56 protein-coding genes, 1 tRNA gene and 2 pseudogenes (2 of these 59 cut by a window edge) are annotated in these 55227 nt (G+C 57.4%); 33 read left to right on the top strand and 26 right to left on the bottom strand.

The window, feature by feature from the left end:
- Positions 1-809, top strand: the 3' portion of a protein-coding gene (locus AC1Z24_RS24175) for a 2-hydroxyacid dehydrogenase (RefSeq protein WP_483743019.1). 124 nt of this gene lie to the left of the window's left edge; 809 of the gene's 933 nt are visible here — the last part of the coding sequence; its start codon lies beyond the left edge, outside the window; the stop codon is at positions 807-809.
- 37 nt (positions 810-846) lie between these two features.
- Here AC1Z24_RS24175 and AC1Z24_RS24170 read toward each other — a convergent pair whose 3' ends face one another.
- Entirely contained in the window at positions 847-1752 is a 906-nt protein-coding gene (locus AC1Z24_RS24170; protein WP_483743018.1) for a LysR family transcriptional regulator, read from the bottom strand.
- Between the two features lie 89 nt (positions 1753-1841).
- Here AC1Z24_RS24170 and AC1Z24_RS24165 point away from each other — a divergent pair, with 89 nt between their 5' ends.
- From AC1Z24_RS24165 to AC1Z24_RS24155, 3 genes are all read left to right on the top strand, one after another.
- Positions 1842-2966: a DSD1 family PLP-dependent enzyme gene (locus AC1Z24_RS24165; protein ID WP_483743017.1), complete on the top strand. Its 1125-nt coding sequence runs from the start codon at positions 1842-1844 to the stop codon at positions 2964-2966.
- 160 nt (positions 2967-3126) lie between these two features.
- Positions 3127-3501 (top strand): RidA family protein, encoded by a 375-nt coding sequence (locus AC1Z24_RS24160; protein WP_483743016.1) that lies wholly within the window; start codon positions 3127-3129, stop codon positions 3499-3501.
- A 21-nt stretch (positions 3502-3522) separates the two neighbouring features.
- Positions 3523-4182, top strand: coding sequence for an HAD-IA family hydrolase (locus tag AC1Z24_RS24155; RefSeq protein ID WP_483743015.1), 660 nt, complete (start codon positions 3523-3525; stop codon positions 4180-4182).
- A gap of 6 nt (positions 4183-4188) precedes the next feature.
- Here AC1Z24_RS24155 and AC1Z24_RS24150 read toward each other — a convergent pair whose 3' ends face one another.
- Positions 4189-5499, bottom strand: a complete 1311-nt coding sequence (locus tag AC1Z24_RS24150) for a virulence factor family protein (RefSeq protein WP_483743014.1) — start codon at positions 5497-5499, stop codon at positions 4189-4191.
- Positions 5500-5853: 354 nt separating this feature from the next.
- Here AC1Z24_RS24150 and AC1Z24_RS24145 point away from each other — a divergent pair.
- The 3 genes and pseudogenes from AC1Z24_RS24145 to nadA form a co-directional block, all read left to right on the top strand.
- Positions 5854-6645: pseudogene (locus AC1Z24_RS24145) on the top strand (PAS domain-containing protein); the annotation flags it as partial.
- Positions 6646-6777: 132 nt separating this feature from the next.
- Positions 6778-6945 (top strand): annotated as a pseudogene (locus AC1Z24_RS24140) (methyl-accepting chemotaxis protein); the annotation flags it as partial.
- A gap of 99 nt (positions 6946-7044) precedes the next feature.
- Positions 7045-8103: a quinolinate synthase NadA gene (gene nadA, locus AC1Z24_RS24135; RefSeq protein ID WP_259109659.1), complete on the top strand. Its 1059-nt coding sequence runs from the start codon at positions 7045-7047 to the stop codon at positions 8101-8103.
- A 125-nt stretch (positions 8104-8228) separates the two neighbouring features.
- On the opposite strand, the gene AC1Z24_RS24130 is transcribed toward nadA, so the two are convergent.
- The gene (locus AC1Z24_RS24130) at positions 8229-9509 is read right to left on the bottom strand and encodes an OprD family porin (RefSeq protein ID WP_483743013.1); all 1281 of its coding nucleotides are present in this window, start codon (positions 9507-9509) and stop codon (positions 8229-8231) included.
- A gap of 104 nt (positions 9510-9613) precedes the next feature.
- Positions 9614-10948: an MFS transporter gene (locus AC1Z24_RS24125; protein WP_483743012.1), complete on the bottom strand. Its 1335-nt coding sequence runs from the start codon at positions 10946-10948 to the stop codon at positions 9614-9616.
- A gap of 307 nt (positions 10949-11255) precedes the next feature.
- On the opposite strand from AC1Z24_RS24125, the gene quiC reads away from it, so the two are divergent.
- Positions 11256-13178, top strand: coding sequence for a 3-dehydroshikimate dehydratase QuiC (quiC, locus tag AC1Z24_RS24120; protein WP_483743011.1), 1923 nt, complete (start codon positions 11256-11258; stop codon positions 13176-13178).
- A 104-nt stretch (positions 13179-13282) separates the two neighbouring features.
- The gene (locus AC1Z24_RS24115) at positions 13283-13951 is read left to right on the top strand and encodes a TetR/AcrR family transcriptional regulator (protein ID WP_483743010.1); all 669 of its coding nucleotides are present in this window, start codon (positions 13283-13285) and stop codon (positions 13949-13951) included.
- A gap of 81 nt (positions 13952-14032) precedes the next feature.
- On the opposite strand, the gene AC1Z24_RS24110 is transcribed toward AC1Z24_RS24115, so the two are convergent.
- The 3 genes from AC1Z24_RS24110 to AC1Z24_RS24100 all read right to left on the bottom strand — a co-directional run bounded on the left by AC1Z24_RS24110 (position 14033) and on the right by AC1Z24_RS24100 (position 17001).
- The gene (locus AC1Z24_RS24110; protein WP_483743009.1) at positions 14033-14887 is read right to left on the bottom strand and encodes a shikimate dehydrogenase; all 855 of its coding nucleotides are present in this window, start codon (positions 14885-14887) and stop codon (positions 14033-14035) included.
- Positions 14888-14891: 4 nt separating this feature from the next.
- Positions 14892-15332 (bottom strand): type II 3-dehydroquinate dehydratase, encoded by a 441-nt coding sequence (gene aroQ, locus AC1Z24_RS24105; protein ID WP_483743008.1) that lies wholly within the window; start codon positions 15330-15332, stop codon positions 14892-14894.
- A gap of 235 nt (positions 15333-15567) precedes the next feature.
- On the bottom strand, positions 15568-17001 hold the full coding sequence (locus AC1Z24_RS24100) for a M48 family metalloprotease (RefSeq protein WP_483743007.1): 1434 nt from the start codon (positions 16999-17001) through the stop codon (positions 15568-15570).
- 134 nt (positions 17002-17135) lie between these two features.
- On the opposite strand from AC1Z24_RS24100, the gene AC1Z24_RS24095 reads away from it, so the two are divergent.
- A complete protein-coding gene (locus AC1Z24_RS24095) occupies positions 17136-17387 on the top strand; it encodes a sulfurtransferase TusA family protein (RefSeq protein WP_259109643.1) in 252 nt (83 codons plus the stop codon).
- Positions 17388-17414: 27 nt separating this feature from the next.
- The gene (locus AC1Z24_RS24090) at positions 17415-18485 is read left to right on the top strand and encodes an AI-2E family transporter (RefSeq protein ID WP_259109642.1); all 1071 of its coding nucleotides are present in this window, start codon (positions 17415-17417) and stop codon (positions 18483-18485) included.
- An 89-nt stretch (positions 18486-18574) separates the two neighbouring features.
- Here the strand turns inward: AC1Z24_RS24090 and AC1Z24_RS24085 are convergent, their stop codons facing one another.
- Together AC1Z24_RS24085 and AC1Z24_RS24080 are read right to left on the bottom strand one after the other, a co-directional pair.
- A complete protein-coding gene (locus tag AC1Z24_RS24085) occupies positions 18575-19048 on the bottom strand; it encodes a peroxiredoxin (RefSeq protein WP_483743006.1) in 474 nt (157 codons plus the stop codon).
- 9 nt (positions 19049-19057) lie between these two features.
- Positions 19058-19621: a glycine cleavage system transcriptional repressor gene (locus tag AC1Z24_RS24080; protein WP_259102683.1), complete on the bottom strand. Its 564-nt coding sequence runs from the start codon at positions 19619-19621 to the stop codon at positions 19058-19060.
- A gap of 316 nt (positions 19622-19937) precedes the next feature.
- Between AC1Z24_RS24080 and dapA the strand changes: the two genes are divergently transcribed.
- The 6 genes from dapA (at position 19938) to AC1Z24_RS24050 (ending at position 24327) form a co-directional block, all read left to right on the top strand.
- Entirely contained in the window at positions 19938-20816 is an 879-nt protein-coding gene (dapA, locus tag AC1Z24_RS24075) for a 4-hydroxy-tetrahydrodipicolinate synthase (protein ID WP_259102682.1), read from the top strand.
- Positions 20817-20834: 18 nt separating this feature from the next.
- Positions 20835-21950, top strand: a complete 1116-nt coding sequence (gene bamC / locus AC1Z24_RS24070; protein ID WP_483743005.1) for an outer membrane protein assembly factor BamC — start codon at positions 20835-20837, stop codon at positions 21948-21950.
- Positions 21950-22708 (top strand): MBL fold metallo-hydrolase, encoded by a 759-nt coding sequence (locus tag AC1Z24_RS24065; RefSeq protein WP_483743004.1) that lies wholly within the window; start codon positions 21950-21952, stop codon positions 22706-22708. Before bamC ends, AC1Z24_RS24065 begins: the two co-directional genes overlap by 1 nt.
- Before the next feature lie 28 nt (positions 22709-22736).
- Entirely contained in the window at positions 22737-23450 is a 714-nt protein-coding gene (gene purC, locus AC1Z24_RS24060) for a phosphoribosylaminoimidazolesuccinocarboxamide synthase (RefSeq protein ID WP_259102678.1), read from the top strand.
- Positions 23451-23541: 91 nt separating this feature from the next.
- Positions 23542-23631 (top strand) — tRNA-Ser (locus AC1Z24_RS24055).
- A 339-nt stretch (positions 23632-23970) separates the two neighbouring features.
- The gene (locus tag AC1Z24_RS24050; RefSeq protein ID WP_483743003.1) at positions 23971-24327 is read left to right on the top strand and encodes a Rap1a/Tai family immunity protein; all 357 of its coding nucleotides are present in this window, start codon (positions 23971-23973) and stop codon (positions 24325-24327) included.
- A gap of 286 nt (positions 24328-24613) precedes the next feature.
- On the opposite strand, the gene AC1Z24_RS24045 is transcribed toward AC1Z24_RS24050, so the two are convergent.
- Positions 24614-25180 (bottom strand): recombinase family protein, encoded by a 567-nt coding sequence (locus AC1Z24_RS24045; protein WP_057978389.1) that lies wholly within the window; start codon positions 25178-25180, stop codon positions 24614-24616.
- A 507-nt stretch (positions 25181-25687) separates the two neighbouring features.
- Positions 25688-25840 carry a helix-turn-helix domain-containing protein gene (locus AC1Z24_RS24040; protein ID WP_483746702.1) on the bottom strand — a complete coding sequence of 51 codons (153 nt, stop codon included), beginning with the start codon at positions 25838-25840 and terminating at the stop codon, positions 25688-25690.
- Positions 25841-26009: 169 nt separating this feature from the next.
- On the opposite strand from AC1Z24_RS24040, the gene AC1Z24_RS24035 reads away from it, so the two are divergent.
- Both AC1Z24_RS24035 and AC1Z24_RS24030 read left to right on the top strand, forming a co-directional pair.
- Positions 26010-26213: a hypothetical protein gene (locus AC1Z24_RS24035; RefSeq protein WP_097139791.1), complete on the top strand. Its 204-nt coding sequence runs from the start codon at positions 26010-26012 to the stop codon at positions 26211-26213.
- 22 nt (positions 26214-26235) lie between these two features.
- A complete protein-coding gene (locus AC1Z24_RS24030; RefSeq protein WP_483743002.1) occupies positions 26236-27195 on the top strand; it encodes a hypothetical protein in 960 nt (319 codons plus the stop codon).
- 1024 nt (positions 27196-28219) lie between these two features.
- Here the strand turns inward: AC1Z24_RS24030 and AC1Z24_RS24025 are convergent.
- The 5 genes from AC1Z24_RS24025 to AC1Z24_RS24005 form a co-directional block, all read right to left on the bottom strand.
- Positions 28220-28684, bottom strand: coding sequence for a hypothetical protein (locus tag AC1Z24_RS24025; RefSeq protein WP_483743001.1), 465 nt, complete (start codon positions 28682-28684; stop codon positions 28220-28222).
- Positions 28685-29005: 321 nt separating this feature from the next.
- Positions 29006-30253, bottom strand: a complete 1248-nt coding sequence (locus tag AC1Z24_RS24020) for a primase-helicase family protein (RefSeq protein WP_483743000.1) — start codon at positions 30251-30253, stop codon at positions 29006-29008.
- Between the two features lie 166 nt (positions 30254-30419).
- Positions 30420-30590: a hypothetical protein gene (locus tag AC1Z24_RS24015; RefSeq protein ID WP_483742999.1), complete on the bottom strand. Its 171-nt coding sequence runs from the start codon at positions 30588-30590 to the stop codon at positions 30420-30422.
- A gap of 199 nt (positions 30591-30789) precedes the next feature.
- The gene (locus AC1Z24_RS24010) at positions 30790-31113 is read right to left on the bottom strand and encodes a hypothetical protein (RefSeq protein ID WP_483742998.1); all 324 of its coding nucleotides are present in this window, start codon (positions 31111-31113) and stop codon (positions 30790-30792) included.
- Between the two features lie 1239 nt (positions 31114-32352).
- Entirely contained in the window at positions 32353-33897 is a 1545-nt protein-coding gene (locus AC1Z24_RS24005; protein ID WP_483742997.1) for a tyrosine-type recombinase/integrase, read from the bottom strand.
- 267 nt (positions 33898-34164) lie between these two features.
- On the opposite strand from AC1Z24_RS24005, the gene mntA reads away from it, so the two are divergent.
- The 3 genes from mntA to yfcF all read left to right on the top strand — a co-directional run bounded on the left by mntA (position 34165) and on the right by yfcF (position 35710).
- Positions 34165-34560, top strand: a complete 396-nt coding sequence (gene mntA, locus AC1Z24_RS24000; RefSeq protein WP_483742996.1) for a type VII toxin-antitoxin system MntA family adenylyltransferase antitoxin — start codon at positions 34165-34167, stop codon at positions 34558-34560.
- On the top strand, positions 34550-34975 hold the full coding sequence (gene hepT, locus AC1Z24_RS23995; RefSeq protein WP_483742995.1) for a type VII toxin-antitoxin system HepT family RNase toxin: 426 nt from the start codon (positions 34550-34552) through the stop codon (positions 34973-34975). The genes mntA and hepT overlap by 11 nt, the downstream gene beginning before the upstream one ends.
- A 102-nt stretch (positions 34976-35077) precedes the next feature.
- Positions 35078-35710, top strand: coding sequence for a glutathione transferase (yfcF, locus tag AC1Z24_RS23990; RefSeq protein WP_483742994.1), 633 nt, complete (start codon positions 35078-35080; stop codon positions 35708-35710).
- Between the two features lie 491 nt (positions 35711-36201).
- Here yfcF and AC1Z24_RS23985 read toward each other — a convergent pair whose 3' ends face one another.
- Entirely contained in the window at positions 36202-36921 is a 720-nt protein-coding gene (locus tag AC1Z24_RS23985; RefSeq protein WP_483746701.1) for a CbtA family protein, read from the bottom strand.
- 42 nt (positions 36922-36963) lie between these two features.
- Positions 36964-37176 carry a CbtB domain-containing protein gene (locus AC1Z24_RS23980; RefSeq protein WP_483742993.1) on the bottom strand — a complete coding sequence of 71 codons (213 nt, stop codon included), beginning with the start codon at positions 37174-37176 and terminating at the stop codon, positions 36964-36966.
- Between the two features lie 186 nt (positions 37177-37362).
- Between AC1Z24_RS23980 and AC1Z24_RS23975 the strand changes: the two genes are divergently transcribed.
- Entirely contained in the window at positions 37363-37923 is a 561-nt protein-coding gene (locus AC1Z24_RS23975; protein ID WP_483742992.1) for a histidine phosphatase family protein, read from the top strand.
- Between the two features lie 47 nt (positions 37924-37970).
- Here AC1Z24_RS23975 and metE read toward each other — a convergent pair whose 3' ends face one another.
- The gene (metE, locus tag AC1Z24_RS23970; protein ID WP_483746700.1) at positions 37971-40280 is read right to left on the bottom strand and encodes a 5-methyltetrahydropteroyltriglutamate--homocysteine S-methyltransferase; all 2310 of its coding nucleotides are present in this window, start codon (positions 40278-40280) and stop codon (positions 37971-37973) included.
- A gap of 123 nt (positions 40281-40403) precedes the next feature.
- On the opposite strand from metE, the gene cobF reads away from it, so the two are divergent.
- Together cobF and AC1Z24_RS23960 are read left to right on the top strand one after the other, a co-directional pair.
- Positions 40404-41165, top strand: coding sequence for a precorrin-6A synthase (deacetylating) (gene cobF, locus AC1Z24_RS23965; protein ID WP_483742991.1), 762 nt, complete (start codon positions 40404-40406; stop codon positions 41163-41165).
- 308 nt (positions 41166-41473) lie between these two features.
- Positions 41474-43162, top strand: coding sequence for an NAD-dependent malic enzyme (locus AC1Z24_RS23960; protein ID WP_259102654.1), 1689 nt, complete (start codon positions 41474-41476; stop codon positions 43160-43162).
- 77 nt (positions 43163-43239) lie between these two features.
- Here AC1Z24_RS23960 and AC1Z24_RS23955 read toward each other — a convergent pair whose 3' ends face one another.
- Positions 43240-44751 carry a hypothetical protein gene (locus tag AC1Z24_RS23955; protein WP_483742990.1) on the bottom strand — a complete coding sequence of 504 codons (1512 nt, stop codon included), beginning with the start codon at positions 44749-44751 and terminating at the stop codon, positions 43240-43242.
- A 264-nt stretch (positions 44752-45015) separates the two neighbouring features.
- Here AC1Z24_RS23955 and AC1Z24_RS23950 point away from each other — a divergent pair, with 264 nt between their 5' ends.
- The 6 genes from AC1Z24_RS23950 to AC1Z24_RS23925 all read left to right on the top strand — a co-directional run bounded on the left by AC1Z24_RS23950 (position 45016) and on the right by AC1Z24_RS23925 (position 50370).
- Entirely contained in the window at positions 45016-45381 is a 366-nt protein-coding gene (locus AC1Z24_RS23950) for a 5-carboxymethyl-2-hydroxymuconate Delta-isomerase (RefSeq protein ID WP_483742989.1), read from the top strand.
- A 142-nt stretch (positions 45382-45523) separates the two neighbouring features.
- Complete coding sequence (locus AC1Z24_RS23945; protein WP_483742988.1) at positions 45524-47155, top strand: phosphoethanolamine transferase; 1632 nt, start codon at positions 45524-45526, stop codon at positions 47153-47155.
- Complete coding sequence (locus tag AC1Z24_RS23940; protein ID WP_483742987.1) at positions 47148-47783, top strand: class I SAM-dependent methyltransferase; 636 nt, start codon at positions 47148-47150, stop codon at positions 47781-47783. Before AC1Z24_RS23945 ends, AC1Z24_RS23940 begins: the two co-directional genes overlap by 8 nt.
- 136 nt (positions 47784-47919) lie before the next feature.
- Positions 47920-49053 (top strand): ribonuclease D, encoded by a 1134-nt coding sequence (gene rnd / locus AC1Z24_RS23935; RefSeq protein ID WP_483742986.1) that lies wholly within the window; start codon positions 47920-47922, stop codon positions 49051-49053.
- Positions 49050-49343 carry a YcgL domain-containing protein gene (locus tag AC1Z24_RS23930; protein ID WP_259102645.1) on the top strand — a complete coding sequence of 98 codons (294 nt, stop codon included), beginning with the start codon at positions 49050-49052 and terminating at the stop codon, positions 49341-49343. Before rnd ends, AC1Z24_RS23930 begins: the two co-directional genes overlap by 4 nt.
- 94 nt (positions 49344-49437) lie before the next feature.
- The gene (locus AC1Z24_RS23925) at positions 49438-50370 is read left to right on the top strand and encodes a D-2-hydroxyacid dehydrogenase (protein ID WP_483742985.1); all 933 of its coding nucleotides are present in this window, start codon (positions 49438-49440) and stop codon (positions 50368-50370) included.
- 138 nt (positions 50371-50508) lie between these two features.
- On the opposite strand, the gene AC1Z24_RS23920 is transcribed toward AC1Z24_RS23925, so the two are convergent.
- Complete coding sequence (locus AC1Z24_RS23920; protein ID WP_483742984.1) at positions 50509-51102, bottom strand: nitroreductase family protein; 594 nt, start codon at positions 51100-51102, stop codon at positions 50509-50511.
- 206 nt (positions 51103-51308) lie between these two features.
- Between AC1Z24_RS23920 and AC1Z24_RS23915 the strand changes: the two genes are divergently transcribed.
- Positions 51309-51758, top strand: coding sequence for a YcgN family cysteine cluster protein (locus tag AC1Z24_RS23915; RefSeq protein WP_259102640.1), 450 nt, complete (start codon positions 51309-51311; stop codon positions 51756-51758).
- Between the two features lie 82 nt (positions 51759-51840).
- On the opposite strand, the gene AC1Z24_RS23910 is transcribed toward AC1Z24_RS23915, so the two are convergent.
- The 3 genes from AC1Z24_RS23910 to AC1Z24_RS23900 all read right to left on the bottom strand — a co-directional run bounded on the left by AC1Z24_RS23910 (position 51841) and on the right by AC1Z24_RS23900 (position 53287).
- Positions 51841-52212, bottom strand: a complete 372-nt coding sequence (locus tag AC1Z24_RS23910) for a YgaP family membrane protein (protein WP_483742983.1) — start codon at positions 52210-52212, stop codon at positions 51841-51843.
- A gap of 71 nt (positions 52213-52283) precedes the next feature.
- Positions 52284-52784, bottom strand: coding sequence for an RNA methyltransferase (locus AC1Z24_RS23905; protein WP_259102638.1), 501 nt, complete (start codon positions 52782-52784; stop codon positions 52284-52286).
- Positions 52785-52912: 128 nt separating this feature from the next.
- Entirely contained in the window at positions 52913-53287 is a 375-nt protein-coding gene (locus AC1Z24_RS23900; RefSeq protein ID WP_483742982.1) for a YajD family HNH nuclease, read from the bottom strand.
- 168 nt (positions 53288-53455) lie between these two features.
- On the opposite strand from AC1Z24_RS23900, the gene AC1Z24_RS23895 reads away from it, so the two are divergent.
- Positions 53456-53752: a hypothetical protein gene (locus AC1Z24_RS23895; protein ID WP_483742981.1), complete on the top strand. Its 297-nt coding sequence runs from the start codon at positions 53456-53458 to the stop codon at positions 53750-53752.
- Between the two features lie 122 nt (positions 53753-53874).
- On the opposite strand, the gene AC1Z24_RS23890 is transcribed toward AC1Z24_RS23895, so the two are convergent.
- Positions 53875-54351, bottom strand: coding sequence for a cyclic nucleotide-binding domain-containing protein (locus tag AC1Z24_RS23890; RefSeq protein ID WP_483742980.1), 477 nt, complete (start codon positions 54349-54351; stop codon positions 53875-53877).
- Positions 54352-54460: 109 nt separating this feature from the next.
- Positions 54461-55227: the final stretch of a S9 family peptidase gene (locus AC1Z24_RS23885; protein ID WP_483742979.1), read on the bottom strand. 1291 nt of this gene lie beyond the right edge of the window; 767 of the gene's 2058 nt are visible here — the last part of the coding sequence; its start codon lies beyond the right edge, outside the window — the gene reads right to left on this strand; the stop codon is at positions 54461-54463.

Raw genomic sequence — 55227 nt, 5'->3', positions numbered from 1 at the left:
TTATCCGTGCCGTACTGACCAACGGTTCAACGGGCTTGAGTGCGGCGCAGGTCGCCGCACTGCCAAAACTGGAAGTCATCTGCGCACTGGGCGCGGGCTACGAAAATATCGATTTGGCCGCTTCTGCTGCTCAGGGCGTCATTGTCACCAATGGACCTGGCGTCAATAACGCCTCGGTTGCGGATCACGCGATGATGCTGCTTATGGCAATTGCCCGCGGCGTGGTCCAGGTGGATGCGGCGGTGAGACGCGGTGAGTGGGCGCAGTCTCGCCAGATGCGTCCGTCCATTTCCGGCAAGAAGCTGGGCATTTTAGGGCTCGGCAATATCGGCGAGCAGATTGCACAGCGGGCTGGCCTGGGTTTCGGAATGGAGATTGGCTATCACAGCCGTAAGCCTCGCAATGGATCGCCGTGGCTCTATTTTCCTTCGCCTGTGGCGCTCGCCGAATGGTCGGACTTCCTGATCGTGGCAACCCCAGGCGGTGCTGCAACTGCCGGTCTGGTAGATGTTGCGGTACTCGATGCTTTAGGTGCTCAGGGCTTTCTCGTCAACATTGCGCGGGGCAGTGTGGTGAACACCAATGCCCTGATTGATGCGCTGGAACAAGGGCATATTGCTGGCGCTGCGCTTGATGTCATCGACGGTGAGCCAGACGTACCGAGCGGAATATTGAAACAACCCAATGTGATTTTCACCCCGCATATCGCCGGGCGTTCACCAGAAGCTGTGCTCGCGACAGTTCAGCTTGCCCTGGATAATCTGCAGGCGCACTTCAATGGTCAACCTGTATTAACGCCGATCTCATAATCGCTCTTTATTTAATGATTGACTCAAGAGCACGGGTTTAAATCCGCCAACCCGGTTGCGGACGAAAGTGTGCCTGCAGAAAGCTCATGAAATTACGCGTACGCGCAGGCAACCCTTCACGTTGATGCGTCAACGCCACTACATCGGCGTCGGGCAGTTTCCATGCTGGCAATAGCCGCACCAGCGAGCCATCGGCCAGAGCTTCGGCGACGTCCCATTCCGAGCGCAGGATGATTCCCTGGCCTTCGCAGCCCCATTGGCGAATGACGTTGCCGTCGTTGCAGCTCAGTACCGGGCGGATACGTACGCTCTGGGTCTTGCGGGCGCGAGTGAAGTGCCAGAGCGTGACGTCTTCGTTGTTTTCCCGCAGGGCGATGCAGGGCAGGTCGGCGAGTTGTTCAGGGCTTACGGGCAGGCCGTGGCGCTCGATAAAGGCCGGTGACGCGCAGATAAACCGGCGGTTGGGGGCAATGGCATGGCAGATCAGGTTGGAGGCGCGCAGCTCGCCGATATGGATCACCACATCGAAGCGATCGCTGACTTCTACCAATGGCTGATCAGAAAGAGTCAGGGCGATTTCAACTTCCGGATGCAGCCGTTGAAAGGCCGATACCGCTGGCGCCACGTATTGTCTGCCGAAGCCAAAGGGCGCGTTGATTTTCAGTTTGCCGACGAAGCCGCTGCGGCGTTCCTGCAGGTCCTCGAGCAGGGCGTCGAACTGCTGGATCAGATCGGCGCCGCGCAGGCACAGCATCTCGCCTTCGTCGGTGAAGCGCAGTTGCCGGGAGGAGCGATCGAGCAGGCGGATGTCGAGCTTCTTCTCCATTTGCTGCAGGCGCTGGGTCACTGCCGAGGGCGTCAGGCCCAGTTTGCGGGAAGCTTGCAGCAGGCTGGTGCTCTCGCGGATGACCAGCAGAAAGCGAATGTCGACGGCATCAGTCATTAAGTTTTACTGAATCCATGAGTCAGGGAGGTTAAAGTTCACAACGGTTTTAGCGGCTTAGAATAGCGCCATTACCGGAGAACACACACATGCATGACTTACTCGAAACCCCCGCACTGCTCCTCGACCTCGAACGCCTCGACAGCAACATCCGGCGCATGCGCAACAAGCTGGCGCCGTTCAACGTGACGTTGCGGCCCCATGTCAAAACCCATAAATCCCTGGAGGTGACCGAGCGTCTGTTCGCTGACGGGCGCGGGCCGATCACGGTGTCGACTCTGCGCGAGGCGGACTTCTTTTTCGCCGCCGGATTTACCGACATCCTCTACGGCGTCGGCATCGCTCCCAACAAATTCGCCCATGCAGCGCGCCTGATCGAACAGGGCGCGGCGCTGAAACTGGTGCTGGATAACCTGGACAGCGCGCGGCTGCTGGCTGATTTTGCCCGCGCCAATGGGGCGGTCTTCGAGGTGCTGCTGGAAGTGGATTGCGACGGTCATCGCTCGGGCATCCCGCCGCACTCGCCGCTGTTAGTGGAGATTGCCCGGTTGTTACAGGGCAGTGGCGTCACGGTCAGCGGCGTGATGACCCACGCGGGCAATTCCTACGACAGCCGCAGCATCGGCGAAATCGAAGCCTTCGCCCGTCAGGAACGTGCCGCCGTGGTTGACGCTGCGCGTTTGCTGGAGGAGGCGGGTTTCGCACTGTCGATCATCAGCGTCGGCTCGACCCCCACGGCACTATTTACTCAGGATTTGTCCGGCATCACTGAGGTCAGGGCAGGGGTGTTCGCCTTCTTCGACCTGGTCATGGCCGGACTTGGCGTATGTCAGGTGCAAGACATCGCCGTATCGGTTCTGACCACGGTGATCGGCCATCAGCCGGAAAAGGGCTGGACCATTGTCGATGCCGGTTGGATGGCGCTGTCCCGTGATCGCGGCACGGCCAAACAGGCGGTGGATCAGGGCTACGGTATTGTCTGCGACCTGGCCGGGCAGCCCATTGGCGACCTGATCGTCACGGCGGCCAATCAGGAGCACGGCATCCTCGCCTCGCGCTCTGGCAGCCTCGACCCGGCCAGCGCGCTGCCCGTGGGCACGCAACTGCGCATTCTGCCCAACCATGCCTGCGCCACCTCGGCCCAGCATGGGGGGTATCACGTCCTGACTGAGGGATGCAGTGTCGGATATTGGTCGCGTATTACCGGTTGGTAATCCTATCGCACAGGAAACAGCTGACTCATAGATGTGGGACCGGCTTTAGCCGGGAAGAGGCCGGTACATCCGGTACATATTTATCGTCTTGAATATCGCTTTCCCGGCTAAAGCCGGTCCCACAAAAAGTGTGTTAATGCAGAGAGTGTCGAGCACCCTAATGAAAATAATCACCTCAGAAAATCTCCCCGCTCCAGGCGGTCATTATTCCCATGGCGTGGTCTCGGGGAATTTGCTCTTCGTCTCCGGTCAACTGCCGTTTGTTCCAGCATCAGGCACCTTTCCCGACGGTATCGAGACGCAGTTTGACCAGGCCATGGCCAACGTCGAGACGGTGTTGCACGCCGCCGATACCTCGCTGGCGAAGCTGGTCAGCGTGCAGATATTCATCACTGACGTGAAGTACTGGCCGACGGTCAATGTACGTTATGCCGCCTTGATGGGCGAGCACCGGCCGGCGCGGGCAATCATTCCCTGCGGCGAGCTGCATCACGGTGCCCTGGTGGAAATCACCGCCGTGGCTGAAATTCGTTAACCCTGAACAGGACCCGACGACATGACGTTGAATAACGCCGCAAGCAACCCTGTACAACTGGTGCTGTTTGATCTGCTTACCGCTTTGCTGGACTCCTGGACCCTGTGGAACAGCGTCGCCGGATCCGAGGAAATGGGTCGCACCTGGCGCATGGCTTATCTCAGGGCAACCTATGGCTGCGGCCGCTATCGACCTTATGAAACCCTGGTCGAAGAAGCGGCAATCGAGGTTGGATTGGGTGGGCAGGCTGCGGCTGAGCTTGAAGCCCGCTGGGGCGAATTGCAGGCATGGCCCGAGGCCAGGGCCGTGCTCGCGGCGCTGAAACCGCACTACAAGCTGGGCATTGTTACCAACTGCTCGGAGAAGCTCGGGCGTCAGGCCGCAGATCTGTTGGGTGTGCCGTTCGATGTGGTCATCACGTCCGAGCAGGCGGGCTTCTATAAGCCGGATCCGGCGCCGTATCGTCTGGCCCTGGAGATGCTGGATATCGCTGCGGCGAATGCGGTGTTCGTCGCCGGTTCCGCCTACGACATGTTCGGCACCGAGAAGCTAGGGCTGCCGACTATCTGGCATAACCGCGTTGGTCTTGCGGCGCCACAAGGTGCCCCGGCGCCGCTGCTCATGCGCCCGACACTGGATACATTGGTGGCGGACCTGGCGAGTATCACGTCGGCATCCTGAGGCTGCTTACTGAGCGGCGATGCGCCCCTGGCGCTTGTCGATGGCCGTGACCAGGCGCCTGGCCAGTGATTCGTAGTCTCGGTCGAAGTGATGGCTGCCGGGCAGCGAGAGAATTTCGCCGACGGCGGTGTTCTCGGTGCAGCCGCTCTTTTTCTTCTCTTTGACGCCGTACACGCACAGCACTTTCGATGCAGGCAGCTTGGCCATCTCGGGACCGGTGATGGCCTCTTTGCCTTCGGCGCCAAGCCAGCCGCTGACATTGATCTCGAAATTACCGCTGCGAGCGAAGGCCAGCAGGATGATGCCGTCGATGCGGTTCTGATCGTCCGGGTCCAGGCGGTTGTACACCGCCGGGATCACATCAGCACCGAAGGAGTAGCCGGCGAGTATGAAGCGCTTGGTGCCCCATTTCTGCTGATAGTTGTGCATCAGGTCGGCCAGATCATCGGCAGTTTCTTCGGGGGTCTTGTGCTCCCAGTAGTAATGCAGCACGTCGATGCCGACCACCGGATAACCCATGGCAGCCATATGCCCGGCCATTTCCTTGTCCAGGTCGCGCCAGCCGCCGTCGCCGGAGAGGAACAGAGTCACGGTGTCGGAGCGTTGCGCCGCAGGCAGCTCGACGATGGAATGGCCCAGGCCATTGCTGACGGCTTTCTCGCCGATCAGTTTCAGGCGCAGTTCACGGCAGAGCATTTTGGTCAGGTTGGTAGTGCTGTTGCTCAGGCGGCTGTTGGAGTTGGGCTGGTCATGGACGAAGGCGGCGAGTTTTTCATCCGGGCTGTCACGCCAGGACACCATCCAGTGGCCATGAGCGGCACGCTTGGGCAGGGGAATATCGCAGTTGTGTTGCAGGTTGAAGCCCACGGAAATGGCTTCGGCCTTGTCGTTGTTCTGCGCGGCAAGCCAATGCCAGGCCAGGGTCCCGCCCGCGCCGATACCGGCGACGACAGTCGGCGCGCCCGGCAATTTTTCCAGGGCCTGGTTAAACACTTGCTGCTGCACCGAACAGTCGGCTTGCGGCAGCACCACCTGGACAATCTGTGCGGCGGTGTCGCGGCTCAATTTCTGCAACTGGGTATCGGACAGCAGGGCATCGGCGGTAACTGCCAGGGCGATACGTGCCTGCGGCGGATTTTTCGGCAGCACCTGGGTCAGGGCCGAGCCGCCGGGCAAGGTCGAATGATCGATGGTTTCCAGCACGACCACGGGCGTCTTGCGAGCGGCTTTCTGAACAGCGCGATACCAGGTCACGGCCGCTGCGGCCAGGCACAGGGTGATCAGGGCTATGAGCAGAATGCGCCAGCGTCGAGTCATGTCTTTCGTCAATCCAGTCAGGGCCTGTTGTCAGGACCGGGGGTGTAGTCATCCGCGCCGCGCGGATGGCTCCGGCGGTGGGTCCTGTATCGGGTGAGCGTCCTGCTGGCGGTGTATCGACGGGGGTCGAGAAGACCTTCGAATGAGTGATGCGAGGGGTCTATAACGGCGATCCTATGCCGTTTGTATCGGGAATGTCAGCAAATATTTACAGTTCGGCGACAAAAGGATGTCGTTTTGCCATGCTTCATCCGGATTCACTCGTATGAGTGATTGGTGGCGTCATTTTTACGACGATAATCGAGGTTGTCTGTAATGGTTGTCAAAAGCTAATGATAATCTATATCATTTTTTATGGGCATATTCCATTTCAGCCTATCTCCAAAGAGCTACCTCTTTAAGGAGAGTTTCCCGCGCAAGGCTTTGCCCTACCGTAAGCATGGATCGTTTCAGGAGAAGTCGCCCATGTGGTTTAACGATGCAGCCAAAGCGCTGGCGGGTGATCTTTCGTCTGTGGTGGGCCAACTGCTGGCCGGACAACCACTTGTCATTCCTCCCACCTCCCGCCTTATCCGTCACCCGCCGTTGCTGGCGGCCTTTTATCAATTGAACGAGCTATGGCAGGCACGACTGAGCCGGCTAAGCGAGTATGCGTTGAAGCCTGAGCCTGTCTGCAGTGATGAGCACTATCAGGCGCTGGTTGAGAAGTTGGCCGATACCGAGAGTCGCTGTCAGTTGCTGGAAAGCACCGTGCAACAGTTAAGCGCTGAGTCGGCGGCGCATGCCCTTGAGCGCTCGCGCTGGCAGCAGGATGAGCAGGCCTGGGAACTGACCCGACAAACCTTGACCGAAGGTTGCTGGGACTTGAGCGTGGTCGATGGCAATGCGGACCATGGGGACAATGTGATTCGCTGGTCCGATCAATTTCGTCATCTCATCGGCTATAGCCGCGAGGAGTTCCCTGATGGTTGGGACAGTTTCTTTGCGGTCATTCATGCCGACGACCTGAACACCGTGATGCAGGTTTTTGGCGATTACATCGCCGCAGGCAACGATCAGAGTGCCTATGTCGTTGAATACCGCATGCGTCACAAACAGCGTGGGGAAACCTGGTATCGCGAGCGGGGGCGTTGCCTGCGCGATGCGCATGGCGTCCTGGTGCGAGTGATTGGCGCTGTGCGCGATATCAGCGACGAAAAGGCTGCCGATTCACTGCGCGTACGTGAGCAGGACAACATCAAGACGACATACGGCAAGATCGCCAATGTTGCCGGAGCGATTCGCAGCGTGGCCGAGCAGACTAACCTGCTCGCGCTCAATGCGGCCATTGAAGCCGCCCGGGCCGGAGAGCAGGGCAGAGGCTTCGCTGTAGTGGCGGATGAGGTGAGAAATCTGGCCAGGCGCACACAAGAATCAGTACAGCAAATTCAGGCCATGCTCCATCAGGGAGAATGACCTGCGGTCTTGAGTGCGGGCGTTATTTGCCATCTGTTCAGGTGTAAACTGGCGCCTTTCGCGTCCGTGCGCATTCAGGCCCAGTGAACAATGACAAAGATTTCCGAACGCCTTCTGGTCCAGGCCCATCTCGATGCCAAGCAGCCCAAAGAGCTGACGGCTGAAGAAGAGGCTGGCTATCGCGCAGCTATCGCTGCCGAACTCAAGGCACAAAACGCCGTGTTGGTTGCCCATTATTATTGCGATCCAGTGATCCAGGCCCTGGCCGAGGAGACCGGTGGTTGTGTGTCCGATTCTCTGGAAATGGCCCGCTTCGGTCGCGACCATTCGGCCAGTACCGTCCTGGTGGCCGGGGTCAAGTTCATGGGGGAGACGGCGAAGATCCTCACCCCGGAAAAACGCATCCTGATGCCGACCCTGGAAGCCACCTGTTCTCTGGATCTGGGTTGCCCGGTGGATGAGTTTGCGGCGTTCTGCGATCAGCATCCCGAGCGCACCGTCGTGGTGTACGCCAATACCTCGGCGGCAGTCAAAGCCCGGGCTGACTGGGTGGTGACGTCCAGCTGTGCGCTGGAAATCGTCGAGAGCCTGATGGACAACGGCGAGAAGATCATCTGGGCCCCGGACAAGCACCTGGGTCGTTATATCCAGCGCGAAACCGGCGCCGACATGCTGCTGTGGGACGGTGCCTGCATCGTTCATGAAGAGTTCAAGTCGCGTCAGCTGGAAGACATGAAGGCGCTATACCCGGACGCTGCGATTCTGGTGCACCCGGAGTCACCGGAAAACGTCATCGAACTGGCCGATGCAGTAGGTTCCACCAGCCAGTTGATTGCCGCCGCCCAACGTCTGCCGAACAAGACCTTTATCGTCGCCACCGACCGCGGCATCTTCTACAAGATGCAGCAGTTGTGTCCGGACAAGGTCTTTATCGAAGCGCCAACTGCCGGTAACGGCGCAGCGTGCCGCAGCTGCGCGCACTGCCCGTGGATGGCGATGAATACCCTCGAACGCACTTTGCAGTGCCTGCGTCAGGGGACCAACGAGATCTTCGTCGACCCGGCGCTGATTCCCAATGCCGTACGGCCATTGCAGCGCATGCTGGATTTCACCCAGGCGGCGCGGATGAAATTGGCGGGTAACGCCTAGCAGAAACAAGTTCATTCTATGGGACCGGCTTTAGCCGGGAATGCACAGGCAGGGTCGACACCTTTCTATTGTCTGCCCCAAAGTCTTCCCGGCTGAAGCCGGTCCCACATAGTCAGCAAGCAGGCTTAAAGCAACGAAATCGGATAACTGATAAAGATCCGGTTCTCGTCAAACTCGTTGGTGCTGAAGTCCCGACGCATGCTGGAGTTGCGCCAGCGCAGGCTGAGGTTCTTGAACGTACCGCTCTGGAACACGTAGGCCAGTTCCGACTCGCGCCCCCATTCCTTGCCGTCGGTGATGGTGCCGGTGTGCACGTTGTCGCCGCTGATGTAGCGGTTCATCAGGGTCAGGCCGGGCACACCGAACACCGCGAAGTCGAAGTCATGGCGCAGTTGCCAGGAGCGTTCCTGGGCGTTGTCGTAGCTGGCGTTGTAGCTGTCGTTGGCCAAGGTTCCGCCGCTGGTGCCGTTGACCCGCATCCACGCGCTGTCGCCGGTCAGGCGTTGCAGGCCGACGTAGAAGGTGCTGCCACCGTACTTGGCCGAAAGCAGCGCATAGCTGGTCTTGTTGTCCATTTCCCCGGCCAGTTTGCGGCCGTCTTCCTTGCCGATGAAGTAGCCCAGGTTGGCGCCCAGAGTCCAGTCGCCGAAGGTCTGTTTATGCAGCAGGTTGAGGAATTCCTGTTGGTAGATATCTTCCAGCTGCGAGTACCAGACGCCAACCTGAGTGCGCTTGTCGTTGAAGCTGTATTCACCGCCGCCGAAGTTGAAACGGTCCGAGGTGAAGGCGCCTTTGCCGTTCATCGACATGTCTTCCATGCTCGCGTCGTTGCGCGGGCTGTTGCCACGGAACTGACCGCCGTAGACCGTCAGGTTGGCGATCTCCTTGGAGGTGATCTGCCCGCCACGGAAGGTCTGCGGCAGGGAACGGCCGTCATCCGAACGCAGGATCGGCAGCACCGGCATCCATTCGCCGACCTTCAGTTCGGTGTTGGAGACCTTGGCCTTGAGCGCCACGCCCAGGCGACCGAAGTTGTCCGCCGGGCGCCCGTCATCGTGAATCGGCAGCAACTGCGTGCCCCCGGTGCCCTTGCCGCCATCGAGCTTTTGCGAATACAGCCCCAGCACATCGACACCGAAACCGACCCAGCCCTGAGTGAAACCGGACTTGGCGTCGAGAATGAAGTTCTGCGTCCATTCCTCGGCGTAGTTCTGCGGCGCCCGGCTCGACGGGTAGGCGGGATTGGTGAAGTTGCGGTTGAAGTAGGCGTTGCGCAGGTTAAGCGTGGCTTTGCTGTCTTCCAGAAAGCCTTCGGCCTGACTGTTCAGGGGGATAGCGCCTGTGACGGCGGCCAAGGCCAGGGTGCCGGAAAGCAAACGTGGGTGACGTGTCAGGAATGAGGGCATTGCGATGGACCTTTCTTGTATTTATTAGTAATTAACTGGTTCGTACATTTTTAGCGAACGTAAGCATTCTGCAGGGGCCTGCTGTTCAGGCCCCTGAGCGGGGGTCAGCCGAGTTCTGGAACCTTGCGCGGTGCCATGAAGAACAGCCAGGTCAGGGCAATGAAGTACATGGCGGGGATGATGGTGAACAGCACGGTGTAGTTGTTGTGCGTCACGGTCAGCACATAACCGACGATCTGGGTCATGAACATGCCACCGATGGCCGCGCACATGCCGCCGAAGCCGAACACGGTGCTCATCATGTGCTTGGGCGTGTAGTCCATCACCAGGCTCCAGATATTGGCGGTCCAGGCCTGGTGCGCGCCGACGCCGAGGGAGATGGCCAGTACCGCGATCCACAGGCCACTGGCATGGGCGGCGAAGACGACGCAGCCGATGGCACAGGCGAAGATCAGCATCGATATCAGGCGCGAAGTGATGGGTTTGACGCCGCGGCCGATCAGCCAGGATGACAGGATGCCGCCGCCGACGCTGCCGAAGTCGGCGGTCAGCCAGATGATGATCAGCGGGATACCCATCTGCGAAACGCTGATGCCCAGGTTGTATTGCTGATTGAGGAACGGCGGCAGCCAGTACAGGTAGAACCAGAACACCGGCGCGGTAATGGCATAGGCCAGGGCGAAGGCCCAAGTGCCGCGCATGCGCAGGATCTGGCTCAGGGGCGCGCCTTTTTGCGCAGGCTCGGCGCCGTGCTGGATGTATTCCAGTTCACTGGCCTTGACGCTCGGATGATCTTCCGGCGCGTAGTACTTCAAGCTCCAGAACACCAGCCAGACGACGCCCAGCGCGGCCATGGACAGGAATGCGCCCTGCCAGCCCCAGACCGACAGAATCAGCGGCAACAACGCAGGCGTAAGCATGGCGCCGACGTTGGTCCCGGCATTGAAAATACCGGTGGCCAAGGCCCGCTCACCGGCGGGGAACCAGGTCCGCGCGGTCTTGATACAGGCCGGGTAGTTGGCCGCCTCCGTGAGGCCGAGGATAAAGCGGCAGAGCATGAAGCCCACTGCCGATGTGGCCAGGCCGTGGGCGCCGGTTGCCAGGCTCCAGAGCAGCACGGCGAGGAAGAACGCGCGCTTGACGCCGACCTTGTCGATGAACCGCCCTTGCAGCAGGAAGCCCACGGCGTAGCCGACCTGGAACCAGAAGTTGATGTTGGCGTAGTCCATCGCCGTCCAGCTCATTTTGTCGGCGAGGATCGGTTGCATGACGCCGAGGGCAGCGCGGTCGATGTAGTTGAGGGTGGTGGCGAAGAACACCAGAGCGAGCATGCCCCAGCGGGTTTTGCCGACGGCCATGGCGCCGCGGATCTTGTCGCCGATGCCGGCATGGGGGGAGACGTGTTTAGTCTCCAGCGGTGAGCTATGAGATTGAATCATCTGCTTGGACCCGTTTTTTGAAATTGTTATTGGTTTGCTGCTGGGTGGTTGTTGCGTGTCTCGGCGACTGCCAAATACGGCTCATGTTGCACTGAGACACTGCAAGGTGGTGTCGATGTTGCGCACCGCAAGAAAAACCGTCAATTCGCCAAAGGCTATTTTGGGCGATAATCGAACAAAAAACTAACCAGTTCGTACACTATATATTTACCGCTTCCCCGTGCCCATCAATAATCCCTCTACCCCTGATTCGTCTCCGGTTCGGCGTTTTCAACGTGACGGGCCTTCTCTACAAAGGAGCTGAACAATGCAGCGCTCGATTGCCACCGTCTCTTTGAGCGGAACTCTGCCGGAAAAGCTTGAAGCCATTGCCGCTGCCGGATTCGACGGCGTGGAAATCTTCGAGAACGACCTGCTGTATTACGCGGGCAGCCCGCGGGAAGTGCGGCAGATGTGCGCCGATCTGGGCATCGCCATTACGCTGTTCCAGCCGTTTCGTGACTTTGAAGGCTGCCGCCGCGAGCGCCTGCAACGCAACCTGGAACGGGCCGAGCGCAAGTTCGACCTGATGCAGGAACTGGGCACCGACCTGGTGCTGGTGTGCAGCAATGCCTCCGCCGACTCCATAGGCGAGCAGCAGATTCTGGTCGACGACTTGCGGCTGTTGGCCGAGCGGGCAGGGGCGCGCCAGTTGCGCATTGGTTACGAAGCCTTGGCCTGGGGCCAGCATGTAAATACCTACCAGCAGGTCTGGGACATCGTGCGTCAGGCCGATCACCCGGCGCTGGGCGTGTTGCTCGACAGCTTTCACACCCTGTCGCTCAAGGGCGACCCAAGCGCCATTGCGCAGATTCCCGGCGACAAGATTTTCTTCGTACAAATGGCCGACGCGCCAATCCTGGCCATGGACGTGCTGGAGTGGAGCCGACATTTCCGCTGTTTCCCCGGCCAGGGCGAATTCGATCTGGCAGGTTTTCTCGCGCCGATCATTCGCAGCGGCTACAAGGGGCCATTGTCACTGGAGATCTTCAACGACGGCTTCCGCGCCGCGCCGACCCGCAGCAATGCCGCCGATGGCTTGCGCTCGCTGCTGTATCTGGAAGAGAAAACCCGCAACCGACTGCAGGACGAAGCCGCTCAGGGACTGGCCCCAGCCGTGGATCTGCAACAGCTGTTCGCGCCGCCACCGGCCAGCGCCTATGACGGCGTCGAGTTTCTCGAGTTTGCCGTGGACGGCGAGCAAGGCAATCGTCTCGCCGGTTGGCTGGAGCGACTGGGCTTTGCCAAGACCGGGCAGCATCGCTCCAAGGACGTCAGCCTGATGCGTCAGGGTGATATCAATATCGTCCTCAATGCCGAGCCTTACTCATTTGCCCATGGTTTTTTCGAGGCCCATGGCCCGTCCCTGTGTGCCACCGCCTTGCGGGTTGATGATGGCGCCAAGGCACTGGAACGCGCCCGCCAATTCAAGGGTCAGCCCTATCGTGGTCTGGTCGGGCCCAACGAGCGGGAGGTTCCGGCAGTGCGCGCGCCTGATGGCAGTCTGATCTACCTGATCGGCAAGTCTGACGCCGGGCAGAGCATCTACGAGACGGACTTCATCCTTAACCCCCAGGCGCAGCAAAGCGGTCATTTGCAACGCATCGATCATATGGCCATGGCCTTGCCTGCCGAGAGCCTGGACAGCTGGGTGTTGTTCTACAAGAGCCTGCTGGACTTCGAAGCGGATGATGAAGTAGTGCTGCCCGACCCTTACGGCCTGGTGAAAAGTCGCGCCGTGCGCAGCCGCTGCAGTTCGGTGCGACTGCCGCTGAATATTTCGGAAAACCGCAATACGGCGATTTCCCACGCGCTATCCAGCTATCGCGGATCCGGCGTGCACCATATCGCCTTCGCCTGCGAGGACCTGTTCGCCGAGATCGAACGGGCCAAATCCGCCGGCGTACCGCTGCTGCAGATCCCTCTCAACTACTACGACGATTTGGCGGCGCGCTTCGATTTTGACGACGAATACCTGAGCGAACTGGCCTACTACAACGTGCTCTATGACCGTGATGCCCAGGGCGGTGAGCTGTTTCATGTCTATACCGAGCCGTTCGAAGGGCGATTCTTCTTCGAGCTGTTGCAGCGCAAGAACGGTTATGTCGGCTACGGCGCGGCCAACGTGGCGGTGCGTCTGGCGGCCATGGCCAAGGTACGCAGCGGCGGTGCTGCCCAGGCGCGTTTGTAGATCCGCGCAACGGGCGGCGCAAGGAGAGTTGCGCCGCCCGGTTTCTTCGTTACGCGGCGAGGGCCATAATCAGCGCTACCGTGTCTATTTGCCGTGAGCGCTGTATGACCATGACCGCAGAACTTCCCGAGCCTTCCCTTGAAGTGCCTCGCAAAAGTCGCAAGAACAATCCGGAAAAAACCCGTCAGGACATTCTGCAGGCCGCGATTACCGAGTTCGTCCAGCAGGGGCTTTCGGGAGCGCGGGTGGACGCCATCGCCGAACGCACGAAAACCTCCAAGCGCATGATCTATTACTACTTCAACAGCAAGGAGCAGCTGTACGTTGAGGTGCTGGAGAAACTCTACGGCGATATTCGCCAGACCGAGGCCCAGTTGCATCTGGGCGCGCTGGAACCTCGGGCGGCGATTCAACGCCTGGTGGAGTTCACGTTCGATCACCACGACAGCAACGTGGATTTCGTGCGCATCGTCTGCATCGAGAACATTCACTACGGCGAGAACGTCAAGCAATCGACCAACATTCGCTCGATGAGCGGCAACGTGCGCAACCTGCTCGACGAAACCCTGCGCCGCGGTGAAACTGCGGGGGTCTTCCGGCCGGGGCTCGAAGCCATCGACGTGCATTTGCTGATGAGTTCGTTCTGCTTCTACCGCGTGTCCAATCGCCATACCTTCAGCGAGATATTTCAGATCGATTTGTCCGATCAGGAGATCAAACAGCGGCAGAAACAGGTGATTTGTGAGTCGGTGTTGCGCTATATCCAGGCCTGAAACATCTGTGGGACCGGCTTTAGCCGGGAAGGCATATTCCCGGCTAAAGCCGGTCCTACAGGATGAGTCAGGAAGTTGCTGTCAGGCAGTCAACCGACTGAAATGATCGAGCATGCGCCGGGCATCGGCACTGGCACCGCTGAACAGCTCGAACGCCTTGACCGCCTGGAACACCGCCATATTGCCGCCATCCAGCGTGCGGCAGCCCAGGGACCGGGCTTCGCGCAGCAGTTCGGTTTCCAGCGGGAAGTAGACAATCTCCGCCACCCAGAGCCCGCCGTGCAGCAGGGTCTTGGGCACCGGCGTGCCCGGCAGCTTGGCCATGCCCATGGGCGTGGTGTTGACCAGACCATCGGCGCTGCCCAGGGCTGTCGCCAGGTTGAGACCGACCTGGGCCGGGCTGCCGTTGAAATGCTGGTTGAGGTTGTTGACCAGGCCGCGAGCGCGTTCGGCGTCGACGTCGAAAATCTGTAGCTGCCGGACACCTTCCTTGAGCAGGGCATGGGCCACTGCCGCGCCAGCACCGCCCGCACCCATTTGTACCACCCGGCCTTTGCCAACATCACCCAGGCCACGGCGCAGGCCCTCGGCAAAGCCCAGGCAGTCGGTGTTATGGCCGATGCGCCGACCATCCTTGAACACCACGGTGTTCACCGCGCCAATGCCGCTGGCTTCCGGGGACAGCTCATCCAGCAACGGGATAACCGCCTGCTTGCAAGGGAAGGTGATGTTCAACCCGGTAAAACCCGTGCGCTCGGCGGCCACCAGCAGTTCCTCAAGGTTGTTGCTGTCCAGTTTCAATATGTCCAGATCAATCAGGCGATACAGGTAGCGGATACCTTGGGCATCGCCTTCCTGTTCATGCATGGACGGCGTCAGCGAGGCCTGGATGCCGGCGCCGATCAGGCCGGCGAGGATGGAGGGAGTCTTGGACATGGGATCAGGCCTTGAGTAGATGGGCAAAGTGTTCGATGGCCATCCGATAGCCGTTACTGCCCAGGCCGCAGATCACACCGACGGCAATACCTGAGACAAATGAGTGGTGACGAAATTCTTCGCGCTTGTGCACGTTGGACAGGTGCACTTCGACGACGGGCACTTCGCTGGCGACCAACGCATCGCGAATGGCGACCGAGGTATGGGTCCAGGCGGCGGGGTTGATGACGATACCCGCAACGCGGCCGCGGGCCTGGTGAATCCAGTCGATCAGTTGACCTTCATGATTGGTCTGCTGGAATTCGATATTCAGATCCAGAGCGTCACCGGTGCGGCTGCACAGCGCCTGGATATCGGCCAGGGTTTCGTAGCCGTAGGTGGCGGGCTCACGGCTGCCGAGCAGGTTCAGGTTGGGACCGTTGAGCACCAGGAGGGTACGAGGCATCAGGTTTTTTCTCCATTGTTATAGCTTTGGAGAAAATGTACTGGATGGTTAATTTCTGTCAATCAAGAACGGGAGGGGCAGATGGGAAAGTGTTCGATCAGTGAACACTTTCTGCGCGGGCGGCGTTTTGTGGGACCGGCTTCAGCCGGGAAGAGGCCACTCTGGTTAAAAAACCGTGTTGGATGTACTGGCCCTTTCCCGGCTAAAGCCGGTCCCACAGGGTGTCACGACAGTCTCAATTCATCATCTCTTTGACCGCCCGCTCCTGATCCATCAGGTCCTTCTGCCGCGCATCGATACGGGATGCCAGCTGGAAGTTGTTGTTGGCCCGGCGCTTGGCGTAGTCGAGTTGCTGGATGGCCTGGCGGTAGTCGCCCATCAGCGCGAAGTATTCGGCGCGGGCCTGGTGCAGGCCAATGGTGTTGCCATTCAGACCACGAGTTTCGGCGACGAGGTACCAGACATCCGGGTCGTCTGGGCGGCTCTTGAGCAGGCTGTCGAGGCTTTTTTCGGCGTCGGCGTTGCGGTTGAGCTTGAGCAGCACGTCAATACGGGCCTGACGCAGGGGGTAGTTGTCCTGGTACATATCGAGCATGTGCTCGACGCGTTTCAATGCATCGGGCAGGCGGTTATTGGTGATGTCCAGGTCGATCTGGGTCAGGTTGTAGGTGATGTTATTGGGTTCTGCGGCCAGCAATGGCTTGAGCTCTTCCCGTGCCTCGTTGAGCTGTCCGGCCTTGATCTGGGCCAGGGCCAGGCCGTAGCGCGGGGCCGGAGCCTTGGGGTTCTCGGTCAGCTGTGCGCGGAAACGCTGTGCGGCGATGCCCGGGGTTTCTTCGTAGAACAGGGCAATACGCGCACGCATCAGCTGATACAGCGGGCTGTCTTCCTTGCCGCCGGGCTTGGCCTGTTCGGCGCGGTTGCGGGTGTCAGCGATACGCGATTCGGTGACCGGGTGGGACAGCAGGAATTCCGGTGGGGTCTTGTTGTAGCGGTACTGGCGGGCCAGACGCTCGAACATGGTCGGCATGTTGCGTGGGTCGTAACCGGCTTTTTCCAGGTTCATGATGCCGACCCGATCGGCTTCCTGTTCGTTCTGCCGGGAGAAGCGCTGCTGCTCCTGAATCGCGGCCGCCTGGGAACCGGCAATCGCCGCGATACCGGCATCACCTGCCCCGGCGGCGGCCATCACTACCCCTGCCAGCAGGGCGGCCATGACCGGCACCTGCATGCGCTGCTGGGCCTCGACGCCACGGGCGAAGTGGCGTTGCGACAAGTGCGCCAGTTCGTGGGCCAGTACCGAGGCGTACTCGCCTTCGGTCTGAGCGTTGAGAAACAGCCCTCCGTTGACGCCGACAATTCCGCCGGGAGCGGCAAAGGCGTTGAGTTCCGGGCTGTTGATCAGGATGAATTCCAGACGTCGGTCCTGCACCTGGCTGGTTTCGGCCAGACGATAGACGGAGGTCTCGACGTAGTCCTTGAGGATCGGATCGGATAACTGCGCCACCTGGCTGCGCAGCATCGCCAGCCAGGCACGGCCCAGGGAGTGCTCCTGTTCAGGGGAGACAATGGCGGAGCTGGCATCGCCCAATGCGGGCAGATCAATGGCGAAACTGGGCACCGAGAGCAGGCAGGCAAGCGTCAGCAGGGTAGGGCGCAGGAATTTCATGCATGAAGCTCGAGAGGCAGAAAGCCCTTACTGTAGCTGTCTGCATGGCTTGCTGACCAGAGTCGGGTATTCTGGCGGCTGTGTATGAACTGCTGATTCAGGTGCAATCCAATGTGCCTGCCCGGAGAGAAATGATGTCTGACGCTGTAGCCTGTCCCGCTGTGTGCGACGCGGAGCTCGATGCCAGTGGGCTGAACTGCCCGCTGCCGTTGCTCAAGGCCAAGATGGAACTCAATCGCCTGAGCAGCGGCGCGGTGCTCAAGGTGACCGCCACCGATGCCGGTTCCCAACGCGATTTCCGTACGTTTGCCCGTTTGGCGGGACACACACTGTTACATGAACAGGTCGAAGCCGGGGTCTATCGCTACTGGTTGCGCAAAGCCTGATTAATTTCTCTGTGAAAAGGATTTTTGATGTTCAAGGTGCTTCGCGACTGGGTGCATCGCTACTTCTCCGATGAAGAAGCGGTGGTGCTCGCAGTCTTGCTGGTCGTGGCCTTTACCGTAGTCCTGAAACTCGGCGGTATGCTGGCACCGGTACTGGCCGGGATGGTCCTGGCGTTCCTGATGCAGGGGATGGTCAACCTGCTGGAGCGTATGCGGGTGCCTGAGTCCGGCGCCGTCGGTCTGGTGTTCATGCTGTTCATGGGCGTGCTGGCGGTGATCATGCTGGTGTTGGTGCCGTTGCTCTGGCATCAGGTCATCACCCTGTTCAATGAACTGCCGGGCATGCTGATCAAGTGGCAGTCGTTGTTGTTGCTGCTGCCTGAGCGCTATCCGCATCTGGTTTCCGACGAGCAGGTACTGCACGCCATTGAAGTGGCCAGGGGCGAGATCGGCAAGTTCGGCCAGTTGGCGCTGACCTTTTCCCTGTCGAGCCTGCCGATGCTGGTCAACGTCATGATCTATCTGGTGCTGGTGCCGATTCTGGTGTTTTTCTTCCTCAAGGACCGTCACCTGATCGCCCGCTGGGTCGTCGGCTACCTGCCTCGCGAGCGCACGCTGATCACCCGGGTAGCCCAGGAAATGAACCGGCAGATCGCCAACTACATACGCGGCAAGGTCATCGAGATCGTGTTGTGCGGTGGGGTGACCTATATCGCATTCGTCACCATGGGCCTGAATTACGCGGCGCTGCTGGCGATGCTGGTCGGCCTGTCGGTGGTGGTGCCTTATGTCGGCGCGGTAGTGGTGACGGTGCCAGTCACCCTGATTGCGCTTTTCCAGTGGGGCTGGAGCGACCAGTTCATCTATTTGATGGCGGTATACGGGATCATCCAGATGCTCGACGGCAACGTGCTGGTGCCGCTGCTGTTCGCCGGAGCGGTGAATCTGCACCCTGTGGCGATCATCTGCGCAGTGCTGTTGTTTGGCGGGTTATTTGGCTTCTGGGGGATTTTCTTTGCGATTCCCCTGGCAACACTGTTCAAGGCGGTGCTGGATGCCTGGCCGAGGAATGAGCCTTCTGTGGCACCGCTTTTGTAAAAGGCTGGAAAAGAATCCGTAGGACCGGCTTCAGCCGGGAGGGCGCCCTCCCGGCTGAAGCCGGTCCTACGAATTGTGCCTTAATCTGCTCAGCCCTTGTTCAAGGCCTCAGCTTTGGCCAGTACCTCGGCCACATGGCCCGGCACCTTGACCCCGCGCCATTCGTGACGCAGCACGCCATCGGTGTCGATCAGGAAGGTGCTGCGGTCCACACCCATGTATTCCTTGCCGTACAGCTTCTTCAGCTTGATCACGTCGAACAGCTGGCAGACGGCTTCATCCTTGTCGGAAATCAGCTCGAAGGGGAATTCTTGCTTGGCCTTGAAGTTCTCGTGGGACTTGATGCCATCACGGGACACCCCGTAGATCAGCGTATTGGCCGCCTGGAACTGCGCGTAATGGTCGCGGAAGCCCTGGCCTTCGGTGGTGCAGCCCGGCGTGCTGTCCTTGGGATAGAAATAGATCACTACCTGCTGGCCCTTGAGGGCTGACAGGCTGACGGTCTGGCCGCCAGTGGCCGGTGCTTCGAAATTGACTACGGGGTGATCGACGGCAACAGCCATGACGATTCCTTACATGGGAGCTTGTGGGCGCCAGGGTTCGATCAGGGCGTCGAGGTTCAACGCATCGGCGAAATCGAGGAACTGATCGCGCAGCCAACTGATCTGGGTCCCGGCAGGCAAGGTGACGGTGAAAGTCGCGTTGAGCATGGTGCCGCCGGTCTGCGGCGCCTGATACGTATCGCAGATCAGGTTTTCCAGTTCGACATTGTGATCCATGAAGAACTGGCAGAGCTCATTGATGATGTCCGGACGATACGCGGAGCTGACATAAGCCACGTAAGGCAGGGCCTCGGGACGGCTTTCCAGGGTGGCGCTGCGCACGACGCTGATGGTGAAGGTGTGTTTCTTGCCAAGGCTCGGCAGGCTGCCTTCCAGGCGGGCCAGAGCGTCCCAACTGCCGGAAACCTGCAGGATCAGAGCGCTGTACTCGCCATGGCGGGTCAGACGCGAACTGACCACTGAGCAGCGGCTCTCGTGGCTGGCGCGGCACAGCACGTTGGTCAGCTCCATGGGGTTGGCCCCGAGGGCACTGATGACAAGGAATTGTTCGCGGACTGTGGGGGTGGACGACATGCAGCATTCCTAAGCGATGAGTGGTCGGTACGTAAGCGGGCTTGCGTGAGTCGTTCGTTGATCGCCGTTGCTGGAAATCCGCCACGACCGCTACCGCCTGATCGCCTGGAAATGGCGCGCAGACAGCGCTGGGACGGGGATTGCGGCAGTAGAAACGATCGATTGAACGAGGCCGACAGATGACCCGTACCAATCAAAGAACGAAGGGTAGCGAAAACCATCGCTCAGGGGAATGCTCAGAGCACGGTACTTCGCTTGTACAAGGCCGATGGCGCCAGTACCATTACCGCTCTCTTTTTCCGGCAGGAGCGGTTGCATGATTGCGGGCAGTATGGTGGCACTGGTCACACCAATGGATGCACAGGGTCGTCTTGACTGGGACAGCCTGAGCAAACTGGTGGACTTTCACCTGCAAGAGGGCACCAACGCCATTGTTGCCGTTGGCACTACAGGTGAATCGGCCACTCTCGATGTCAATGAACACATCGAAGTGATCCGTCGCGTGGTCGCCCAGGTAGCAGGGCGCATTCCGGTCATCGCCGGCACAGGGGCCAATTCGACGCGCGAAGCCGTCGAACTGACCACCAATGCCAAGAATGCCGGTGCCGATGCCTGCCTGCTGGTGACTCCGTACTACAACAAGCCGACCCAGGAAGGCCTGTACCAGCATTTCCGGCACATCGCCGAAGCAGTCGACATCCCGCAGATCCTCTACAACGTGCCGGGCCGTACCGCCTGTGACATGCAGGCAGAGACTGTGATCCGTCTGTCCACGGTGAAAAATATCATCGCCATCAAGGAAGCCACGGGCGACCTGCAGCGCGCCAAGGATATCCTGGCAGGCGTAAGCAGCGACTTCCTGGTTTACTCCGGTGACGACGCCACGGCGGTCGAGCTGATCCTGCTGGGCGGCAAGGGCAACATTTCCGTGACTGCCAACGTCGCGCCGCGCGCCATGAGCGATCTGTGCGCCGCTGCCATGCGGGGTGATGCCGTCACCGCCCGGGCGATCCACGAAAAACTGATGCCGCTCAATAAAACCCTGTTTATCGAATCCAACCCTATTCCCGTGAAATGGGCTCTGCATGAAATGGGCATGATGCCGGACGGTATCCGTCTGCCGCTCACCTGGCTCAGCGAACCCTGCCACGAACCGCTGCGTCAGGCCCTGCGCCAGTCCGGCGTATTGGTTTAATTGAGGAAGTATTACGCAATGAAGCGATTGGCCGGACTTTCCGCACTTGCCTTGATTATCACCAGCACCAGCGGCTGTTCCTGGGTTTGGGGTCCTGAGGGCTACTTCCGGGATCGCAGCAGTGATTACCTGGAAGCCAACCAGACTGCACCGATGCAGCTGCCTTCTGATGTCGCTACGCGCAAGCGCCTGGATCCCTTGCTGCCGATTCCGCGCAATGTCGCCGATGAAACCGTGAAAGGCGAATTCATCGTGCCGCGTCCGCAGCCTCTGTCCACCGTGGCCGAGTCCAGCGATTTCAGCCTGCAGAAGAACGGCGATGCGCGCTGGATCCTCGCGCAGCGCTCGCCGGCCGAAGTCTGGCCGATTGCTCACCAGTACTTCGAGGACAACGGCTTCCGCATCGCTGAAGACCGCCCGCAGACCGGTGAATTCAACACCACCTGGCAGCGTCTGGACGAACTGTCCGGCGCCGTGTCCACGCGCCTGAAGGCCAGCGGCCTGTCCGCCGACAGCGAAACCCGCGTGCGGGTGCGTATCGAGCCTGGCGTGCAGCGCAACACCAGTGAAATCTTCGTGGTCAGCCTCGAGCGCCCGGCCGGCAGCACCGCCGAGAGCGATTTCCCGGCGCGTACCGTCAACCTGGGCCTGGACTCGGCACTGACCGACGACATGCTCGCCAGCATGAGCCGCGGCGCCGAGAAGGGCAGCTCCATCTCCCTCCTTGCTGCGCGTGACTTCGACGCCCCGAGCCGTGTAGCCCTGAGCGAAGACGGCAGCGGCAACCCGGTACTCAACGTCGGCTCCGACCTGGACCGTGCCTGGTCGAGCGTCGGCCGTGCACTGAACCAGGGTGAATGGCGCGTGGAAGACATCAACCGCAGCCTGGGCCTGTACTACATCAACCTGGCGGAGCGCGCCGATCGTCCGGAAAACCAGCCTGGTTTCTTCGGCCGTCTGTTCGGCAGCAAGACCACCAAGGAAGAGATCGATGCCCGCGCCCAGCGTTATCAGGTGCGTTTGAGCAAAGTGGGTGACAGCGTCCAGGTCACCGTCGAGAAGAACATCAATACCGTGGCGCCAAGCGATATCGCCCGCCGTGTATTGGGTGTGATTCAAGACAACCTGGGTTAATGCGCTTCGCGGTTCTGGGAAGCGGCAGCCAGGGAAACGGCACGCTGGTCGCAAGCGACAACACCTGCGTGCTGGTCGATTGCGGTTTCTCCCTGCGGGAAACCGAGCGACGCCTGGCCCGGCTGGGGCTCAGCGCTCACCAATTGAGCGCTATTCTGGTAACCCACGAGCATGCCGATCATGTGCATGGCGTGGGGATGCTGTCGCGGCGCTACAATTTGCCGGTGTACCTCAGCAGCGGTACCCAGCGTGGCTTGCGCAAGCCGCTGGAAGTCGCCGGATTGCTCGTTGGCGGCCAGCAGCTGCAGATCGGCGCGCTGACCATCGATGCTGTGGCCGTGGCCCACGACGCGCTTGAGCCGACTCAGTTCGTATTCAGCGACGGCAAGCGGCGCTTTGGCGTACTGACCGACCTGGGCTCGTACTGCGAGTCGATACTGCACAGCTACAAGGGCCTCGATGCCTTGATGATCGAAGCCAACCATTGCCGTGACCTGCTGGCCCGGGGTCATTATCCGTACTTCCTCAAGCAGCGGGTGGGTGGCGAACGAGGACATTTGAACAATCACCAGGCCGCCAATCTGGTGAGCGAGCTGGGATGGCAGGATTTACAGCACCTGGTGCTGGCCCATCTGAGCAGCAAGAACAACCTGCCGCAACTGGCCCGGCAATGTTTTGTCGACACCCTCGGGTGCGACCCGGACTGGCTGCAACTGGCCGATCAAGATTCAGGGCTCGACTGGCGACATATCGCCTAGCCCATCTACTTAGCAAGCGGAGCCCATCATGGAAAAACGTGAAGAACTCTACCGCGGCAAAGCCAAATCGGTGTACACCACCGACGACGCTGACCGTCTGATCCTGCTGTTCCGCAACGACACGTCGGCATTCGACGGCAAGCGCATCGAACAGCTGGACCGCAAGGGCATGGTGAACAACAAGTTCAACGCCTTCATCATGCAGAAGCTTGAAGCCGCAGGCGTGCCGACCCAGTTCGACAAGCTGCTGGGCGACAACGAATGCCTGGTCAAGAAGCTGGACATGATCCCGGTCGAATGCGTCGTGCGTAACTACGCTGCCGGCAGCCTGGTCAAGCGCCTGGGCATCGAAGAGGGCACCAAGCTCAATCCGTATACCTTCGAACTGTTCCTCAAGAACGACGCCATGGGCGACCCGTTCATCAACGAATCCCACGTCGTGGCATTCGGTTGGGGCACCGCCGAGCAACTGGTTCGCATGAAAGAACTGTCGCTCAAGGTCAACGAAGTCCTGAGCAAGCTGTTCGACGACGCAGGCCTGCTGCTGGTCGACTTCAAACTGGAATTCGGCGTGTTCAGCGACGGCTCCATCGTCCTGGGCGACGAATTCAGCCCGGACGGCTGCCGTCTGTGGGACAAGGACACCAAGAAGAAAATGGACAAGGACCGTTTCCGCCAGGGTCTGGGCGACGTGATCGAAGCCTACGAAGAAGTCGCCCATCGCTTGGGCGTCCCGCTGTAACCCGCAAAACGACGCAAGCGCTTGATAGCACGAAAAAAACTTGGATAAAATGCTCGCATTCCCCAGTTAAGCTGTTATCATGCGCGCCGTTGGAGAGATGCCAGAGTGGCCGAATGGGACGGATTCGAAATCCGTTGTACTGGCGACAGTACCTAGGGTTCGAATCCCTATCTCTCCGCCATACATAGAAAAGCCCCGTAATTCAATGAGTTACGGGGTTTTTTCGTTTCTGGTTCTACTACTCGTTTCTACTACTCAAATACCTCTTTTTTTACGCTGTGAAGCAGATTTCTGATGCAACTGAGTTTTGCATCAGATTAATGGAGTGCGTGCGATCTGATCGATTCACATTGCTCCCACTGCTTCTAGTAATCTCCTCTCCACTCCAAGCGTAATAGATCCAGTAGCACTGTTGAATCTAGGCCCAATGCACGCGGACACTCGTAGGCTGTGGCACAGTGACAGCGTGGACAGCTATGATCGCCATCTTATCGAATGGGGATGTCGGATGAACGCTAGGATGGCCGTAGTAGCACTTGCAGGGATGATTGGGTGTAGTGGTGCGTACTCTGCTGACGGGAATGAACTGCTGTTGCAATGCCAGGCCACAGTCAAGCGTTTGGACGGTGATACCAGTGTAGACAGGCTAGACGTTGGTCTCTGTCTCGGCATGGTGGAGGGCGTGAGAACAATGCTGATCATCGACAATGAGGCACTACCCGCCAACCTAAAGAATTGCCTGCCAGCGCAGGGTATTAACAATGGTCAGGCGGCACGTATAGTGGCAATGTTTCTGCAAGAAAACCCTGCTGTATTGCACCTACCGGCAGGTGATCTGACAAGGTATGCACTGATGCATGCTTATCCATGCAACTAATCCATCGCCGCGATTCAGTAGCATGGTGCAGCAGTTGAACGGAAGGTTCGTTTCAATTCTTCCTTCTCCTCAGCTCGGGGACTGACCAATCAAGCACACCTACGAAACCAAAAATACCCCTCTCAACACAATCCCAAAATATGAGAGGTGTGGGGTGGCTAACTGGTTACCCCTGACACCGAGAGGGAAGAGGCGCTAGAACGCCTCAGAGTGGCTGAAACTACATAGAAAAGAGGGTTTCTGATAGGGGAAAGTGCTTCAGCCTTCGTCTCTTCGCGGATCATTATCATTTGTTCCAGTGACGCTTCACTGTAGCGATACCAATCTTCAATTCAGTAGCTACCTGAGCTTGTGTCTTGTCTTGTGCTTTGAGGCGCTGAACATCCGCTGTGGTGTCTGTGGCTTCAGGACGGCCAAGCTTCTTGCCTTCTGCTTTGGCCCGCAGCAAACCTTGCTGTGTACGCTCGATAAGCAAGTCACGTTCAAACTCAGCTACAGCCCCCAGCACTTGCATGGTCATCTTGCCTGCTGCACTGGTCAGGTCTACACCGCCAAGAGCAAGGCAGTGAACACGGATGCCATTCTCTGCCAGATGTTCGACTGTCTGACGTACATCCATCGCGTTGCGCCCGAGACGGTCAAGCTTGGTAACGATCAGTACGTCACCCGATTCCATACGTTCTAAAAGCTTCTGGAAGCCTGCACGCTCCTTTGCAGCGACGCTACCCGACACCGTTTCTTCCACTACACGACTAGCCTGTACATCGAAGCCAGCCGCTTTCACTTCCTGCACTTGGTTTTCGGTGAACTGGTTGGAGGTGCTGACGCGGCAGTAGAGGAAGGTGCGTGACATGATGTTGACTCCGGTATCGTTTAACGTGGTATCAGTGTACCAAGGTATCAACAATACCAAAAGCCTATTTTTATGATGCCTGATACCGCCTGTCTGGAAGGTATCGTTTAACGGTCGTTTGATGATGCTATTGAACGAAGGTTTTGTGCGTGTCTGAGATGGTGGCATCTGATGGTGGCTAAGGGCTATAGTCGAAAGGCCACAATTGGTGGTTGAAGAACTAGGGACAGCTCATGGCAATGTACAAAAACGGCAATGCACTTACCCATACAGAGGACAAGGCATTTGACGGCACGCATTCACCTGGAGTGGCCGCTCCTCATCCCGGAATCTACAAGTGCACAGGTTGTGGAGATGAGATCGCGATAGCAGGGGGGCATATCCTGCCACCCCAGAACCATAGGCAACACTCGACCAATGCCAAAATCGCATGGCAATTACTGGTCTACCCAGTCCAGCAAAAATAAAGCTGAATCCAGACCGGCCTAGCGTTTTTGAATGTGGGATTCAAAGCCCTGCGAACAATTCTGCGAGGTCGGTCTTCAGTGCGACAGCCAAAGTCTGGATCGCGTCTAAGCTTGGGTTGGCCCCGCCTGTCTCAATACGGCTCATGTAGGTTCTGGCAAACCCACACCTATCCGCAAAGGCTTCTTGAGTCATGCCTGTAGCAAGACGAAGCTCACGAATTCGATGGCCGAAACGGTGACGTAGGGAGGGAGAAGGCATTCCCGTATCGTGGGCTGATGTGCTCTAATCGTGAACACACTAATCGTGACATTGACTGAAGAGATCGCCTGTTACTCAGTCAGCAGATGAAGGAAAAAGTGGGATGAAGGACGGCATCATTAGACTGAACGATTACCTTTGTTACTTCGCCATCGTTGCCGTTGCGTTTGCGGGGTACGCAATCTATGGCGAGTGGGGGGCAATCGGTGGATTCATAGCTGGGGCGGTGATGGCTGGGTTCTGGCTTGTCCTTAGCGGGATTTATGACGAGCTGAAGAAAATTACTGCATCGAAGGGATTGCGTTAATCAAGACACAAGGAATTGATTGATGGACAGCCAAGAAATTGAGCTTCGGCAAGACTCTGCAATGCTGCTTCGCACAGACATGCGTTCAAAGAAAATCAACCTCAAGGAAGCCAATGCAAAACATCGTGAAATCTCCAGTACCGTAGCGGTGCTAGGTGAGGAGCTGAAGCATGCGACCAGTCGCTTAGCTGAGCTTCAATCTGGTAGAGGAAAGACGCTTGCGGCAGAACCTGACATTAAGATTTTCGAGTTTTGGCTGAGCATTCCCGGATACAGTGGGAATATTAGGAATGCAAAAGCCGAAATGATAATGCATGGCAGTCTGCAACATGTCAGTAACGTCAGCAGTACCAGCAAGAGTGGCTTAGGTGGCGGCATTGTCGGCGGCTTGATTTTTGGGCCATTGGGGGCTGCCGCTGGTGTGTTGGCGACGCGGAAAAGCAAAGTTAGTACCCAAGTCCAACAGGTAGACACCCGACAAGTGGAATTGCAAATCACGGGGCCTGGCTATGCTTGGTCTGTTTTGGCTCACTCAGGTTATGCTGACAAATTCAGGGCGCTGAGAGATTTGATAAATGCTTACGGATCATCTCCTAAAGGCATTCAAGACTCCCTTCTCGCACAAACCACAACTGTAAATCTTCTACAGGAAAAGTTGGCCACGCAAAAAGCGTATCTCCAACTCGCTGCCAAGGAAGCTGAAGAGCGAAGCGTCGTCTATGAGATAACGAAAAAAGAGTTTAAAAATACACGACTGCCACTAATCGCTGATTTGAAATTCAGATGGGCGTGCCTGTCCAATTTCTGGCAATGGCTGGTAATATTAGGTGGCCCTTTCTTATTGGTCATTCTCGCTGGAGCAACTACATATGCTCGCATGGCGGCTCAACCCTGGCTTAGTCAAGCTACTGCTCTAGCTGTAGTGGATGTCTTTGTGTGGTGCGCTTTGTTCATAGCCTATCTGATTCGCTACCGTGTTTAATTATTCACAGTGGGAGTAGAGGCGCCTGAGCATAAGTGAGCGCATATCCATCTACGAATGCGGGAAATGCCTCTGCATTCCATGGTCCGCCCACCGCATCACCATTAACGAATACGGCCCCATTTATCCAGCTCCGAGACATTGCAGTAAGGTCGTAATATAAGCCTACGGCTTCGCTGGGAGTGACTTCAGATTCAATCTGCACTGACCAACGCCCGGATCTGTCTAGATACTGCCAGCGCTCTCTAAGTGGCGAAAACGAGCCAATAGAAGGCTTTGTGCTGCTGTCTAGATTGTCTGCCGAAGCCTTCAAGATGAACCAATAGAAATACGTCATTGGTTGTGTCCTTGTAATAATTTGATCCTAGTATCCAAGATTCTAATTTGTCCTTCCATATCGTTATTTACCCTGTCTTGCCTTTCAGCAGTATTATTAATTTTCTGTTCGACGTAGTTAACCAGTGAATCCAGTCTCTGCCGGATTGCATCATCACTACTATGGTCAGCCTTCGCTGAGATCAAAATATATGTCAGCAATGAAATACAGATAACACCTATGAGTGCGAACAGACCTAGGACGGCAATTACAATATTATTCAATCTTCTAAACCTTCTTGTTCTTCATAGTTTTAGCTTATTATTCAACCAAATGTAATAATATTACATTATTGGCGGAGAAATGCATCGTGCTAAACAGTTGGCGTCAATAACCCAGCAAACATGCAGGGTGTAAAGGAGTGGGAAGGCATTAGTCTTCCCGATCTCCTGTTACCTTGATTCCTGCTTGCTTAATCCTGTTTAGGGAATCTCTTCAAAAGAATTTGCTTAGTAAGGTCTACGCTTTCAGCGGGTTTGCTAGCTTCCAACAAGATGTCCACGTAATGCTGAATCTCATCCGCTGACAATTTTGTAGACTCTACTTCTTTAGCCTCCTTAGGCTTAGGTGATTCCACTTTATTGAAATAGGCTTCGCTGAGTGCCTTGTCTTGTCTAGTAACGGGGAACAGCAAAGACTTCGTAAGCATTATTTAGTCTCCAAGTTGGCAAAGAAGTCTTGTGCCTCTTTAGCTGCATCAGTACGAAGCTTGGCCTCTTTGTCGAGTTCTTTCTTTGCTTCTTTATCTTTCTGTGCCTGATACAGCTGTTGCTCCAAGATCTGCTGTTGCTTCTGCTTTTCTACTTCTAGTTCTGCTAGGTATGCATTCTCTGTTTCAATCGCAACATCTTTCAGCAAGTCATCAATGTTCTCTTTCACCAGAAACACTGTAAATCCAGCCATTGTGCTAATTGGATGATTCTCCGAAAGCACTCGACCTGCTGCAAACAGCTTTTGCAGCTTTGGCATGAGAATGGATACGGGCTCGCTATACCGATCTACTGCTGCATAAGACCGAAGAAATTGAAATTTTGCATGTTCGATTCGTTTGTCCAGTACATCTTGTTGAAAAGTGAATGCGCTCAAGGTGACGTGTTGTTTTGCATTTTCCATTTTTATTTCCTTTGAAGTTGCCATTGTCGGCGGTTTTTGGGCAAGACTGCCCCGTTGATTGCTCTTGTTAAGGAGCAGATTCTATTGTTGCTGGGAATGCCTTTACATAGGCGGGAAGAACATCTTACGGCTGCGCTATCGCTTGCCTTACGTCAAATCGCTTCGCTCTTTGACTTACTAACATCTTATTAAAAAAAGGTTAACTAAAGCTGTCACCCTGTCACCTATTGACTGAACCTTATAGGCTGCGGGGCTTACAGTGATGACGGCTTACATGGGTAGGTGTCACCCTACCTGTCACCCTGTCACCAATCCCGTCACTCAAAAACCATTGCAGGGCATATGAGTCTCAAGTTCTTTCGGAGTGGATTCTACTGTCAACCCATTTTCAAAGCCGAAAGGGGTAATGTAGTACCGTTGTGCTTTTGTTCGGCGTTGTTTGCAACCCACGGCCAAAAGTACGTTTGCAACTGCCATGTCGCTCAGGCCATGATCGAATTCGCTTAGAAAGGCGTCTTTGATAGCTTTCACAGTGAGCACCTTATTCTTTTCAACCACTTCGCCTAGGAGATCTTCCAGCTTGTCCGCACTACTAAACCCCATCAGTTCTTGCTTCGGGATGGTCATCGGTGGCGCATCAGTTGGGTGATAGCTACCAAGGTCCACCTGCTCAAGGTAGTTTCTAACGAGTTGCATCCCACCGTCATGCATCAGCCAAGGCTTGAGCTTTGTATTGATGAATTCTGAGGTCTCTTGGATCGATTCTTTGTGACGAATGAATTCCGGTATCCAGAAACGGCGGTCTCCTTTTTCCAAAACAAGAGGGAGGTGGTCATTACTGGTAATGATGAAATTCAGATAGTTATCAATCGTTACTGTTGGCTTGTGCTTGCGGTGAAGGGGAATCGTAGCGTTACCCTGGAAGCTCTTGAGGGCGTCTGTGGTGCTTTTCTTGCTCTTGTACACTTCATCAATCAAGGCGAGAGTCTTACCTGATATCACATCGTTAAAATCGCCTACGACGTCCTTGAGAGCGCATACACACACTGATGAACGCCCCAGCAATCCCGATAGAAGGGTTTCTACTAGAAAGCCTTTGCCGACGCCGTGTTGGCTGCGTAGCACAGGTGTCGCAATGATTCGTTGTTCAGGCTTCCGAACCACATGGGACAACCACCACCCGAAGTAGCGGCGTTCGATATCATCCGGGAACCATCGCTCTAAAAACTCGATGAACAAGGCTACCTGCTGTTTAGTGACCTTTTGACCTGTAGGTTGAATGTCAGGAGCCTTCCACAGATTAATCAGTCCGCCTTCAAGCACCGTGCCCGCGTTAGGCTTGAAACCTTCACCATAAGCCCAAGGTAAGCACGCAAGTAGATAGGGTGCATTGTGCTCAATACCGCCTTGTTGTGAATAGTAGTGAGAGATAATGCCTGCATCCCCTTGGTCAATGCCCGTTACTAAGTCACGGAACCTAGGGTAAGAGCTATCTGAAGGGATTCGTACAAATCGCGATTTTACCGCATCAATCGCATTATTATTGTTTTTCGGTGCTGCTGTAGTCATTGATATTTACCTCATCTGATGGGCTAGGACGTTTGGTTTTGAATAAAGAGTCGTGAAGAGACGAAATCAAAATGTTAAGTGTGTGGTTGGGAGAGCCGTGGTCGTAATGTCGCATGATTTCTAAAAGCTCATTTGAAGCTCTTTCATTGAGATGTGGCCGCATAAGTTATTTCTCCAGTTTCGCGAATTCTTCACGGAGGGATTTATGTAAAAAATAACGCCTTGCTACTGCATTCATCATCTTGGAGAAGCTTTCGTAATTCTCAGCCTCTGCTTCAAGTAGAGCAATCAAGTCCAAGGGCATAGCTACTTTGATCAGCCGTGTTTCTAGTTTCATTGGGAGGTTCCTTCTAGTAGTGTGGTGAGTGACAGGTTAAATTGGTTTACTTCCTCTGGGGTCTTGAGTGCTTTCAATGCGGCTTTGATGCTTTGACGAACTTTCTTCCGTGCTGCATATAGGCTCACAGAGCAGTTGTTTCCGCAGTGCTGATGTTTCTTGTTGGTTGGTTCAAAAGGGGTGTTGCAGATTACACAGTTCATAGCTTTTCCTCTGGTTGGTGCCCTTGGGTGATGATGCATTTATGGTTGGTATGTCTCAGTGGTTCAGCAATTTGTTCGGTTTGATCATTGGCGTTTACAGGGTGGTCGGGGTTAGGATGTTTTCCTTCATTTAGCAGATTGTTAATTACTTCAAAGGCTAACTTTGGACCTTCACCGGGGTAATGCTTTTGTCTCCAGTAATGCAACTGGTTATGGCATTTCTGTGAACAAAGGATCTTGGAACTTCGTGTGGTCAGCATTTCGCTGCCACACCATTTGCATTGTTTTATCAATTTCATAGGCGTTACGGTGCCGTCCATTATTGTTTCGGAATATTCAAGAGTAAGGAGTTTGATGCACAAAAAACCCACAACAAGGCGAATGAGTACCTTAAATTGTGGGTGGATAAAAGATCCAAATATAAAACAAACCACCGCTCAGACTACATTGCTAGCACGAGATGCGGTTTGAAACTCAAGGAGTTTTTTAATGAGGTGACATTGCAAGAAGGAACAATATCAACTCACATTGACCTGCGGGAGCAAACTCTAATAAGCACCATCAGGTCGATGTTTTTCTAACGAGGGGGATGCGAGAGGGTGAAACAAATTAGCTATCAGAGAGAGACAGATTTTTTCATCTCTGTTTTCTTCCCTTTCTCATCTTATTATACTAAATAAAACTCGATATTGTACAGATACAGTTAAACTAAGTTGAGTTTATATTACCAGTACAGTTTGGCTTGATTATTTGGTTTGTATTGATGGAGGCTTGGATTTGGTAAAAGCTGCCAGTCCATAAAGAATATCAAACTTAAGGCCTAATTGCTTATCTAAGTGCGACAACTAGTTGTATATGTACGACAACTTAGTGTTGTATTTAAATTATTATGTGTGTTAGGTGTTGTAGAGGCATTAATTTATTAATCTATTGTTATAGATGCTCTGCACTGAGTTCAGAAAATTGGTAGAACTTCCCCAAGGGGATAGGAGTACTCAAAAGAGCAGAGCCTTATCCCCAAGGTCTACACAACCTTCTGACCCAATGCTACAGGCTAGGCCTGCTCTGCACTTGAGACGAGAATGATCACAGCTTGTAGGCTGTACCTAACGGAAGGTTAGGCGGTAGTCCGGCTCCCTGACTGACATAATAAGCTCAATCACCCGCAGCCTCGCCGGAACCGACTTGTGTCGGCAACTTCATGCGTGCACCGTCATGCTTTGTAACGGCGACTGTATAACCACTTCTTGAGGACAAGTATCTAGCCAAACCACAAAAAGGCTCACTAATACGAAAAAAAACTATGGAGGGCATCAATTCTACAGTATTAAACAAGTTGCGGGAATGAATTAGTTAAAATAAAGTTTCGACGGAAGAACTAGCCTTCAAAACGACGTTAACCTCAAAACCAACCACGGACACGGGTTTAAGCTGGAAACGTCTCCAACCCTTAAAAACTCCCCCGAAATACCGTGATTGCATACGTTTAAATACACGGCCCTTGCTCTATTTCGTGACGATCTGCCCAGAATCAATTGCAAGGTGCTTTGATGGAGGTATCAGGTCAAATCAAAATTGTACGAGAGTAGCTCAATCACTTTGGCCTTTTGTTCAAGGCTTGGCCCTGCCGAATATAGGTCGAAGGTGATCATTCCGGTTTCATGACCAAACAATGCAGGCATTACAGACATATCTGCTCCAGCCCGATGCACCTCAGTGATTGCGGTTTTGCGAATTGAGTGCAGCACAAATGATTTATCAAATTTTGCAGCGGTCTTTAGACGTCCAAATCGTTTTCCTACAGCATCAAGTCGATTGCCATATTTATTGGTTTCCCCAAGCGCTCGACCTTTTAGCAGGTAGCCGTCTTCTGATGCATCTAGTAGAGACTGAACAAGCGGGGCAAGGGCGGTATGGATCGGAACCTCACGAACACCGGCCTCTGTTTTGCTCTCTAAAATTGAGAAGGCAATCGGTACGCCATTTTTGAGGGTGATGGTGTCGCGGTGGACTCGACCTATCTCCTCAAGCCTTGCCCCTGTGTAGGCTGCTAGAACAATCAGGTCAGCCAGCGGCTTGTCTTCCTTCTCTAAAGCAGCAGCATGCAATCGCTCCACGTCCTTGCGAGTGAATACTGCCCAACTGACTGACTCACCTTTGACCACAGGTAGGTCGTGTTTTTCAAATGGGGAGGGCTGGCCTTTGTACTGCTGACGCCAGTCTTCATCATATTTGATGGCCCATTTCCAGAACGTGTTACCTGCCCATATATGCTGCTTCTTGGTCTTAGAGGTAAGTGGCACGCCCTTAGCGTCCGTTAGCTGATCTAGGTATGCAGACACGAGGTCAAAGCTGATCGGTAGCCCTTTCTCACGTACGTAGGCGCTGAATAGCTCTACACGCTTCACTAAGGTGTCGATGGTCTTGGGATCTTTGCCAACCTTCTCAAGAAACGCCCTCAGCTTCAGCACACGGGCTGGAGTGATGGGTGATTTGGGCTTATAGCTTTGAGGGTCGGTGGCAAGCTCCTGCATGTCCTGACGCTCATCCGGCGATAGGTCGTAATACTCAGCTGTAATTTCCATGTGCAGCTTCGTGAAGGCGTCAGAAATCTTTGCTCCTAGGTCAGCGCCTTGTCCGGGCGTGAGCTTTTCGCTTAAACCCTCTAGATATTCGTGGTAGGTCGCTATAAATGCTTTGACCGGACCTTCCATGCCACCGTCATAGAGTTCCTGAAGGATGGGAGCTAGCGATTCTGTGTAAGCCAGGATGTCATTGGGTGAAGTGGTGGCATCTTTAGAGCGGGGTATGAATAGGGTAGGCAACCACTTTTCCTTTTTGCTCTGGTTCCGCCGCGTTAGATCCTGAACTTTCTCTTTCCATTCATCCCGCTCCGACAGCTTCTTGTCTCTGGCAGCCGTGATGTCTGCTTTCCATCTTGCGAGCCAAGCTAGGCGGCGTTCCATGGCTTCAGAGCGTAGTCCTGTCTTCAGCGATTGGATTAGCACCTTGCGATTGTCGAAGGCCAACTGCACGTCTTTAGGAATGTCGAGACGTACATACCAAGTGGATTCGCCTTTCTTTTGGAAAATATGGTCTGCCATGAGCCGCCCTCGGATGAGAGCTTAATTCTACTACTATGTTCTACTACTATACGAGCCTAAGGCCATGTGATACGGTGGTTGCTGGGGTTGGTGGATGGTTTTCGAGAGTCCCTATCTCTCCGCCATTATTGAACAACGCTAAGCCCCTGATAATCCTAGAGATTTCGGGGGTTTTTCGTTTCTGGTAATCGTGTTTAGGGCAAATGTAGGGCGTGCGAGACGAATTCTGATACGGTCTTCGTTAAATGTGACCCTCGGGTATAAGCCATGATTCTGGAACAGTTACTAACGCTTTTGCGTAATCGGCTTCCCGATCTGCTGGCTGTATATGTGTTTGGCAGTCAAGCATCAGGTGAGGCAGGCCCTGAGAGTGATCTGGATATAGCCGTACTGTCTACGGGACCACTGGATCAGGTACCGCTCTGGCAATTATCTGGAGAGCTTGCAGATTTAGTCGGGGTTCCGGTCGACTTGTTGGATCTGCGCGCTGCGTCGACGGTGATGCAATATCAGATACTGTCGACAGGACGACAAATTTGGTCTAGGGACAGCCAAGCTGCACTATTTGAAAGCTTCATATTGAGCGAAAAGACGGAGCTTGATACGGCAAGAGCGGGTTTGATGGAAGACATCCAAAGGGAAGGGAAAGTGTATGGCCGATGACGTTCTCATCAACAAGGCTGCCAGCATTGAACGTTGCGTTGCTCGCGCTAGAGAAGAGTACGATAAAGATCCTGGCAGTTTTGCCACCGACTTCACTCGTCAAGACGCCGCAATTCTGAATATCCAACGTGCCTGCGAAGCCGCACTCGATATGGGCCAGCACCTCATTCGTCGCGAACGCCTCGGAGTTCCGCAGAGCGCCCGCGATGTGTTTGAGCTTCTGGCCAAGGGCGGTTGGGTCAGTGGCTCGCTTCTGACCAGCCTGAAGAATATGGTCGGTTTTCGCAATATTGCCGTGCATGAGTATCAAACTTTGCAGTTGCCGATCACGGTTGCCATCATTACCCAGCACCTCGGTGACTTTGTGGCATTCAGCTCCCATATCCTGACAAAGGATGCAGCCGCACAGGATTGAAAGCTCGGCATTCCCCCCAGGAATGCCCCCATAAAAATCCCGAATTTCATTTAAGCTCCCGGATACAGTAGCTTGGTCACCATCGAATATGGAGATCGTGCGATGCCCCATTCCCGCCTGCAGCTTTACGTTGACGCCCAACTCACCAGCCCCTACGCCATGTCGACGTTCGTCACGTTGCGCGAGAAAGGCATCGAGTTCGAGATGGTCGCCCTGGACCTGGATAAATCGGAAAACCAGGAAGAAGGCTATGCCAGCCTGTCCTTGACCCAGCGGGTGCCGACGCTGGTGCATGGCGACTTCGCCCTGTCCGAGTCATCGGCCATCACCGAGTACCTGGAAGAGGTGCTGCCGCAGACGCCGGTCTATCCAAGGGACCGTCAGCTACGGGCAAAGGCGCGGCAGGTACAGGCCTGGCTGCGCAGTGATCTGCTGCCGATCCGGCAGGAGCGCTCCACGCTGGTGGTGTTCTACGGCGTGAAGGGGGCGCTGTTGTCGCCTGCTGCCGAGGCTGCGGCCCGCAAGCTGTTCGCGGCGGCCCAGGTGCTGCTGGCGGGCAACCCGGACTACCTGTTCGGCCAGTGGTCGATTGCCGACGTCGACCTGGCCCTGATGCTCAACCGGCTGATCCTCAACGGCGATGAAGTGCCCTCTGCGCTGGTGGAATATGCCCAGCGCCAATGGCAGCGGCCGACGGTGCAGGAATGGGTGAAGTTGCATCGGCCGGAGATTTAGTGGCGGCTGGCGAATATGAAAAGCCCCTGACGTCTGGGGCTTTTTCATTTTTATAGGGTCATCAACAATCCAAAAGTTATCGCTGAAAATAACGCGGGTATAGCAACTGCCCCAGTAACAAGCCACATGGTCTGTCGGGCTATGGATTTATTAAAGGCTGCAGCGAGCTCATGAAGGTCTGTTTTAGTGGCCAAATGACCTTCACGGGATTTGAGTTTCGACTTGAGGCTTGTCAATTTGCGTTGTGTATCGCAGAGAGTCGTTTCAAGCTTTTCTATACGCTTTTCCAAATCTGAACCTCCTGTTCGTGTTCTGGATTGCATCACCTATTTATCTTGCACGGTCTTTTTGAGGGGCTAAGCGGGACGGTTCTTTTTATAGCGCTTCATCTACTGGGATTTTTGTCGGATTTTTCGTTTTTAGCCCATGAAAAAGCCCCGAGCGCTCACACGCCCGGGGCTTTTTTCGTCCAGCTTGCGTTCAGCAGATGCTCAAGCCTTGGACAGCCTGCTCACCGGCAACAGCAAACGCTCGGCCACCACACCAAAGATCAGCCCCAGGCTGGCCCACAGGACCAACTGGATGCCCAGTGCGGCGGTGCGGAATTTCCACAGCAGGACTGCCGAAAAGCCCTCCGGCACTTCGTTGATGGTGGGGAACAGGTAGGCGGCCACCGAGACGATCACCAGGTAGGCGGCAACGCCTTTGATGGCGCCGTTCCACAGCCCGGAGCGGGCGATGAATTTGCGCCCGGCGTTGATCGCGATCACGGCGGCGGCCAGGGACACCAGTACCATCAGAAAGAACAGCTTGGTGCGCTGGCCGATGGTATTCGGGTCGCCCACCGATGGCGGGTTCGGTGGGTAGACCAGGCCTGGCACGACAAATACCGCGACAAATGCGGCCAGGGCAAGCAGGGCGGACAGGCCGCGTGGGCCGACCTTGCCGATGCGGCCCAGGGAGTAGGCGAATACCAGGGCGAAGATGCCACCCAGGGACATGCTGTAGACGACAACGCCCGTCAGCAGGCCGAAGGTACTCTGTACATCACGGCTGACCAACTCTTCTTCTTCCGGCTCTGCTGCAGCGTCGCCGTGGGAATGGTGGTGAGCCTGGCTTTCTTCAAACGCGATAGCGTTATCAACCTGCGGTTCGCCGAAGACCTTGGCAAAACCAAAGGCCAACAGCCCAGCAATCAGGCCGACAAGCATGCCCCTGACGAGTAAACGACCAGTCATTGGAAAAACCTCAAATCAGTGGCAGGGAAAGCCCAACAGGTGGCGGCCATCGTGTACGAATTCGTGAACGTACGCGCCAGAGAACATTGCGGTTGCGCCTTGCTCGGCGCCGACGAAATACAACGCCAGCATCAGCAGCAGGCCGCCAAAGATCGCCCACGGCAAGACGTCGCCCAGGGGAATGGTTGGAATGGAGACATCGGTTTGACTTGCAGCGCTATAGGCCATGATTACCTCTAGGGATTACGCGTCCCGGTTACGGTGGGAAGTTCGAAGAAAGGTCTGGCTTTCGGCATGGAGCCGACCACAGTGGCGCGACCGCGTCGGTTTTTGACCGACTTCTTTTTTCGTAATATTTGGATACAGCGCGCCTAGTGTACGCTTTCGTCAAGCACGCATCACAGGAATTGCACAATGGCCTTGCGCCTCACTCTGGTATCCCATGCCGCGACATTGGCGCAGAAGCAGGCACGCTTTGCTGCGGATGAGCCGCTGGTCATGGATTGGCAGGCCCAGGCCGGTAAATATAGTCAGCTTTCAGGTCGGCGAACCCGTTTCTTGCACGGGCCGGAGCTGCGGACCCGCCAGACCGCAGCACTGTTCAGCGAGCATTGCGAGGTCGATCAGGGTTTGCGTGATTGTGATTTCGGCCAGTGGCAGGGCTTGAGCATCGAAGAGATCGAGCAGGCCGAACTTGGCGCCTGGATGAGCGACTGGCAGGCGGCGCCCCATGGCGGGGAGTCCATCGCGCGCCTGTGCCAGCGGGTAGGGGAGTGGATGGACGGGCTGACAGGCACGGGGCATGTCGTGGCGATCAGCCATCCGTTTGTACTGCGAGCGGCGTTGATGCGGGTATTACAGTGCCCGCCGACAGCTTTTCATGCCATTGATATCGAGCCGTTATCGGCAGTGGATCTGCGCTTCAACGGGATATGGCGGATGCGGGTGATGGAACTGCCTGCGCTGGTTCCTTAGAGGGAGCGAATTCGCTCCCACAATTTGCGGCCACGCAAACCACTGCGTTACGCCAGCTCTGCGCGTAACTGCCGCGCTGCCGCCACCATATTCACCAATGCCGCTTCGGTCTCCGGCCAGCCACGGGTTTTCAGGCCGCAGTCCGGGTTGACCCACAGGCGTTCGGCCGGCACACGCTTGGCCGCCTTGCGCAGCAGGTTGCTCATCTCTTCGGTCGCAGGAACCCTTGGCGAGTGGATGTCGTAAACGCCAGGGCCGATATCGTTGGGGTAATCGAAGGCTTCGAAGGCCTCCAGCAGCTCCATGTCCGAGCGCGAGGTTTCGATGGTGATCACGTCGGCGTCCATGGCGGCGATAGACTCGATCACATCGTTGAACTCGCTGTAGCACATGTGGGTGTGGATCTGGGTTTCATCGCGCACGCCCGAGGCGCACAGACGAAACGCTTCTACCGCCCAGTCCAGATACTCCTGCCATTGCGCACGACGTAGTGGCAGGCCCTCGCGAAAGGCAGCTTCGTCGATCTGTACGATCTTGATCCCGGCGGCTTCCAGATCGACCACTTCATCGCGGATGGCCAGGGCCAGTTGCTGCGCCTGAACCTTGCGCGACACATCTTCCCGGGGGAAGGACCACATCAGCATGGTCACTGGGCCGGTCAGCATGCCTTTCATGATCTTGTCGGTCTGGGTCTGGGCGTAACGGATCCACTCGACGGTCATGGCCTGGGGGCGGCTCAGGTCACCGAAAATGATCGCCGGTTTGACGCAGCGCGAACCGTAGCTCTGCACCCAGCCAAAGCGGGTGAAGACATAGCCGTCCAGTTGTTCGGCAAAGTACTCGACCATGTCATTGCGCTCGGCCTCGCCATGCACAAGCACATCCAGGCCCAGACGTTCCTGCACCTGCACGGCATGGCGGATTTCGTGATGCATGGCGTCGGTGTAGTCGCTGATGGAAATCTTGCCCTGCTTATAGGCCTGGCGCGCCAGACGAATCGACGAAGTCTGTGGGAACGAACCAATGGTGGTTGTCGGAAACGCTGGCAGATCCAGGCGTGCCCGCTGCACTTCGATGCGCTGGGCAAACGGCGAATGGCGCTGGCTATCGGCGGCGGTCACGGCGGCGATGCGTGCCTGTACGTCGGCTTTGTGAATGCGACCGGACTGCTGGCGGCTGACCTGAACGGCGCGGCTGTCCTGCAGGGCCTGCTGCACGGTGAGGTCCTGAGGGTTGATCACGGCCTTGCTCAGCACGGCGATTTCGCGGCACTTCTGCACGGCGAACGCCAGCCAGCTCTTCAATTCGGCATCCAGTTTGTCTTCACGGCCCAGATCCACCGGGCTGTGCAGCAGTGAGCAGGAGCTGCTCACCCAGAGATTGTCGCCCAAGCGCTGCTGAGCCTGTTGTAGTTGCGCCAGGGCTTTGTCCAGATCGCAGCGCCAGACGTTACGACCATTGACCACGCCCAAGGACAGCACTTTGTAATTCGGCAGCCGGTCGAGCACGCTGGCCAGTTGCTCTGGCGCGCGGACCAGGTCGATATGCAGGCCATCCACCGGCAGCTCTGCCGCGAGGACGAGGTTGTCTTCCAGGCCGCCGAAGTAGGTGGCGAGCAGTTTTTTCAGGGGCGAATATTGCAGGATGTGATAAGCCCGCTCGAAGGCGTTTTTCCACGCCTGTGGCAAGTCCAGAGTGAGGATCGGCTCGTCAATCTGCACCCACTCGACGCCCTTGCGTGCCAGGCGGCCGAGGATTTCGCCGTACACCGGCAGCAAGCGTTCGAGCAGGTCCAGCTTGTCGAAATCATCGCCCTTGGCCTTGCCCAGCCAGAGGTATGTCAGCGGGCCGATCAATACCGGCTTGACCTTATGGCCCAGGGCCAATGCTTCATCGACTTCGTCGAACAGTTGCTCCCAGCTCAATAGAAAGCGTTGGTCAGCGCTGAATTCCGGGACCAGATAGTGGTAGTTGGTGTCGAACCATTTGGTCAGTTCCTGGGCATATTGCGCTTTGGAGTGCTCGCCGCAACAGGCGACGCTGGCGCCACGGGCCATGGCGAACAGGGTGTCGAGGGTCGGCAGGCCGTGCTCGCCGAGGGTTGGAGCGAAGCGCTCGGGAATCACGCCGAAGGCCAGGGAGTGGCTGAGGACCTGGTCGTACCATGCGAAGTCACCCACCGGCAGCAGCTCGATACCGGCGTCGCATTGCAAGGCCCAGTGCTGTTCACGCAGGTTGCGGCCGACGGTTTTCAAGGCTTGTTGGTCGATGTCGCCTTTCCAGTAGGATTCCAAGGCTTTCTTGAGTTCACGGTCGGCGCCAATGCGCGGAAATCCGAGAGAATGTGCCAATGCCATAGCCATACGTCTCCAATGAGTTAAGTGGCGCGCATTGTCGACAGTCTGGCCTGCATGAGACAAACTCATTATTTTCCAGATCAACACAAGATTCATTCATGTGCGGGGTTGCCGGAAGCCTTTATGAAAAAGATCCTGATCATCGGCATCGGTGCCGGAAACCCTGAATACATTACGATTCAGGCAGTCAAGGCGCTCAACCGGGCCGACGTGTTTTTCCTGATGGATAAGGGCCAGAGCAAGGAAAAGCTCAACCTGCTGCGCAGCGAGATCCTCGAGCGCTATATCGACGGGGCTGATTACCGGGTTGTCGAGGCGCTTAACCCTGAGCGCGAACGCGGGGAGGGCGATTACCTCAAGGCGGTCGATGACCTGAACTGCGAAAAGCAGCGCACGTTCGAGCAACTGATTGGCGAAGAGCTGGCCGACGGCGAGTGCGGGGCGTTTCTGGTGTGGGGCGATCCGTCTCTGTATGACAGCACGATCAGAATCCTCGACGACATTCTGCATGGCGGCCGTCATGCCTTCGATTACGAGGTCATTCCCGGCATCACCAGCGTCCAGGCCCTGACGGCCCGGCATAAGGTTGCGCTGAACAATATCGGTCAGGCCGTGGAGATCACTACCGGGCGCAGGTTGGCCCAGTGCTATCCCGAAAACGTCGACAGCGTAGTGGTCATGCTCGATGCCCAGGACAGCTACCGCACCGTGACGGACCGTGAGCTGGATATCTATTGGGGCGCTTACCTGGGGACTCCCGATGAAATCCTTATCTCGGGCAAGCTCAAGGACGTCGCCGACGAGATCGAGCGCACGCGCAAGGCGGCGCGTGAGGCCAATGGCTGGATCATGGATACCTATCTGCTCAAGCGTGAGCCGCGCTGACCGAAGCCCGTTGGAGCGAGGCTTGCCCGCGAAGGATTCGACGCGGTATGCCTGATACACCGCGTTGGCCGGTTCGCGGGCAAGCCGCGCTCCAACGGACCAAAGCTGCTAGACATCATTTCGCCACGACATAAGTGACAAAATGTCGCAATGCCATGCATCGGGAGTAAGATATGCCCCTTGCTTGCACCCGGACTTTTTTCCGGTGCGGGTCTGATGAGCCGGCGAAAAGAAAAAGATAAATGCCAGGCTGCCCGTGCCGTCGATGTAGCGATATTACGAGTAGACGAAAAAGGCGATTAGAGAAAATGACCAAAACTTCGCGTCCGTTGTACATTTCCTACGCAGGTCCGTCCCTGCTGGAAATGCCCCTGCTGAACAAAGGCAGTGCTTTTACCCCGCAAGAGCGGGTCGAATTCAACCTGATCGGTCTTCTGCCGCAGAACGTAGAGACGATCGAAGAACAAGTGGCTCGGGTTTACAGCCAATACAAGCAATGCGCTACCGACCTGGACAAGCACATCTACCTGCGCTCGATCCAGGACAACAACGAAACTCTGTTCTTCCGCCTGCTGGACTCGCATCTGGAAGAGATGCTGCCGATCATCTACACCCCGACGGTTGGCCAGGCGTGCCAGGAATTCTCCAAAATCTATCGCACCCACCGCGGCCTGTTCATTTCCTATCCTGAACGCGACCGCATCGACGATATCCTGCGCAGCGCCACCAAGGACCGCATCAAGATCATCGTCGTCACCGACAGCGAGCGCATTCTCGGCCTGGGCGACCAGGGCATCGGCGGCATGGGCATCCCGATCGGCAAGCTGTCGCTGTACACCGCCTGCGGTGGCATCAGCCCGGCCTACACCCTGCCGATCGTGCTGGACGTGGGCACCAACAATCAGGAACTGCTCGACGACCCGATGTACATGGGCTGGCGCAACAAGCGTGTGACCGGCAAGGAGTACGAGGACTTCATCGCGCTGTTCATCGAAGCCGTGCAGCGTCGCTGGCCTGACGTGCTGTTGCAGTTCGAAGACTTCGCCCAGACCAACGCCATGCCGTTGCTGGAGAAGTACCGCGACGAGCTGTGCTGCTTCAACGATGACATCCAGGGCACCGCGTCGGTAGCCGTGGGTACCTTGCTCGCCGCGTGCAAGGCCAAGAACGAAACCCTGGGCCAGCAGCGCGTAGTGTTCCTCGGTGCCGGTTCCGCCGGTTGCGGTATCGCCGAGCACATCATCGCTGCCATGGTCATCGAAGGCCTGAGCGAAGCCGAGGCACGAAAACGCGTGATGATGGTCGACCGTTTCGGTCTGCTCACCGACAGCATGGACAACCTGCTGGACTTCCAGAAAAACCTCGCCCAGAAAGCCGCCGATACCAGCGGTTGGTCGAGCGGTGCCGGTTACCCGGAACTGCTGGACGTGGTCAGCCACGGCAAGCCGACCGTGCTGATCGGTGTGTCGGGCCAGCGCGGCCTGTTCACCGAGCAGGTCATCCGCGAGATGCACAAGCATTGCGCCAAGCCACTGGTCATGCCGCTGTCGAACCCGACGTCGAAAGTCGAAGTGACGCCGCAGGAAGTGCTGGACTGGACCAATGGCGAAGCCCTGGTCGCAACCGGTAGCCCGTTTGCTCCGGTGACTGTAGGCGATCGCACGTTCCATATCGCTCAGTGCAACAACTCCTACATCTTCCCGGGTATCGGTCTGGGTGTTATCGCGGCGAAAGCCACGCGCATCTCCGACAAGATGCTGATGGCGGCGTCCAACGCTTTGGCCGAGTGCTCGCCAATGGTCACTGGCAAGGGCGACGCTGTACTGCCGCCGTTGAAAGAGATCCAGGAAGTCAGCCGCAAGATCGCCCTGGCCGTAGCCAAGCAGGCGCAGGCTGAAGGCCTGGCCCTGGAAACCACGGAAGAAATGCTGATCGAAGCGATCCAGCATCATTTCTGGCAGCCGAACTACCGCTCGTACCGTCGCAGCGCTCTCTGATAGCGTTCTGACAATCCCCACAAAAAACCGCAACAGGGCAACCTGCTGCGGTTTTTTTTGCCTCGCACAACAGCGGATCAGTCGAACTTCAGGACCTCGCTGCCCTTGGCTTCAAGTATCTCGTCGAACGCCGGTAGCCGGGCAATGAAATCGTCTTCGAAGGCCAGGTAGCGATCCTGGCTGGGTAGATAGCGAATGTACGGCTTGATGCGCGGGGTGTCCTTGGAGGACAGCTTGACCACCTGATTGCTGCGTTGATTCCACAACCAGGCCAGGGTCTGGGTGCCGAAGCTATTGGAGCGGTAGTTCCATACCCACCAGTCGCCATGCCCGCGTGATGCGTGAATCTGGCCGTGGAAAGTACGCAGGGTAATGGTGTGCTTGGGCTGGGTGACAAGCATCTGAGTCTGCTGGCGTATTTCGCTGCCAAAGCCGTCCAGCATCGATTGGGTCGCCTGCCCGCTGAGAAAGTCGAAGCGCCACGCCTTCAGCACGGTTTCCCCAAAGCGCGGATCCTCGAGATTCGGCCGCTGGCTCTCGCTGAACAGCATGATTTCGTCGCCGCCCAGATAGACCGCCGAGCGGGTGAGCTTATAGCCTTCAACCGGCAACGGCAGGGCAGGGGTGACACTTTGCGGCTGATCCTGATGCCAGATCCAGCACAACGGGCCACCCATCTCCATGAGCAGCACGCGCCGGGGGCCGATAGCCAGTATCGTCATTTCGCCGGGGTGCTCGAAGATGATTTCGCTGAAGTCAGCGGTAATCCGCCAGATCCTGCATAGCCGATCGGGCTCATAAAGATACTGGCGTTCGAACACCTGGGAGTCGATTACCAGGGTGGCGTCCTCGAATTCCGGCCATTGCAACTGCGCCGGACCAAAGCGCTGAGTGTTGTTGTCTTGCCGGATTTCGTACTGGAACAGGTCCTCGCCACTGCGACTGCCGCGATACACCCGGCGTTTCCACAGGCTACGGTCGTTATTGGCATCGAGCAGCCACAGATCAGCGCCGTCGGTGCCATCGTTGCGTTCTTCGAGCATGTCCTGTTCGGCGGGCGGCCACTGGTTGAAATCGAGCAGAAAGCACAGCCACTGTTCATCATCCTGTTCAGTGATGGAGGCCCAGCCATTGCTGTAGTGCTGTTCGTTGATGTAGGTGGGGCCGGGGAAATCGTGTACGTCCTGTAGCAGGTTCAGCTTCTTGCGTGTGGTTTTGGCGGGCTTGGCTTCGACGGGGGTGGGCTGTTGTGGTTCGATCCATTGTGGCGTCAGCTCGAGCTCGTCCCGAGGATTGCGCCAATGTTCGATGAATGCCTGGCGCTGATCGGCGGGGATGATTACCGGTCGATAGTCATCGCCGCCGGCATCCAGGTTCCACAGCTCAAGCCCTTGTCGAGCCAGCAGGGGGGCCAGGGCTTGCAAGCAGACTTCCGGCATTTGCGTGGTCAGTTCGTCAAGCAGCCTGTCGAAGGTCGGGCCGCTGAATACGCTGATGTCGGGGTAGTAATGCTGAAACAGCTCGAGAAGTTCGCCGCCGGGGGTTTTCCAGTCGATATGTATCAGCGGAGCAAAGTCGGGTTGCGTCACGCATGCCTTCCTTGTAATTGGGACCTGCGCCATCTTAGCGGGGCGATGGAAATGGGATTGAGGAACAGCACACAAGACAGGGCAAAGACAGTCTTCTGGGAGCGAGGCTTGCCCGCGAATGATTCGACGCGGTATGTCTGATACAGCGCGTTGGCCAGTTCGCGGGCAAGCCTCGCTCCTACATAACCGTGCTTGCCGGGATTACTGCGCACGGTTTAATGTCGATCGAATGACTTCCCTTCTGCAAAAAACCGAGACCACCCCATGCCGCACATGACCCTGGAATACACCCCGAACCTGCCGTCCTTCGATGTGCGCCGCACTCTGCTGGCGTTGAACCAGGCGCTGTTCGCCTCCGGTCAGTTCACCTCCGAGGCGGATATCCAGAGCAAGGCCGTGGCAGTGGGGGAATTTCAGGTGGGGACCCTGTCCACGCCCCGTGGCTTCATGCATGTGCAGATGGCGCTGTTCAATGGTCGCTCAGCCGAAGTGAAACGCCAGCTGTCTGCGAGCCTTCTGGCTGTGCTGCAAGGGGTGTGCGAGTGGCCGAGCGACCTTGAGGTGCAGCTGAGTGTCGATATTGCCGACCTGGATCGCGACGCCTATGCCTGGACGACGCTGAAACCTTGAGGCCCTGAAGATAAAAGGTACAAGACCTTTTGTTCTCATCCTTTTCACAAAAAATTGATGGCGGTCTGCTTAAAGTCTGCGCCATCGGAGGAGTTGCCCAACTCGATCGCTCCGGCGTAATTCATTAATCAAGCAGACCGTTATGCTGAACGTTAAAGCCGTCCGTCCCGAGCTGGTGACTTTGCTCGCCAGTTGTTTTTTGCTGCTCGGGTTTAACGCCACTCTTTGGCAACATGTATTCTCGATTACCGAATTTGACGGTAAGGGGCTCGCGCTGCGCGTGGCTTTCGGTCTGCTGGTTTTCTGTATCTTCAATATTTTCCTGACGCTATTGGCCTTTCGCCGTGTTCTGAAACCGATGCTAACGGCATTGTTTCTTATCAGCGCCGGGGTAGCTTATTTCATCAATGAATATGGCGTCATGATTGATGCGGGCATGTTCCGCAACTTTGCTGAAACTAATGTCACGGAAGTACAGGGCCTGTTGTCGCCCAAGTTGGGTCTTTATTTGTTGCTATTGGGTGTTCTGCCCTCGGTCGTGTTATGGAAAACCCCGATCAATTATCGCCACTGGCCGCGTGAGTTGCTGAGCAAGGCGTTGGTGAGCGTTGCCTGCGTGGCGGTGCTCGGTGCCGTGGCAATGATCAATTATCAGGGGTTGTCCTCGATGTTCCGCAATCACCACGAGCTGCGTCTGATGGTGGTGCCAAGCAATTACATCGGTGCGTCGATGGGTTATTTGAGCGAGCAAGTGGTCTCGGCCCAGCGACCCTTCGTGAAAATCGGTGAAGACGCCCAGCGTTCGCCGCGCTGGGCCAGCCATCAACGCAAGTCCCTGACCGTGCTGGTAGTGGGCGAAAGCGCCCGGGCCGAGAACTTCGGTCTGCTCGGTTACGGTCGCGACACTACGCCGAAGTTGAGCAAGGAAAACGGCCTGATCGCCTTCAGTGACGTGCATTCCTGTGGCACCGAGACCGCCGTATCCGTGCCATGCATGTTCTCCAATATGGGTCGCAAGGACTACAACGCCAGCCAGGCGAAGAATCAGGAAGGGCTGCTCGATGTGCTGCAACGCTCCGGCCTGCAGGTGATCTGGCGCGACAACCAGTCCGGCTGCAAGGGCACCTGCGACCGCGTCACCCTGCAGGACGTGAGTAACCTTCAAGACCCGCTGCTGTGCGCCAACCACGAGTGTCGTGACGAGATCCTGCTGCAAGGCTTGCAGAGCTTTATCGACAACCTGGATCAGGACACCGTGCTGGTCCTGCACCAGATGGGCAGCCATGGTCCGGAGTATTTCAAGCGCTACCCCAAGGCGTTTGAGAAATTCACCCCTGTGTGTGAAAGCAACGCCTTGAACAATTGCTCGCGGGAAAACATCGTCAACGCCTATGACAACACGCTGGTCTACACCGACCATGTGCTGGCGACCCTGATCGACTTGCTGCGCAAGCAGTCGCGGGTGGATACCGCCATGCTCTATCTGTCGGATCACGGCGAATCCCTGGGCGAATACAATCTGTTCCTGCACGGCACGCCGTACTTGTTGGCACCGGATCAACAGAAACACGTACCCATGCTCGCCTGGTTCTCCGACAGCTATCAGAAGTCCTTCGCGGTCGATCCCATGTGCCTGCAGAAAGAGCGCAATGCACCGCTGAGCCAGGACAATCTGTTTCATTCGATGCTGGGCCTGTTGCAGGTCGACACCAAGGTCTACAACGCGCAATTGGATATGTTCGCGGGTTGTCGCGGGACGCTGGCCAATGAGTAGTACTTATCTGCAACAGTCCCCGGTCAGCCTGTGCGACCGCCTCGGGCTCTGGCGTGACCGGCAACTGGCCCGCCAAGCCCTCAAGGTAGCGGGCGAACCGGGCCTGGTCCTGGATTTACCCAGTGGCGCCGGGCGTTTCTGGCCGGTGCTGGCTGAGCACACCAATCGGGTGATCCTCGCCGCCGATCCGTCCCGGGATGCCCTGGCCCTCGGCGAAACCCGTTGCGACGGGCCGACCCTGCAACGCATCAAGACCTTCCAGACCTCGGCCCTGGCCATCGATCTGTCCGACAATGCAGTGGACTGCATCTTTTCCATGCGCCTGTTCCATCACATTGCCAGCAGTGATGAGCGCTCTGCGGTGCTGAGCGAATTCCACCGCGTCACCCGGGACACCGCGATCATTGCTCTGTGGGTTGATGGCAACATCAAGTCATGGCGGCGCAAGCGCCTGGAGCACTGTCGCGCCACTGACGGGAAGGCGCTGCGACGCAACAATCGCTTCGTGGTCGGTCGCGGACAGATCGAGGCCGAATTCAGCGATGCCGGCTTCGACATCCTCAGCCATCACGATGTTCTGCCCGGTTACGCCATGTGGCGGGTGTACGTGCTGCGCAAGAGTTCCTGAGACGATCCGATGGCCGGTCGTATTCGGCGCCAGTATGGCCACTATCAAGATGAAGATGATCAAGACTTGCAGGACAGATGCCCGGTAATCGCCGATGGCGATATATACTGCGCGCCATTCTTCAAGGGAGAGCCGTGTGGCCATCGATATTCACTGGATTCGCGACGACGACAGCCTCGCCCTGCATTGCGCACAGTGGCAGACCCTGCCTTTTGTCGCCCTCGACACCGAATTCATGCGGGTCGACACCTTTTATCCCATCGCCGCCCTGTTGCAGATCGGCGATGGTAAGAGTGCCTGGCTGATCGATCCGCTGTTGATCAAGAACTGGCAGCCGTTTTCCGCCCTGCTGGAAAACCCCGACGTGGTCAAAGTGGTCCACGCCTGCAGCGAAGACCTCGAAGTCCTGTTGCGCCTGACCGGCAGCCTACCGACGCCGCTGTTCGATACGCAACTGGCGGCCGGTTTCCTGAACCTGGGTTTCTCCATGGGTTACTCGCGCCTGGTTCAGGAAGTGCTGGGCATCGAACTGCCCAAGGGCGAGACCCGTTCCGACTGGTTGCAGCGTCCGCTGTCGGAGACCCAGATCAGCTATGCCGCCGAAGACGCCGTGCACCTGGCTGAGGTCTACGCGATCCTGCGCCCGCGCCTGTCGGAGGACAAATACGCCTGGCTGCTGGAAGACGGCGCCGAACTGGTGGCCAACCTGCGCCGCGAGACCGATCCGTACGAAGCCTATCGCGACGCCAAGCTGGCCTGGAAACTGTCCGGCGCGCAATTGGCGGTGCTGCGTGAACTGTGTGCCTGGCGCGAGCTGCAGGCCCGCGCGCGCAATCTGCCGCGTAACCGTATCGTGCGTGAGCATTCGCTCTGGCCCTTGGCCAAGACCCAGCCGGACAACCTGGTTGCCCTGGCGCGAATCGAAGACATGCACCCCAAGACCGTGCGTCAGGACGGCGAGTTCATTCTCGACCTGATCAAGCGTGCCGCCAGCCTGCCGCCCGAGCAGTGGCCAAAGACTTTGCCCGAGCCATTGCCGATCGACGCCGCCACAGTGCTCAAGTCTTTGCGCGCCATTGGTCAGCAGTATGCCGAGCAGCTGCAAATGGCTCCTGAGCTGATGCTGCGCAAGAAGACCCTGGAGGCCCTGCTCAAGAGCGGCTACCCCGACGGTCCTTACCAATTACCCGATTCGCTGCGTGGCTGGCGTCGTGAACGCATGGGCCAGGCCCTGCTCGACAGCCTGGCTAGCGCAGGAGAACAGCCGTGAAACGTATCTGCTCCATTTACCGCAGCTCCAAGCGCAACGAGATGTATCTCTACGTGCTCAAGGCTGACGAGCTCAAGCGTGTGCCGCCTGAGCTGATGGTCGCCTTTGGCAAGGCGCTGCATGCCTTCGATCTGGTCCTGAGCCCGGAGCGTGCCCTGGCGCGCGAGGATATCCACAAGGTGTTGGATAACCTGGAAAAGCAGGGCTACCACCTGCAGATGCCGCCGGCTGAAGACGAATACATCGAGCATTTGCCCGAAGAATTGCTGCGGCGCAACGATCCTGTCTGATCTTGCGCCCAGGACTGTTTTGGCATGCGCCCGGAAGAATGAGGGGTAACCCCGCAGGTGGGCGCAGGTCTGGTTTTTTTAAGGTTTTGAAACCATGCGTGTGCTGATTGCTGAACACGATTACGCCGTCTACACCCAATTGCTGCGCCAGGCGGTTCCCGATATTACCGTGATGAGCAGCGGCGATTCCGCCGAACTGTCCCGCCTGGCGGCAGACTGCCCGGTCTGGCTGGGCCAGCCGGACCTGCTGGCCAACCTGCTGCGCCAGGGCCACAAACCGCAATGGCTGCAATCGACCTGGGCAGGCATCACACCGCTGCTGGTCGACGGCGTGCCCCGGGATTACCGCCTGACCCGTGCCGTGGGCATCTTCGGTCAGGTCATGGCCGAATTCGTATTGACCTACATGCTTGGTCACGAGCGCGAGGTTCTGGCCCGCCTGGTCAGCCAGGTCGAGCGCAAGTGGGACAATCGTGCGGGCCACAGCCTGCAAGGGCGCAAGGCGTTGATCGTCGGCGCCGGTGATATCGGCCAGAGCGTTGCGCAATTCCTCGTGCCGTTCGGTATCGAGGTCTATGGCATTGCCTCCCGGGCACGGGCTCAGGCACCGTTTATCGAAGTGGCGGCGCTGACGGATCTGGAGCGGATGGTCGGGACGATGGATTACGTGATCAACCTGCTGCCCAATACGCCGCAGACTCACGATCTTTACGATGCCGGGCTGTTCGCCAAATTCAATCCGGACTGCCTGTTCATCAACGTCGGTCGTGGCGTGTCAGTAGTCGATGCCGATCTGGTCGAAGCCCTGAAGGAAGGTCATCTGGCCGGGGCGGTGATTGATGTCTGCCGTCAGGAACCGTTGCCACAACGCCATCCGTTCTGGACCGCCTGGGGCCTGCTGTTGACCGGTCACAGCTCGGCGCCGACCTCACCACCAGCAATGACCCGGCTGTTTGCCGACAACCTCAAGGCCTTCGTGGCGGGCGAGCCGTTGCGTGGGGAAGTGGATTTCGCCAAGGGCTATTGAGTAGCTGGATGTGGGAGCCGCCTTGCTGGCGATCGAGTGCGAAGCGCTCGCAATAGCATCAGTGACGGATCGCCCGCTATCGCCAGCAAGCCGGCTCCCACAAAACCTCATTCAATTCAAAAATGCATGAGGTTGGTGTTACAGGGAGAAATCACCCTCAGCCGCCAGTTCCGCCAGCGGGCGGCGCGGGCTTGGGGTTTCGCGGGCCTGCAGGTAATCCGGCAGGCTTGCCTTGTCACCCAGCTTGCCAATGGCCACAGCCGCGTGCAGGGCATAGCCTTCGGGGATATTCAGTTCCTTGCGGGTCAGTTCCTGATCGAAACCGGCCATGCCATGGGTGTGCCAGCCGCTCAGGCTCGCTTGCAGGGCCAAGTGGCCCCAGGCCGAACCGGTGTCGAAGGTGTGCCACAGGGCCGGGGTTTCTTCAGTGGCGCCAGGTGCGGTGAAGGTGGTCTTGGAGATGACGATGACCAGCGCCGCCGCATGTTGTGCCCAACTACGGTTGAACTCGTTCAGCAGGCCCAGGTAACGCTCCCAGTTCGGCGTGTCGCGACGTGCGTAGAGAAAGCGCCATGGCTGCGAGTTGTAGGCCGAAGGTGCCCAGCGTGCGGCTTCGAAGAAACTCAGCAGGGTGTCCTGGGGAATGCTTTCGCCGCTGAAGGCGCGAGGCGACCAGCGTGCGGTAAATTGCGGGTCAATGGCGTGATCGGCGATACGAGGATTGCTGCTCATAAGGGTTATGGCCTGACAGTGGATTGAGAGGGGAAATAACTGGATGGGCCGTGGACGGCAGGCATCGCGAAAACTGCCTAAAGTTACTGTGCGGGCAATGTGGATACAAGTCTGTTTGTGCCAATAGTCGTCTGCACTTGGTTCGTGACGCTGGAGTCTCTAGACTGGCGCCCCTTTCATCAGCCTGATACAGAAATCCCCACACCATGGCCGCTAAAGTCGAACCCTTCTGGATACGCAAGACCCTTGACCAGCTCGATCAGCAGGAGTGGGAGTCTTTGTGCGATGGCTGCGGCCTGTGCTGTCTGCAGAAGCTTGAGGACGAGGACGATAACAGCGTCTATTACACGCGCATCGCCTGCAAGCTGCTGGATCTGAAGACCTGCCAGTGCACCGACTACCCCAATCGGCGCGCCTCGGTGCCCGATTGCATCCAGCTGACGCCGGGCAAGGCTGACGAATTCAAATGGCTGCCGCCGACCTGCGGATATCGTCTGGTCAGTGAGGGCAAGGACCTGCCGCTATGGCATCACCTGGTCTGCGGCGACCCTGATGCCGTGCATCATGAGCGCATCTCCCAATCCGGGCGCATGCTCGCCGAAGGCAGCGTGCCGGAAGACGACTGGGAAGATCACCTGATTTTTCGGGCGGGTTGAGCAGGACAGATCATGGGAGTGGGAGCGATTCATTCGCGAATGAATTCGCTCCCACAAAATTCCCATAGGCTCTTGCGCTGCATCAGTGACTGGTCGGCTTCAACGCCTCGGCCGCATTGTTCACCGCATCCTTGGCCAGGGCCTCGGCATCGTCCTTCAGAGCGTTGAGTTCGGCTCCGGCGCGACGTACGCGCAGGCGGGCGACGTCAAGGTCGCTGCGGGTCTTTTCCAGCAGGCTCTTGGCCGAGCAATGGCCGGTGATGCCGCGAGCCAGTACGGCGCCACCAACGGCCAGTTGCACCAGCCCCAGCAGGCCGCCACGACGCAAACCCTTGCCCATCATCAGTACGCCGCCGGCCAGGGAGCCAATGCGCTCCCAGCCCTGTACGTTCTGCTGGACATTGCCGTTATGCAGCGGGGTTTCGATGCGTTCAATGATCGGGGTGTCGCTCATGAGGGTTCTCCTTGGCGGAAAAAGTCGGGTCAGTTCAACTGACTACCCGTGCGCCGAACTGTTCCATTGGATCAGCGTTCGGCAGACGGATCGACCTGTTCGCGGCCGAACTGCGGGCCGGAGCGGGTGTTATTGCCCTTGGCCATGCGGTCGTACAGCACCACGTTGACCGTCGCCGCCAGGTTCATGCAGCCCTGGGTAGGGATGTACACGACGTCTTCGCACCAGTCGCGAATCTCCTTGTCCAGGGAGCCGTCTTCCGGGCCGAAGATGTACAGCGCGCGATCCGGATGGGTGTATTCAGGCAATGAACGGGCGCCATCGACCAATTCCACCGCTACTGGAATGCAGCCCAGGGGCAGGATGTTCTTCAGGTCGTCAATGCCGATCAGCGGGATGTCCTGATGGATCTTCTTGGTGTCGGTGACAAAGTCACGGGCACGCTCGTAGCGCTTGCCGGTGTAGAACACCGAAGCCACGCCATAGCAGCCGGCGGCACGCATGACCGAACCGACGTTTTCCGGGGACTTGGGGTTGTACAGGCCGATGCAGGCGTAGCGTTTGTTGGCCACGGGGGACGCTCACTGGAAAAAGTGCGCAGCTTCGGGGTTTGGGGAGGGGGCGTCAAGCTGCGAGCTGCGAGCTGCGAGCAGAGCGTACCCGGCTTCTAGCTCGCAGCTCGCAGCTCAAGGCTCATAGCTCAAGACTTATCCTTCATCAATCCGGCAAGTGCCGCAAACGGATTATGTGTCGCCTTGGCTGTCTTGGGCGTGCTCAGGGAGCTGTCGGAGAAGTATTGCTGGTCGGTGTAGCGCGAGTGTTCGTTGTCGTGGCAGTACAGGCACAGCAGCTCCCAGTTGGAGCCGTCCTGGGGGTTGTTGTCGTGGTTGTGGTCGCGGTGGTGCACGGTCAGCTCGCTCAGGCGCTTGCCGGCGAACTCCCGGGCGCAGCGTCCGCACACGTGGGGATACATGCGCAGCGCCTTGTCGCGATAACCCATCTCGCGGTCGCGCTGAGCATCGGCGAGGATGCGGTCCAGCTTGGCGGTGTTGGAGGGAGGATTGGCCGAGCTCATGGGGTCACCTGTTCATGTTCAGTAATGGCGCCAGTCTAGCGCTTCGCGCTGCGTTCGGCTGCCGACTTTTGACGGATGAACTGGCGGGCCAGGCAAGTTTTTGCCCGCACAGGCCAGGCAAGGAGTAGCCTGAGCCGCATTCTGACTGCATGGCATGGGAGGCCATTGATGAAACGCTTTATTTTGCTTGCTGCAGCGCTGCTGGTTGTACCGTTCATGGCAGGGGTTGCCCAGGCGGATAACACCCAGCCGACAGCCTCTGAGTTGACGCCGGGCTCACCGGGTACTGCTACGCCGACGCCTTACCCGCAAGTCACGCCACCGAGCATTCCGCGCGCTGGCGGCACTCAGGGCAACTCGCCCCTGCTGCCGAAAATCGAAGTGCCACGTCCGCCCAAGGATCAGGCGCTGCCGGGGCTTGAGCAGAATCCCGATGCCGACAAGGATGCGCCGGGCAAGCCTTGAAGAAGTGTTTCGGTGGCACCGGCTTTAGCCGGGAAGGCATTGGCAGGATCAATGCAAATGTATTGCCTGTAATAGGGCCTTCCCGGCTAAAGCCGGTCCCACAGGGTTTCTGTGTCTAGACCTTAAACCTGTTGCGCTAGCAGCTGGCCATCGACCATACGCAGGCGCTTGGACAGGGAAATCGCCAGCGCACGAATGATCTTCGCGGCGATCTTCGGCGCTTCTTCGATCATCTTGTCCAGCGAATCCCGGCCCAGGTTCAACAACTGGCAAGGTGAGGCTGCGATGCAAGTGGCCGAACGGCGTTCGCCGTCCAGTACGGCCATCTCGCCCAGGGCCCGGCCCCGGCGCAATACGGCGATTTCGACCTGCTGACCATCCGGGCTGAGCTTCTGCACCGACACGCTGCCCGCGTCGATGATGCACATGAAGGTCCCTGCATCGCCTTCGTGAAAGATTTCTTCGCCCTTGGCGATGCTGCTGATACTGAAATAACCCGCCGCCGCCTGAAAATCGACGGGCAACAGGGCGTCGAACATGCCGCAGTCCATCAGCATGTCGCGGATCGCGTTGTTCAGGTGGGACGGTTGTTCTGCCATGGTTCGGTCGTGTCGCTTTATCTGGCGATTTTATTGAAAGGTTGCAAGCCCGCGCGACGCAAGTCGGCGGGCTGAAGATATTAAGACAGGGGATCGGGCCGTAGTTCCATCAGGCCAGCTTCAGCACCTTGAAGATAAATCCATATTCGAGAGCTACGTCACGTAATCCCTGATAACGCCCGCTCATGCCGCCATGCCCGGCGCCCAGTTCGGTCTTGAGCAGCAACAGATTGTCGTCGATCTTGTGGGTACGCAGCTTGGCCACCCACTTGGCCGCTTCCCAATATTGCACCCGGCTGTCGTTGTAACCGGCGATCACCAGCATCGCCGGATAGGCCTGGGCGCTGACGTTTTCGTACGGTGCATAGGCCTTGATGCGTGCGTAGACCTCAGGCTCGGCAGGGTTGCCCCATTCGTCGTATTCGGTCACGGTCAGGGGCAGGTCGGGGTCGAGCATGGTGTTGAGTACGTCGACGAACGGCACTTCGGCAATCGCCGCCTTGAACAGCTCGGGGCGTTGGTTGAGGACCGCGCCGATCAACAGGCCACCGGCGCTGCCGCCGCTGATCACCAGTTGCTCGGCCCGGGTCAGGCCTTGGGCGATCAGGTGTTCGGCGCAGGCGATGAAGTCATCGAAGGTGTGCTGCTTGTGCTCCTGCTTGCCATTGCGATACCAGGCCTCGCCCAGTTCGCCGCCGCCGCGTACGTGGGCGATGGCGAAGGCCACGCCGCGATCCAGCAGGCTCAGGCGGGCATGGGAGAACCACGGGTCGAGGCTTTCGCCATAGGCGCCGTAACCGTACAGGTACAGCGGCGTGGCCTGGCCGAGCAGTTCGCGCTTGACCACCAGGCTGATCGGCACTTGGGTGCCATCCG

The sequence above is a fragment of the Pseudomonas sp. JL23 genome, from assembly GCF_056933585.1.
Note: the sequence above shows the minus strand (reverse complement) of the source record. Positions and strands in the feature narration are given on the sequence as shown.

Excerpts from the sequence above, each read along its gene's own strand:
- AC1Z24_RS24115 (WP_483743010.1), top strand. The coding sequence starts at position 13,283 with ATGACCATGACCGCAGAACTTCCCGAGCCTTCCCTTGAAGTGCCTCGC.
- AC1Z24_RS23960 (WP_259102654.1), top strand. The coding sequence starts at position 41,474 with ATGACCAAAACTTCGCGTCCGTTGTACATTTCCTACGCAGGTCCGTCC.
- AC1Z24_RS23900 (WP_483742982.1), bottom strand. The coding sequence starts at position 53,287 with ATGAGCTCGGCCAATCCTCCCTCCAACACCGCCAAGCTGGACCGCATC.
- dapA (WP_259102682.1), top strand. The coding sequence starts at position 19,938 with ATGATTGCGGGCAGTATGGTGGCACTGGTCACACCAATGGATGCACAG.
- metE (WP_483746700.1), bottom strand. The coding sequence starts at position 40,280 with ATGGCATTGGCACATTCTCTCGGATTTCCGCGCATTGGCGCCGACCGT.
- AC1Z24_RS24005 (WP_483742997.1), bottom strand. The coding sequence starts at position 33,897 with ATGGCAGACCATATTTTCCAAAAGAAAGGCGAATCCACTTGGTATGTA.
- aroQ (WP_483743008.1), bottom strand. The coding sequence starts at position 15,332 with ATGCCTCGTACCCTCCTGGTGCTCAACGGTCCCAACCTGAACCTGCTC.
- AC1Z24_RS24130 (WP_483743013.1), bottom strand. The coding sequence starts at position 9,509 with ATGCCCTCATTCCTGACACGTCACCCACGTTTGCTTTCCGGCACCCTG.
- AC1Z24_RS23985 (WP_483746701.1), bottom strand. The coding sequence starts at position 36,921 with ATGCTTGTCGGCCTGATTGCTGGGCTGTTGGCCTTTGGTTTTGCCAAG.
- nadA (WP_259109659.1), top strand. The coding sequence starts at position 7,045 with ATGACAAAGATTTCCGAACGCCTTCTGGTCCAGGCCCATCTCGATGCC.
- AC1Z24_RS24030 (WP_483743002.1), top strand. The coding sequence starts at position 26,236 with ATGGACAGCCAAGAAATTGAGCTTCGGCAAGACTCTGCAATGCTGCTT.
- AC1Z24_RS23920 (WP_483742984.1), bottom strand. The coding sequence starts at position 51,102 with ATGAGCAGCAATCCTCGTATCGCCGATCACGCCATTGACCCGCAATTT.
- AC1Z24_RS23895 (WP_483742981.1), top strand. The coding sequence starts at position 53,456 with ATGAAACGCTTTATTTTGCTTGCTGCAGCGCTGCTGGTTGTACCGTTC.
- AC1Z24_RS23975 (WP_483742992.1), top strand. The coding sequence starts at position 37,363 with ATGGCCTTGCGCCTCACTCTGGTATCCCATGCCGCGACATTGGCGCAG.
- AC1Z24_RS23980 (WP_483742993.1), bottom strand. The coding sequence starts at position 37,176 with ATGGCCTATAGCGCTGCAAGTCAAACCGATGTCTCCATTCCAACCATT.
- hepT (WP_483742995.1), top strand. The coding sequence starts at position 34,550 with ATGGCCGATGACGTTCTCATCAACAAGGCTGCCAGCATTGAACGTTGC.
- purC (WP_259102678.1), top strand. The coding sequence starts at position 22,737 with ATGGAAAAACGTGAAGAACTCTACCGCGGCAAAGCCAAATCGGTGTAC.
- AC1Z24_RS24085 (WP_483743006.1), bottom strand. The coding sequence starts at position 19,048 with ATGGCTGTTGCCGTCGATCACCCCGTAGTCAATTTCGAAGCACCGGCC.
- AC1Z24_RS23950 (WP_483742989.1), top strand. The coding sequence starts at position 45,016 with ATGCCGCACATGACCCTGGAATACACCCCGAACCTGCCGTCCTTCGAT.
- AC1Z24_RS24040 (WP_483746702.1), bottom strand. The coding sequence starts at position 25,840 with ATGACTCAAGAAGCCTTTGCGGATAGGTGTGGGTTTGCCAGAACCTAC.
- AC1Z24_RS24045 (WP_057978389.1), bottom strand. The coding sequence starts at position 25,180 with ATGTCACGCACCTTCCTCTACTGCCGCGTCAGCACCTCCAACCAGTTC.
- AC1Z24_RS24100 (WP_483743007.1), bottom strand. The coding sequence starts at position 17,001 with ATGAAATTCCTGCGCCCTACCCTGCTGACGCTTGCCTGCCTGCTCTCG.
- yfcF (WP_483742994.1), top strand. The coding sequence starts at position 35,078 with ATGCCCCATTCCCGCCTGCAGCTTTACGTTGACGCCCAACTCACCAGC.
- AC1Z24_RS24165 (WP_483743017.1), top strand. The coding sequence starts at position 1,842 with ATGCATGACTTACTCGAAACCCCCGCACTGCTCCTCGACCTCGAACGC.
- AC1Z24_RS24050 (WP_483743003.1), top strand. The coding sequence starts at position 23,971 with ATGGCCGTAGTAGCACTTGCAGGGATGATTGGGTGTAGTGGTGCGTAC.
- AC1Z24_RS24155 (WP_483743015.1), top strand. The coding sequence starts at position 3,523 with ATGACGTTGAATAACGCCGCAAGCAACCCTGTACAACTGGTGCTGTTT.
- AC1Z24_RS24125 (WP_483743012.1), bottom strand. The coding sequence starts at position 10,948 with ATGATTCAATCTCATAGCTCACCGCTGGAGACTAAACACGTCTCCCCC.
- AC1Z24_RS23915 (WP_259102640.1), top strand. The coding sequence starts at position 51,309 with ATGGCCGCTAAAGTCGAACCCTTCTGGATACGCAAGACCCTTGACCAG.
- cobF (WP_483742991.1), top strand. The coding sequence starts at position 40,404 with ATGAAAAAGATCCTGATCATCGGCATCGGTGCCGGAAACCCTGAATAC.
- bamC (WP_483743005.1), top strand. The coding sequence starts at position 20,835 with ATGAAGCGATTGGCCGGACTTTCCGCACTTGCCTTGATTATCACCAGC.
- AC1Z24_RS24160 (WP_483743016.1), top strand. The coding sequence starts at position 3,127 with ATGAAAATAATCACCTCAGAAAATCTCCCCGCTCCAGGCGGTCATTAT.
- AC1Z24_RS23890 (WP_483742980.1), bottom strand. The coding sequence starts at position 54,351 with ATGGCAGAACAACCGTCCCACCTGAACAACGCGATCCGCGACATGCTG.
- AC1Z24_RS23945 (WP_483742988.1), top strand. The coding sequence starts at position 45,524 with ATGCTGAACGTTAAAGCCGTCCGTCCCGAGCTGGTGACTTTGCTCGCC.
- AC1Z24_RS24015 (WP_483742999.1), bottom strand. The coding sequence starts at position 30,590 with ATGAAACTAGAAACACGGCTGATCAAAGTAGCTATGCCCTTGGACTTG.
- AC1Z24_RS24170 (WP_483743018.1), bottom strand. The coding sequence starts at position 1,752 with ATGACTGATGCCGTCGACATTCGCTTTCTGCTGGTCATCCGCGAGAGC.
- AC1Z24_RS24095 (WP_259109643.1), top strand. The coding sequence starts at position 17,136 with ATGTCTGACGCTGTAGCCTGTCCCGCTGTGTGCGACGCGGAGCTCGAT.
- AC1Z24_RS23910 (WP_483742983.1), bottom strand. The coding sequence starts at position 52,212 with ATGAGCGACACCCCGATCATTGAACGCATCGAAACCCCGCTGCATAAC.
- mntA (WP_483742996.1), top strand. The coding sequence starts at position 34,165 with ATGATTCTGGAACAGTTACTAACGCTTTTGCGTAATCGGCTTCCCGAT.
- AC1Z24_RS24150 (WP_483743014.1), bottom strand. The coding sequence starts at position 5,499 with ATGACTCGACGCTGGCGCATTCTGCTCATAGCCCTGATCACCCTGTGC.
- AC1Z24_RS23925 (WP_483742985.1), top strand. The coding sequence starts at position 49,438 with ATGCGTGTGCTGATTGCTGAACACGATTACGCCGTCTACACCCAATTG.
- AC1Z24_RS24080 (WP_259102683.1), bottom strand. The coding sequence starts at position 19,621 with ATGTCGTCCACCCCCACAGTCCGCGAACAATTCCTTGTCATCAGTGCC.
- AC1Z24_RS23940 (WP_483742987.1), top strand. The coding sequence starts at position 47,148 with ATGAGTAGTACTTATCTGCAACAGTCCCCGGTCAGCCTGTGCGACCGC.
- AC1Z24_RS24110 (WP_483743009.1), bottom strand. The coding sequence starts at position 14,887 with ATGTCCAAGACTCCCTCCATCCTCGCCGGCCTGATCGGCGCCGGCATC.
- AC1Z24_RS24010 (WP_483742998.1), bottom strand. The coding sequence starts at position 31,113 with ATGGACGGCACCGTAACGCCTATGAAATTGATAAAACAATGCAAATGG.
- AC1Z24_RS24090 (WP_259109642.1), top strand. The coding sequence starts at position 17,415 with ATGTTCAAGGTGCTTCGCGACTGGGTGCATCGCTACTTCTCCGATGAA.
- AC1Z24_RS24025 (WP_483743001.1), bottom strand. The coding sequence starts at position 28,684 with ATGGAAAATGCAAAACAACACGTCACCTTGAGCGCATTCACTTTTCAA.
- AC1Z24_RS24035 (WP_097139791.1), top strand. The coding sequence starts at position 26,010 with ATGAAGGACGGCATCATTAGACTGAACGATTACCTTTGTTACTTCGCC.
- AC1Z24_RS24020 (WP_483743000.1), bottom strand. The coding sequence starts at position 30,253 with ATGACTACAGCAGCACCGAAAAACAATAATAATGCGATTGATGCGGTA.
- quiC (WP_483743011.1), top strand. The coding sequence starts at position 11,256 with ATGCAGCGCTCGATTGCCACCGTCTCTTTGAGCGGAACTCTGCCGGAA.
- AC1Z24_RS24065 (WP_483743004.1), top strand. The coding sequence starts at position 21,950 with ATGCGCTTCGCGGTTCTGGGAAGCGGCAGCCAGGGAAACGGCACGCTG.